Origin of the sequence: Onishia taeanensis (assembly GCF_900100755.1) — a bacterium.
Taxonomy (GTDB): Bacteria; Pseudomonadota; Gammaproteobacteria; order Pseudomonadales; family Halomonadaceae; genus Onishia; species Onishia taeanensis.
The window spans coordinates 291,021-348,691 of sequence record NZ_FNCI01000004.1; the positions used below are offsets into that span (position 1 = coordinate 291,021).

Genomic DNA, 57,671 nt, shown 5'->3' on the forward strand with positions numbered 1-57,671 from the left:
GTACCAAGCGTTCGGGCCGCCGGTTGCTGGACGAGGCTTATGTAGGTTGCGGCGCCTGCAAAAAAGCCAGCACACATGACGGCGACAATTCCAAACAGCATGTTCGGTACCTGGTTGATGCCCAGCGGTGGTCAGCATACTCGGCGATGAGTGGAGATGAAGCCACAGTGTAGTAGATGCCGCTGTAATCGACCTGTGGATCAGCTATGTTTCTCCCAGTGTTCTTTGCTTATCTTGTACAGGACATGTTCACAAAGTGGGTCTGAAGGCTCCAGGTCCGGATGTTCAAAATTGCTGGCATAGGACATGCCGATTTTTTCCATGACGGCTTGAGAGCGAAGGTTGTTTACTGTCGTAAAAGAGACCACCTCTTCTAGCCCCAATTGAGTAAAAGCATACCGCAATGCCTCATTGGCAGCCTCTGTCGCGTAACCCCTCCCCCAATAAGCTTTAGCAAGACGCCAGCCGATTTCCACACAAGGCGAGAACGGCATGCTGTCATTGGGAGTGTGCAGCCCGACAAAGCCAATAAAGTGACTTTCACCGGGAACTTCAACGGCCCAGAACCCCCAGCCACGTTCAGCAATGAGGGACTTGATGTTCCGCCCCATGCTGTAGCTTTCTTCCTTCGTCAGTCTCTTTGGGAAGAATTCCATCACCTCTTTATCTCTGCACATTTCCGCAAAGGGGGAGAGGTCTTCGTCATTCCACTGCCGAAGTATTAATCTTTCCGTTCTCATCATGGGTCAACTGATTCCTTTCTACCACCAGCCATCAACCGCGCGATATACGCGCGACGGCTGTGATGGCTTTGTTCGGCATTGCCGACTATTTTGGCGCAAATTGCTCAAAAACCTGCTGCCCCGTTAACGTCTTTACTTGATTACTAAAATCATAGTAACCGGGTTTCTCTTCAATAAATATTTGGCTAGCGAATGAGAAATCTTGTTCTTGAAACAGACCTACAGGAAGCACGTACTCGCCAGTAGGTAACAAACAGTAGAAAAGGTGCGTACCGCAATGGGAACAGAAGCCACGCTCAGCCCAATCAGACGACTGGTACCTTGATGGTGTACCACCACTAAAGCGAACATCTGCACCGCAGTGCACAGCGAACATAGGACCGCCAGCCCATCGACGGCATGTAGTGCAGTGGCAGACCGAAAGGTCAGTTTGATCCGAAGCCTCGACCTCTATACTTCCACACAAGCATTGCCCTTTCATGGCTTTTCCTCGGTTGAATTAGCGCACCTAGCGCCGGCCAACATGCACGGTTTCTGATCTGGGGAACCCGGGCCCGACTGATGCATGTGGTTAGATGCTTGCCCGGCCACCCTTGTCCCAAGAATAACCCCTTACGCTCTCACTATACATCTCGTCGTGCCAAGGACAGGATATTGCCAACAGCGTGCCAATGGCTTCAGAAGGCCAATGCAGAATGAGCCTTCTCATAGTCTCTAGGCAAACACGCTCATTAGAGGTGTCAGTATAGGCGAAGACCATGATTTTTATCGGTGCCGCCATGTTCACCACCTTCCTGAAATCGTAAAGGACTTTTTCGACCGTCTGCTTAGGCGAGGCCATAGTGCCCCACTCACTCTCAAGTGCAAGCAGTACCCGACCGTGTTCATTGTGGAAGGTATAGTCGCACAGGAATTCTCGCCCTGCCTTGCCATTCCAAAATGCCTTACCTCTCAGCGGAAAATAGCCAGATTGAGCTTTACAGGCGAGATCCACAGCGCGGAACACACGTTCGGTATCAATAGCATTATAAGCTTTGCCCTCAATGAGGAGGTTTCTTGTCTGGTCTAGGCTTTTTTTGAAAGCTAGGAAGAAAGACTGTGAACAGAAAGTCAAACATCAATCCTCATATGAAGCACCAAAAATCATCTCATCATGAACCTAGAACCGGGCGCCTCTATAAGGTCGCCATGTGAACACCACCCGACGTTTCCCGTAGAAAAACCGGAAAGTCAGTAGTTGGTGGCGAAACCTCGAGCTGATAAAGGATACCGGCCGCATGACCACGGTGGTAGGTAGCGTGATTTACGACATGCATGAGTATATCTCGACGACTCATTTTCCCGGCACCGCCACCAATGAACTCAAACTCTATGACATCCTCAAACTCGTCCTCTGCTGTCGTTTTCGCGTAGTCAACATACCACACATTTATGCTACGCTGTTTTGCGAACAACTCATCCTAATCCGGACAGTCCTCAGGGTTGCGGGTAGTTAAACCATGGGATTTTCCTAGCAGGTGGCATTTCCAGACATAGTCCATTTGGTAGGCATGATTAAGCGTGCGGATCAGGCTACCAAAGACGATGGGACGCGGTGCGGTAAGCTCCGCCTCGGGAAGCGAATACAAGGCTGAGAGGAACTGGCCGTCTGCCCAGGCCTTGTAGCGGGTAAGAACCTCCAAATCTTTCACAACATCACCCTTCTTTAATTTAACACCGAAATTGAGAAGCACCCGACTGAGTCATCCAGTGGAGAGCCATCACTGTAAATTCAGAAAAATCCTTTATGGACTTATTATGAACATGAACTAGCCCTTAAAACTGGCGTATCAATACGCAGCTTTTTTGTCGAAACTCTTTCCAGTGTATGCGGCGATTCAGGCGCAACCCATATGGGATTATCCCACACCCAGCATGACGGCATTTCAACAAGATCGCCATTTGTATCAATATTCAATAAATCAGCCTTAACTACCCAGCAACGGCCAGCCGATCCATATGGATAGTCAATCACTCTTCTGATTTTTAGCCGTGTTCCAGGCGCCAATATTCTTATCAACTCTCCACCACCATAACCCCCTCGGTTGCGATCTTCGCTCACTGCACTAACAAACAAGTAAGACTGCGTAAACTTCATAACCTGCTCTTTATCTGAGCCTTTTACCCTAATCACCTCTGCAGGTTCCCTAAATTCATAGCAATTGCCAACAAGATCTCTTGCCACATCAGTTTCCGAAACATCAACTGCAGCGCATCCGGATAAGAGTGCTAAAAATGCAAAGACAATTAGCTTCATGGTGTACTCATAAAATTTTCTCGGCGACGCCTTTAACGCTCCGGTGGACCTGGCGATTCCACTCTACCAGTTTGACTTCGAACCCAGTACTATACCGCTGGATTTTCTTCCCACTGACCATTTCCGGCATCGATTCTTCCCTCTCCAAATTAGCGACTCGAGTCCACTGAAGTGGGGGAAGTCCACGCCCGTCTTACGCTGCTTGTTATCATTTACTCAGTCATTCTCAGTGAACTGAGGTAAGTCGTCAGTAATCTCGAACCACGGTGCCTTGCTGCCTACGAAAACATGGCGGTTTGCACGCACGCCTGGATCGGTATCGAGGGTGCCCAATGGAAACGCGTAGACCTTCGGATTTGCATTGAACTTCGTATAAATGCTTGACCCGCAGTTCGAACAAAAAACCTTGAACTCTCCTGGTGATGACTCGTAAGTTTTGAGCAGTTCTTGGCCTTTGACGGTCCGCCACTCATCCGCCCTTACCTTTGCACAAGTCCGGAAAGCGGCTGCATGGAGCTTGCGGCACATAGAGCAATGGCAGTTGTAGATGTCACTAAGACCGCCATGCACTTCATATTCAACGCCCCCGCAAAGGCAGCTGCCTGATAAGGTCATTGACTCTCCCCCTTTGTAGTACCGCCAGAACGCACCAGTGCGCCCTTTAGTGCGTCCGCGTGACGCGAATTGTTAGCCAACACGACGAACATAGCGAAGCTCCTCGACTATAGCGTCGCCAAGTTCAAACGGCTTGCGAGACTGGGGGTCTACTGCAAATCCTGCGCGCTCGTAGAATCGCAACGCTCTTTCATTATTAGCAAGAACCCACAGGCTGACCGATTTATATCCTTCCTCCATAATGCGTTGACGCGCCTGTTGCCACAGAAGACGACCGGCACCCATAGACCAACATGCAACGTTGACATAGATGGCAAAGATCTCTGCTCGGTCGATGGGCGCTTCCTCGTCACGCGATGCCCCGAAGGCGACAAAACCAACAACCTCGCCAGCCGCACAAGCCACCAGCAATTGCCCCGGCTCCAACTCGACCATCCGACGCCACATAGCCTCACGCTCTGACACCGATAAGGCCGCCAGGTAATGCTTCGGAAGAACGCCCCGGTAAGCGTGCTGCCATACATGAACGTGCAACTCAGCGAGGGCTCGGCAATCTTCGAAAGTGGCTATACGTATTTCCATGATGGCTAACGCTTCAATCAGCCGACGCGTCAGCGGTGGGCTGCATTGACTTGTTATCGTCTATATCAGCTGACACACCGCTAATTGCAGCTTTACTGTTGTCTGCTTTCTCTAGCGCTGCATTATTACTGATTATATTTGAATCAGTTTCCTGGATAATTAATCCAACCAAAGAACCGATCAACGCTACGAGCAGTACAAGGAAACCGTTCCGAAGTGACTGATATGCGGCTTCATTTCTAAGATGCCGAACGACATTCATCCTCTCTTGTGCATATAGAGCTTGACTCAAGTAGGATACGCCACCATTTTTCTGTCTGAGCGCATGTTGAGTTCCATATCCGTAAACGGCCAACGTTTTTAGAGCACCTAACGCCGTAACTCCAGCAAGCAGCATATATATCGATGCGAATCCACATGCTATTGATACGAGCCCTGCATATGGGTTTGCGGGTACAAACTTCGCAAAAGCACCGCTGGCCGCTGCCAAAACGGTCAAGCTTACACTTAGCCCTAAAGTGAATTTTGACGTTTTTTCATCAATTTTCGTTGCGCGCTCATGCTCTTCTTCTATACGGTCCTTTAAGCACCCTTCGTCAAGCGCTGCATACGGTGCGGATTTCTCCGCAACCAGCGCTTCATCACTCACATCTATCATTATTTTTCTTTTGTTTCTCAAGAACGCAAATAAAGGAAGAGCTTCCTCAAAGGCCCTACACGCGTACTGTTTCATTTGTCACCCACCAACCATGTGGCAATGTCTACATCGAACCTACGCTCATCACTAACAAGCCAGCCCCACTCGCCTGTCGGGTTGATTTCAATAAAATAATATTTTCCATCACTCTCTATTAAGTCGATTGCCCCAAAGCTAAGGCCGAGAACTTCTAGCAACCTCAAACACTTCCTCTCTATATCATGGGGAAGTTCAACTTCCGTATATTCAATAGATTTACGATCAACAACTCGCCAGTCTTCGTCTATCCCACGTCCAGCCGAAGTAATTTTCACTGCGGTCACTTTCCCTCCAATCACCGTCACCCTAAGGTCAATTTTTGGTGACACGTATTCCTGTACGGTCAGGGGGACTCCAGAAATATTTTCATCAGTAAGCTCTGTCGAGCTTTCTACAGTCGAGTAGGTAAATAGGCTATCATTATTGTCCCGAAGCAATACGGTGTCCAACGACTTGATAATCACCCTATTTTCTATCTCTCGGAGCCTAGTATAGTCATTCCCTATCAATGTCTTTGGTATTTTGAACCCGATTTTCCTGGCTACTGTCAATTGATATGCTTTTGTTTCTGCTAAATACGTAGCGTTCAACGGATTCATCCATCTAGCTTCGTCGAAAATAGCGAGACTTCTTAGAAACCCCATCCACTGGCTCCGGGACAATTGTTCATCGATACTTAATAACTCCCCGGGTGTATTCCTTAAGAAAACCGGCTGTCGATAATACACAGCCTTAAGATCTGTTGTTATACGATAGTTGGCTCCGTTCATTTTAACTTCGAGGGACGATTCATGGACATCCATAGTTAAACGGTGATTCTCAAATTTTTCTCGGTTCAAGCGGACGTATTTCGCTTTTCGCCTCTCCAGTTCCTGAACGACGAGATCCGCTGAGAAGTCATAGATACTAGAAATTACTAGACAATCAACGTTCATTCCCCTTTCTGGTCCTCGCCCGTTTCCTGATCGCATTTCTTGGATACTAATGCGCCATATTTCGACCCAGGCGATACTAGAGGGGAAGATCCAGACAACCAGTAGCCTTTCTGATCGTTAAATACAGCATCTTCAGGCATCTCTGGATGTTTCGAATATGGCTTTCTCTTCGCATGCTTAAGCAATATATGACTATTCATTGATAGACTTCTCCCTTACTTTGATAACAGGTATTAGACAGCCCGCTCGTCTATTGACTTGAACGAGCACGCGCGTTCAATATTCTTATACTTCCAAAATAACCCATTGATTTCTCAATGCATTTCCATTTTCGTGGCTATATAGCACCAATAAACGCGCCTACTGCCTTTGCCGGCAGGACCGATTTAGTTCGTAAGCCGCCATCTTAGGTACGACCATAGCCTTTTGCTTATAAAGGCACAACGCCGCCGATGATTACGCCAGGCTTTCTTGTAGCGCTCGCTCCGCTTGATCGAGTTCGAACTGGCTAAACACTCGCACGCCGTGGCGTTCGAGCAATGCGGCGGTGACGCCTTGGCCGGGCACGCGCTGGCCGGTAAAGCTGCCGTCGTAGAGGGTGCGGCTACCGCAGGAGGGGCTGGCTTCGGTGAGAATAGCCACGCGGATATAATGCCGCTGACACAGCGCCAGGGCCTGCTCGGCGCCGCTTAGGAAGGCTTGGCTGACATCTTCGCCGTCCCGGGCGATCACCCGGGCGGTACCGTCCCATACGCCAGCGCCTCCGCCGCCCTGGATCTCGGCGGGAGCGCGGGGAGTACTCAGGCCGGCCTGTACTTCGGGGCAGGCGGCCACCAGGCGCCCTTCCCGGCGCCAGCGCTCCAGGGTGGGGTCATGCAGCGTCTTGGCGCCGCCGTCGTAGCGCACCGGCTGGCCAAGCAGGCAGGCGCTGATCAGTAGTTTTTCCATAAGCGCTAGCCTGCCATGCCCTACTAGTGCATGGGAATATCCTTTACCGGCTCAGGCCCCCTGAGCCATGGCCTGCTGGAGAAAAGCCTCGGAGCGCTGGCGCGCTGGGCGCTCGTTAAGACCAGCACAGTAAGCCTCGAACTCGGGCCGCCAGGGAATAGAGCCAAACTGCAGGCCCCAGCTCAGGTGCGCCCCCACATAGATATCCGCGGCACTGAAGGCGTCGCCGGCGATATAGCGCTTGCCCGCAACAGCGCCTGCCAGGGTATCGGCCACCGCCTGCAGGCTGCCGCAGCCAAGCTTCATCTGCTGACGCTCGTCCGGATAGACGCCCAGCAAGCCATTGAGCGAGACGGCGGTTTCCAGCGGTCCGGCAGCGAAGAACAGCCAGCGATAGTAGTCGCCCCGCAACGCTAATGGCGGCGCTAGCCCGGCTTGGGGGAAAGCATCGGCCAAATAGGCACAAATGGCGGCGGTCTCGGTGACCACTACGTCACCGTGGCGAATCGCTGGCACCTTACCCATCGGGTTGATGGCCAGATAGTCCGGCGCCTTCATCGAGGTGCCGTAATCCAGCACGACCGTGCGATAGGCGACGCCGAGCTCCTCGAGCATCCAGTGGACGATGCTTCCCCGCGACAGGGGATGGGTATAGAAGACCAACTCGCCTGTCGCTGTCTCTTCCCCGCGATCACTGCCCCAGGGCCCCTCGGAGACCGGGTTGGCCGCAGCCAGACCGGCGCTGCCCTGGTCGCTCTTGAGGCCGGTCAGGCGCTGTGCCTGCTCGTCCGGCAAGGCGTCGGCCACCTTGTCACGCAGTTGTGCGGCCGGGGCGGCCAAGGGGCCTTCCGCATCCTGGACCTTGACCAGCCCCAGCGACAGTGCATCGAGTTGCTCGTCGGTCAGCATCAGCGCTGGAAGCAGCACACCGGGCGCTAGCGTGTAGCCGGTGCCGGGTAGATGCTCGATGTCGGCACCGACCGCTTTCAGCACGGCGATATCCTGATACAGAGTGCGCAGCGAAATACCCAGCGTCTCGGCCAGGGTCGTGCCGCTCACCGGACCCTCGTGGCGGCGCATCACTAGGACAATATCCTGCAAGCGAGTCTTACGGGACATGTAGTTGATCTCCTCGGGTTGCTGGCACTGGCGCCATGTTCAGGGCGGGTTACTCAGAATTGGGGGGCTAAAGGCCTAAGCAAGGACTGTCTGGCAGTGCAACTCGTCAGCGCGCTACGGCCAGCAATATCAACACAGATATCGGCTCTTGAGTCATGCTGAAAGCCTCAGACATGGCGCTCTTAATGCGCTCACCACAAAAATAGTAGCCTGCCGGGCGCGCGAACGCTTACAGACTAGCAGTAAGTGTCAAAAAACGAACGGATGCCCGTAAAAAAAAATCAACAAAGCTTGCCTGGCGGTGGACCCGGCACCAGGTCTCAGGCTGCCCCATAACTTGCCGAATCGGCGCTTGTCGAGCTAGGGCCTATAGAACTGGGGCTTATAGAACTGGGGCTTGTCGAACCAAGCACGAAACGTCAGGGCTTATAGAAGATGAAATCGCCGACTCTGGCTGTTTCGGTGAATTCCGCCGCCCAATAGGGAGAGATGGTGCGCTGATGGAAAAACAGCGCTCCGTCAGTGCCATCTGGAAGCTGCCCATTAAGAGCCTTGCGGGCGACCTCCTTGACGATCGCATAGCGCTGCGGCTCATTGACATCATCCCCGCGACCATCGCACCACCAGGAAAACTGGCAATAGCCCTGCTCGCCGCCCTGCTTGACCACGCCACAGATGGAGTCCGGAAAGCCTGGAGCGGCGAGCCGGTTCATCACCACATTGGCGACAGCGGCCATATCATCGGTGCCTTCGCCCTTGGCTTCCCAATAGACAGCACGCGAAAGGCAGGTGATCGCATCATCCAGTGGTGCCGCGCCCAAGGGGTCCACCGCCAGGATGCCGGGGCGAGTGATGGCCACGTCCGGCTCGGGTCGCGAGTCACTGCCTCCCTCGACGATGCTCTGCTCGATCAGTTCCGCCTTCTCCTGAGCGAGCGCGGACTTTTCCTCGCGGGTCAGCGACGCGCTATCCGCGGCCATCACGGGATCTGCGAGCATCAGCACTGCCAAGCAGAACGCCACAAGCGACTGGTACATGGTTGCACCTCCTCAAATGCAGCATCGCGATGCCATGCCGACAGGGTTTCTTGCCGATAATACTCCAGCAGCGACATCGATGCGGACAATCCGCGCAAACGGCCAGCCGACTCAGCAGGTCTCGCCCATAAAAAAACGGCGAACCGAAGTTCGCCGTGGAGGAAGGTCAGAGCGCCTGACCGAGAGACCGTTGCCGTGCAGCTTAGATTTCGAAACCGAGACCGAAGTCCTCGGCGGAGATCGCCATCAGCGAAGCACCACCGGCCTTGATCATTTCGGCATGGGCCCGGGTGCGCGGCAGCAGGCGCTGATAGAAGAAGCGCGCGGTATCGAGCTTGGCCCGGTAGAAGGCATCCTCATCTCCGCCAAGCGCCTGCTGAGCCTGTTTGGCGGCGCGGGCGAACAGGTAAGCAAGCGTCACGTAGCCCGAGTACATCAGGTAATCGACGCTGGCGGCCCCGACCTCTTCACGATCGTTCATCGCCTTCATGCCCACGCCCATGGTCAGCTCGCCCCATTCGGCATTGAGCTTGGCAAGAGGGGCCACGAATTCCTGAAGGGCCGGGTTATCGGCTTCTGCCTTACAGAACTGGTGAATTTCCTTGGTGAAGACCTTGAGGGTCTCGCCCTGGCTCATCAGTACCTTGCGACCCAACAGATCGAGGGCCTGAATACCGGTAGTGCCCTCGTAGAGCCGGGTGATACGCGCATCACGTACCAGCTGCTCCATGCCCCACTCCTGGATGAAGCCGTGGCCGCCGAATACCTGCACGCCCTCGTTGGTAGCCTCGAAGCCGACCTCGGTCAGGAACGCCTTGACGATCGGCGTCAAAAGGCCAAGCAAGGTCTCGGCCCGCTCGCGCTGTGCCGGGTCCTGGCCCTGCTCGACCGTGTCGACCAGCTGCGCGGTATACATCACCAGCATCCGGCCACCTTCGGCAAAGGCCTTCTGGGTCAGCAGCATACGCCGCACGTCCGGGTGCACGATGATCGGGTCAGCGGCTTTTTCCGGTGCCTGGGCGCCAGACAGTGCCCGCATCTGCAGGCGGTCACGAGCATAGGCCAGCGAGTTCTGGAAGCTCGCTTCCATCAGCCCCAGGCCCTGGATGCCGACGCCGATGCGGGCCACGTTCATCATCGTGAACATGCAGGAGAGCCCCTTATGGGGCTTGCCTACCAGATAGCCTCGAGCGCCGTCGAAGTTCATCACGCAGGTGGCGTTGCCGTGGATACCCATCTTGTGTTCCAGCGACCCGCAGGAGACGCCGTTGCGCGCGCCAGGATTGCCGTTTTCATCTGGCAAGTACTTCGGCACCACGAACAGCGAGATGCCCTTGGAGCCTTCCGGAGCGTCAGGCAGCTTGGCGAGCACCAGATGCACGATGTTGTCGGCCAGGTCATGCTCGCCCGCCGAGATGAATATCTTGGTACCGCTGATGTCATAACCGCCATCCTCGGCCGGTACCGCACGAGTCTTGATCAGGCCCAGGTCGGTACCGCAGTGGGGCTCGGTCAGGCACATGGTGCCGGTCCAGACACCCTCGACCAGCTTGGTCAGGTAGATGGCCTTCTGCTCCTCAGAGCCATGATGACGCAAGGCATCGGCGGCGCCATGGGAAAGCCCCGGATACATGCCCCAGGCCAGGTTGGTGGCGCAGGTCATCTCGGAAAGCGCCATGCCCAGCGAGTGCGGCAGGCCCTGGCCGCCGAATTCCGGCTCAGCGGCAAGGCCCGGCCAGCCCCCCTCGACGTACTGGCGGTAGGCTTCCTTGAAGCCTCGCGGCGCCTTGACCTCGCCGCCTTCCAGCAGGCAGCCCTCGCGGTCGCCGCTCTGGTTGAGCGGCAGCAGCACCTCGCGGGAGAAGCGTGCGCCTTCTTCAAGAATGGCACCGACGACATCCGGCGTGGCGTCATCGCCGCCCGGCAGCCGTGAATAGTGGCCGGGGAAGTCCAGCAGCTCGTCCATCACGAAGCGCAAGTCGCGCAGGGGGGCCTGGTAGTCGGGCATCTCGCACACTCCTGAAAGCATCATCCACTCGGCCGCTGCCGACGGATTAAAACATGTGTTTGAAATTATCCAGCTGCCCGCCCGTAGTCAAGCGGTCGTTTGAAAAATAGCAAGCCGGAAAGCAGCATCAGCTTTCCTACCCATGGCAAACACCCCCGTAGCACGGCTACGAGGGTGTGTTTCTTCAAGCTTCGAGCTTATGGCCTCCAGCTCCCGGCGTCGCCGGATCATTGCATCCGAATGCCTCCGTCGAGGCGGATCACCTCGCCGTTCAGCATCACGTTGGTGATGATCTGCTCGGCCAGGCTCGCAAACTCGGCAGGCTTGCCCAGGCGCTTGGGGAAAGGCACGGCGGCAGACAGCGACGCCACCGCATCCTCGGGGATGCCGCTCATCATCGGGGTCTCGAACACCCCGGGGGCAATGCTCATCACCCGGATGCCGTGGCGCGACAGCTCGCGAGCCACCGGCAGGGTCATCCCCGCCACACCGGCCTTGGAGGCGCTGTAGGCGGCCTGGCCCACCTGGCCATCGAAGGCCGCCACCGATGCGGTGGTGATGATCACCCCCCGCTCGCCATCATCCCCCGGGGCGTTGGCGGCCATGGCGGCGGCGGCCAGCCGCATGACGTTGAAGGTACCGATCAGGTTGATCTCGACGGTACGCGTGTAACCGGCGAGGTCTGCAGGATTGCCCTCACGATCGAGCAGTTTGGCGACGCTGACCACGCCAGCACAGTGCACCACCCCGTGCAGGCCTTCCGCGTTAACGGCGAGATCGACGGCGGCCTGAATATCCGCTTCCTGGGTCACATCGCCACGACAGGCCGTGGCAGCCTCGCCTAGCCGTTCGGCCAGTTCGTCTACTGCGTCGTTGAGGTCACAGAGCACCACTCGAGCACCGCCGGCGACCAGCCGCTCGGCAGTGGCAGCGCCAAGCCCAGAGGCGGCGCCGGTGATCAAGAAGGTTTTCGCAGTGACTTGCATGGTCTCTCTCCAGTTTAGGCACTAAGACGTGCGGGCGTCGTCGACAGCCTGGGCACGCAGCTTGAAGCGCTGGATCTTGCCACTGGGCGTCTTCGGCAGCTCGTCGATGAAGGTGATGACCCGCGGAAAGGCGTGAGTCGACAGGCGCTCGCGCACCCGTTGGCGAATCTCCTCGGCCAGTTCGTCGCTGGCCTCGAAGCCTTCGCGCAGCACGACGTAGGAGGTGATGATTTCGCCGCGAATCTCGTCGGGCTGGCCGACGGCGGCACTCTCGGCCACCGCCGGGTGCGTCATCACGGTATTCTCGACATCGGTGGGGCCGACCCGGTAGCCAGCGGTGCTGATGATGTCATCGTCGCGGCCGGCAAACTGGAAGGTGCCGTCCTCGGCCTTTACCACCACGTCGCCGGTCAGGTAGTAGCCATCGGCGAAGGGTCGCTTTTCCTGCCAGGTGTAGCCTGGGAAGAAATGAGCTGGCGAATTGGCGATATCCACGGCCAGCACACCGGGCTCCCCCGCCGGCTGCTCATGATTTTCGGCATCGAGTATCACCAGGCGATAACCGGGCATCGGCACTCCCATGGCGCCGACATGCTTGGGGTGTTCGAGGCCGTGATGGTTGCAGCAGGTCATCCCGGTCTCGGTCTGGCCGTAGTGGTCCATCACCGCACAGCCCAGGGCCCCCTCGACCCAGTTCACCACTTCGGTGTTCAGCGGCTCGCCGGCGGAACTGGCTGCCCGCAACGACAGATCACGGTGGGCATCATCGAAGAGCCCCGAGGCCTTCATCAGCCGATAAGCGGTCGGCGCGGCGGCGAAGTTGGTAATGCCATGGCGCTGCATGAAGGCAAGCGCGCCCTCGGCCGTGAAGCCGGCCTCGCAGAAATGCGTGGTACCACCCTGCAGCAGCGGGCCGGTGATGGCGTAATACAGGCCATAGGCCCAGCCCGGGTCGGCCATGTTCCAGAAACGGTCATCCGCGCTCAGCCCGACGGCCAGTTCCATGTAGCTGGCGAAGGCCGGCAGCGCTGCCAGCGGCACCGCGACGCCCTTGGGCTTGCCGACGGTTCCCGACGTGAACATCTGCAAGAAGGGAGCATCGCGACTCAGGCGTGGCGGCGTTGCAGTCATCGGCGCATGGTCGATAGCCATATGCCAGTCGAGATCCTCTGGATGCGCGGCATCGGCGCCTTCCATGCACATCACCGCCGGACACTGGGTCAGGCCATCGAACTTGGCGCGATTGGCGTGATCGGTGATCACCAACCGGGTGTCGGCCCGCGACAGGCGATAGTCGACGGCATCCGGCCCGAAGGCCGTGAACAGCGGCTGATAGACGGCGCCGATGCGCCAGGTGGCCAGCACCGTGATCAACAGCGCCGGCGTGCGCGGCAGCATGCTGGCGATGCGATCGCCGACGCCAAGCCCTCGTTCTTGAAACCAGCCGGCCAACCGAGCGCTCTGGGCATCCAGCTCGGCATAGCTCAAGCGCGTCACCTGCCCATCGCAGGATTCGTGTACCAGAGCCGTCACCTCGCCGCGCCCAGCACGAAGCTGGCGCCCACAACAGGCCTCGTAGGCATTGAGATGGCCGTCACGATGGTCATCGAGACGGGCCACCATGTCATCGAAAGAGAAGTGATCAGTGGGCGACTGATAGGGCTGGCGCGGTGTTGTCATATTGAGCCTTCTCCTGGGGCTTGGGCCTGTGGCGACCTTGGCTACCACATCATCTAGTTAACGTTAACGTCAACTAGTAACTTAGCAGCATGGACAGACCTAGCAAGCGCTTGCTACAACATCTTTAGTCGCGCACGCCACAACGCCGTGGCATGCCCTTGCAGCCAAGGTGAACGGCGATGACAGGGGCAAGCGTCATGACAAATCGGCGCGATAAGCCAGGAAAAAGTGCCGGGAGGCAAGCCAGCGCGGCTAGGCTAATCGGTATGCAGCGCTGGGGTACCGGGAAGGGAGTCACCGCGCCGACGGCAAGCGCCGCCGACCGCGATAGAGGATAAGCCGCCGGCGGCGGTTAGGCGGTCGCCGCCGTCGGTGCGCCAAGCATGCCGATCAGCTCGCTTGCCAGGGCATCCGGCGAATAGGCACCGGCAGGGTCATACCAGCGCACCGTCCAGTTCAGGGCGCCGAGCACGAAGCGCGAGACCAGAAACTTGTCACCGCGGATCAGGCCGGCCTCCAGAGCATCGCCGATCACGTCCTGCCAGAGCTGTTCGTAGGCATCGCGCAAGTGACCGAGGTGGTCACGGGAAGGTTCGTCCAGCCGACGCCATTCGTAGAGGGCCACCACATGGGCATTACGGTCGGTGAGCAGGGTCTCGAGGTGCGCACGCGCCATGGCATGCAGTCTGGCCTCGGCCCCGCCGTCGCACTGTTCAAGGGCCTCGCGGGCGATGACCAGGGCGTTATGGGTGCCCTCTTCGATGACCGCACAGAGGATTTCCTGCTTGTCGCGGAAGTGATGGAAGAGGCTGCCCGATTTAATGCCCATTTCCTGAGCCAGCATGCGCACGGTGGTGCGATCGAAGCCTTCCTGAACGAACAGTTGGGCAGCGACGCGAATCAGTTCCCGGCGCCGCGGCGAGTCATTCACTACATTCATCGCATTTACACTAGCGCTTGCTTGGTTAGCCTTGAGAAAACCATAGCCCCCATCTGCGGTCAACGGCTCAGCCCTAGCGACCGCCAAGGAGTCATACCATGTCCACTTCTCACGAGATCGTGATCCTGGCCGCCACCCGCACGCCGATGGGCGGCATGCTGGGCAGCCTTTCAAGCCTGACTGCGCCTGAGCTTGGCGCTGTCGCCATTCAGGCCGCCCTGTCCCAAGCGGGCATCGATGCCGCCGCCGTCGACGAGGGCATCTTCGGCTGCGTACTGCCCGCCGGGGTGAAGCAGGGACCGGCGCGCCAGGCGATGCGCCAAGCCGGAGTGCCGGATGCCGTAGGCGCCACCACCATCAACAAGCTGTGCGGCTCCGGCATGAAGGCCACCATGCTGGCCCATGACCTGATTCTCGCCGGCAGCGGCGAGCTGGTGCTGGCCGGCGGCATGGAGTCGATGTCCAATGCCCCGCATGTGCTGACCAAGGCCCGTCGCGGCTATCGCCTGGGCCATGGCGAACTCAAGGATCACATGTTTCTGGACGGCCTCGAAGACGCCGAGACCGGGCAACTGATGGGCGCTTTCGCGCAGAATATCGCCGATCAGCGCAGCTATAGCCGCGAGCGCATGGATGACTTCGCGATCGCCTCTCTGGAGCGCGCCATGACCGCTCACGAGGCCGGGCACCTGGCCGCCGAACTGACGCCGGTCACGGTCAGCGGTCGCGGCGGTGACAGCATCGTGGATCACGACGAGCAGCCCTTCCAGGCGCGCCTCGACAAGATCCGCGACCTACGGCCGGCCTTCGCCAAGGACGGCACCATCACCGCCGCCAACGCCAGCTCGATCTCCGATGGCGCCTCGGCGCTGGTACTCGCCAGCCGCGAGGCCGCCAAGGCCCACGGCGCCCGGCCGCTAGCCCGCATCCTTGGCCACAGCACTCACTCCCAGCACCCCAGCGAGTTCACCATCGCCCCGGTGGGAGCGGTCGGCAAGCTGATGAAGCGTCTTGACTGGACGGTGGATGATGTCGATCTGTTCGAGATCAACGAAGCCTTCGCGGTGGTCACCCTGCTGGCCATGGATGGACTGGATATCCCCCACAATAAGGTCAATGTATTCGGCGGCGCCTGTGCGCAGGGCCACCCCATTGGCTCCACCGGCTCGCGGATCATCGCCACCCTGATCAATGCGCTGCGGGTCACCGGCGGCAAGCGAGGCATCGCCAGCCTGTGCATCGGTGGCGGTGAAGCGACCGCCGTCGCGGTCGAGCTGCTCGACTAGCCGCCCGCCAAGCAATGCGCGATCATCTCGCTCCACAGCGAAAAAAGGGGAAGCCGATTGGCTTCCCCTCTTTGTATTCCATTATTCCATGGGCTATTTCAGCGTCAGCTCAGGATGCTTAATTAACGAACGACCTAGCCGTAACGGCCGGTGATGTAGTCCTCGGCCTTCTTGGTATGCGGGTTGGCAAACATCGTCTTGGTATCGTTGTACTCGACCAATTCCCCCAGGTGGAAGAAGGCCGTGTAGTCCGCCACACGCGCCGCCTGCTGCATGTTGTGGGTCACGGTGATGATCGTGAAGTCCTGCTTGAGCTTGTCGATCAAATCCTCGATGGTCGCCGTGGAGATCGGGTCCAGCGCCGATGTCGGCTCATCCATCAGGATCACATCGGGCTGCACGGCGATGGCGCGGGCGATACAAAGACGCTGCTGCTGGCCACCGGACAGGGAGGTGCCAGGCTGCTGCAGCTTGTCCTTGACCTCGTTCCACAGGCCGGCTTCGCGCAGCGCCTTCTCCACCAACTCGTCCTGATCGGCCTTGCGGCTCACCAGATCATGCATGCGCGGGGCATAGGCGATGTTCTCGTAGATCGACTTGGGAAAGGGGTTGGGCTTCTGGAACACCATGCCCACCCGACGCCGCAGGGCGACCTCATCCATCTTGGCCTCGTTGACGTCGCGGCCATCCATCTCGATCAAGCCGTCGAGACGCACGCTGGGGATCAAGTCGTTCATGCGATTGAGACAACGCAGGAAGGTCGACTTGCCGCAGCCCGAAGGGCCGATCAAGGCAGTGACGTTCTTCTGGAAGACATCGATGTTGATGTTCTTCAGGGCCTGGGTGTCGCCGTACCACAGGTTGAGATCGCGTACGCGAATGCTCAATTCGTGATTGGCCTGTTCATTGCGGGTAACCGGCTGCCCGGTATCGTGACCTGACATGGTGACTCCACGGTCAGCAACTTTCATATCCATAGTGACGTATCCTGTTGCAAATGCCGGTCGGTTACCAGCGACGTTCGAATTTCTTGCGCAACACCACGGCCGTTGCGTTGAGAGCGATCAAGATGGTCAACAGCACCAGGATGCCGCCGGCAGTCTTCTCGGTGAAGGCACGATCCGGCTCCCCGGCCCAGGTGAAGATCTGTGCGGGCAGCACCGTGGCGGCATCGGTAATGGTCGCCGAGACATCGGGAATGAACGCCACCATGCCGACGATGATCAGCGGCGCCGTCTCGCCCATGGCCTGCGCCAGGCCGATGATCGAGCCCGTCATGATCCCCGGCATGCTGACCGGCAGCACATGGTCACGCACCACCTGCCAACGCGAGCAGCCCACCCCGAAAGCCGCATGGCGAATGGTATCCGGCACGCTGCGCAGCGCCGTGCGGGTGGCGATGATGATGACCGGCAACGTCATCAGCGCCAGCGTCAGGCCGCCTACCAACGGTGAGGAACGCGGCACGCCGAAGAAGTTGATGAAAATCGCCAAGCCCAGCAGACCAAACAGAATCGAGGGAATCGCGGCCAGGTTGTTGATATTGATTTCGATGATCTGGGTGAAACGGTTGTCAGGCGCAAACTCCTCGAGATACACCGCCGTCATCACGCCGATCGGGAAGGCCACCGCAAGCGTCACCAGCAAGGTCATCACCGTCCCCATCGCGGCAGAGGCAATACCGGCGAGTTCCGGCATCTTGGAGTCGCCGCTGGTGAAGAAGTTGGTGTCGAACTTGAGCTCGGCACGCCCCTCGGAGGCGAGCTGGTCGACCACTGACTGCTCCTTGGAGTTCAAGTTGGTGTGATGGCCCTTCAGGTATTGATCGACCTGACCATCGGCCAGCACCCATTCCATCCGGCTGGTGCCGAGCAGGTCAGGGTTGTCTTCCATGCGGCCCGGAATCAGGCGCAGGTAGCCACGACTGACCAAGGGGCGCACGTCCTCCTCGACCGCCGCCAGGGGAAGCTGCTGGGCCCTCTCGCTGTAGTCGACCTGCACCTGAATCTGGGCCTGCTGAAATGCCGGCAGCCCCTTGATCAGCATGTCGGTGAAGAAGAACACCAGGAATAGCCCGGCCAGGCCAAGGGCGCCCATCGACATCCACTTCAGGCGAGCAGACTTGCGATGGCGGCCCTTGAGCTGGGCGCTGATATCGTCGAAGGATTGTCTCATTGTCCGATTGGCCTCAATCGATCACAGGTTATTGGAGCGATACTTTTCGCGGAAACGACGGATCATGATCACCGAGACCATGTTCAACGTCAGAGTCACCACGAACAGCACCAAGCCCAGGGCGAAGGCCGAGAGTGTCTCGGCGCTGGCGAACTCCTGGTCACCGGTCAACGCGGCAACGATGCGTACCGTCACCGTAGTCATATCTTCCAGCGGGTTGGCGGTCAGGTTGGGGCGCATGCCGGCGGCCATCACCACGATCATGGTTTCGCCCATGGCCCGCGACATGGCCAGCAACGAGGCCGAGATGATGCCCGGTAGAGCGGCAGGCACCACTACGTCCTTGATGGTTTCGGCGCGGGTCATGCCAAGGGCCAGCGAGCCCTGGCGCATGCTATCCGGGACCGCATTAATGACGTCATCGGACAGCGATGAGATGAAGGGGATAATCATGATGCCCATGACGATGCCCGGCGCCAGCGCATTGCTGAAGGAAGCCTCCAGCCCCACCATGCCGGCGAGGCTAACCACCAGCGGCGCCACGGTAATCGCCGCAAAGAAGCCGTAAACCACCGTCGGGATACCCGCCAGCACTTCCAGCACCGGCTTGGCGATGGTGCGCACCTTGGTCGGCGCATACTCAGACATATAGATCGCCGACATCAGGCCGATGGGAATGGCCACCAGCATGGCGATCAGGGTGATCATGAAGGTGCCGGCAAACAGCGGCACAGAGCCGAACTCAGCGGCGCTGGCGCCCTCTTCGGCCCGCCCCGCAGCGGCCAGGAAGCTGGCACCTGGGTTCCAGGTGGTACCGGTGATGAAGTCCCAGAAGCTCTGCATCTGGAAGAAGCGGATCGCTTCGGAAATGATCGAGATCAGGATCCCGAAGGTCGTGAAGATCGATATCATCGCCGCACCGGCCAGAACGAAACGAATGGTCCGCTCGATGGCCTTGCGCGCATGGAAATCAGGACGTACCTGCGTCATTGCCACCATCAGACCGCCGGCAGCAACCACCAGGCTGGCGGCCAGCAAGTAGGGCGTGGGGATCTCCGCCCCCATCAATAACAAGGCGAAGGCGCCAATCGCCCCCACTGCCACCGCCGGCCCGGCAGTGGCCAAGGCGGCATACCAGGCATACTGGTCGGGCTGTGCATACATAGACGCGCCACTGGCACGCACCTTGGCGGCCTTGGCACGGCCCATGAAGAAGGCTATCAGCCCCAACACCAGCAAGGCGCCGCTGAATAGCAGGATCAGTTGGTTAGTCTGCATGGGAAGCTCTCAGTCAACGGGGCTCGGCAAACTCACTTGCCGGAACGTACAGAGGCCGGCAGCTCGTCGGCTGCCGGCCGGTTCAACCATCAGGTGACATTACCGTTCACTTGATGTCAGACAGTTCCAGAGTCTTGTGATTGGCCACTTGCTCACGATACTCGGCGCGGACATCTTCCGGTGCCGGGATCAGGCCGATGCCCTTCAGGTAGCCCAGGTCACCGATCATCTGCTCGCTCATGAACATGTTGGCATAGGCGGCCATGGCCGGAACGTCATCCGCGTGCTGGTTCTTCACATAGAAGAACAGTGAACGAGACACCGGGTATTCGCCGCTACCGATCGCTTCGGGGGTCGGTTCCACACCGTCGATGCTTGAGCCAATCAGGGTGTCGCCGTTCTCTTCGAGGAAGGAGTAACCGAAGATACCGAAGGCATCGGTGTTCTCGGACAGGCGCTTGACGATCAGGTTGTCGTTTTCACCGGCATCGATGTAGGGGCCGTCGGCGCGGATGTCGGTGTAGGCTTCACCGCCGTAGGCGTCCATGTCTTCTGAAGCGGCTTCCATCACCAGCTCTTCGAAGGCATCACGGGTACCGGAGGTAGTGGGCGGACCATAGACGGCGATTTCACGATCCGGCAGAGAGGCGTCGATCTCGCTCCACTTGGTGTAGGGGTTATCGACCAGTTCGCCATCGACCGGCACCTGAGCGGCCAGTGCCATGAACAGTTGTTCACGCGTCACGGGCATGGCGTCATTGGCGCTGGACTGGGCAAAGGCAATGCCGTCATAGCCGACCATGGCTTCGGTGATATCGGTAACGCCGTTCTCTGCACAGCGCTCGAATTCGGAGACCTTGATGCGACGCGAGGCGTTGGTGATATCGGGCGTGTCATCACCCACACCGTTACAGAACAGACGCAGACCACCGCCGGAACCGGTGGACTCGATGACAGGCGTCGGGTAGTCGGTAGTGGCACCGAACTCTTCTGCAACGTAGCTGGCAAACGGATACACAGTGCTGGAACCGACGATGCGCAGTTGGTCGCGGGCCTGAGCGGCAGTCGCAAAGCCCATAACGGCGGCAGCAATGGCGGTTGTCTTGAGAATACGGTTCATGCAGGTAACTCCTGTCGATGAGAGTGTCCAACCTTCGCGACGCCTAAGATGACTCAACTAGATGACAACTTCGTGACATGTGAGACATCGACGACACGCTAGACCAACAATCTCGTCTCCGCCAGGCTGCACAGCAGCATAAACCCTTGTCGTGGCGCCTATTACCTGCCTGACAGAGTATCTCTCAACCTCCGGGGCACGCCCGACCACACTCACCGAATCACCGCCGATGTGCCCTTTCCCGCTTCACAAGATGTCACCCGGTATGGGGCTTTCTTCCCGCCAATAAGCGCAGACCCAGGTTGCCCAGGGTCGAGACACCCAGCATGGTCAGCACCATCGGCCAGGGGCTTTCGACCTCGAAGGCGCCGACCAGCACCCCAGCCAGGGCGCCGCAGGAAAATTGTATGCTGCCCAACAGCGCCGTTGCGGTGGCGCTCATATGGCTGAACTTCTCCAGCATCGAACTCATGGCATTAGGAGTAATCAGGCCGACCTGACCCATGAACAGCATGATCAGCGGCACCACGGTATAGAGCGAATCCACCCCCAGGGCCACCACCAGCACCAGGCTGCTGGCCGCCAGCAGCTGGACTCCAAGCCCCAGGCGCAAATTCTGCTGGGGTGAGAAGTACTTCAGAAGAAAGATGTTGAGCCGATTCGACGACGCCATGACCACCACATTGGCGCCGAACACCACCGGGTACATGGCTGGCGACAGGCCGTAATAGTCCATGTACAGAAAAGGCGATGCGGTAATGAAGGCGAACATACCGGCAAAGGCCATCGCTACCGCACAGATATATCCCATGGCCTCGCGGTGGCGAAAAACGCTGGCGTAATTGCCAAGCACTTGCCGAAAAGACGCCGTGGGTAGGTCCGGCGAGCGCGTTTCGGGCAGCCGCGTTCCAAGCAACCAGCCAAGGAAGGCGGCATAGGCGGCCAGAAACACGAAGATCAGCCACCAGTCAGCCAGATACAAAAGGCCACTGCCCACGGCCGGTGCGGCCAACGGCGCCAGCATCATGATCATGGCCATGGTCGACATCACCTTGGCCGCTTCGCGGCCGCTGAAGCAGTCGCGCACGATGGCCGCCGAGTTGACCACGCAGGCCCCGCCGCCGAGTGCCTGGACGAAACGCAGTGCCCACAGGGTTTGCAGCGAGCTCACCTGGGTGATGGCCAGGCTCGCCAGGCAAAACACCAACAAACCGGTCAGCAGTACCGGCTTGCGTCCCAGGCGGTCGGACATGGGGCCGCCAGTCAGTTGGCCGATGGCGAAGCCGAACAGAAATACGCTGATCGACAGCTCGGTGTGATGAATGCTCGCTCCCACCGCCTCGGCGAGCGCAGGCATGGCCGGCAGATAGGCATCGATGGCAAAGGGAGCCAGCGCCGTGTTGGCAGCCACCAACACGGCCACTCTTCGGGTACTCAGTGTCAAAGGATGCTCCTGAGAAAGGATGAGCAAAAACAGGGTAAGCAAAAAAATAGCCGGCTAAGGATAACCGATCCATCGCGATACTGCCGCCCTGACCCGCCGATACCGCAGCCTCAATGAAATATCCGGACCGGCGCCATGCGCATCAAGCGCATGACCTCAGGTTGTCACACTCGGCTGATAAATAAGGAAGCCATCATCAAGCATTCCTTTGAGCTCCGGGCACACGGAGCCGGGGCCTTGCGTCCCATCACTCAGCAGGGAGAAACACCCGCATGCGATTCTTCGACAACATGACGGTCAAGCTCAGTGGATCATTGGTACTGATTGCCTTCACGCTGATGATACTGGTCAGCGCAGGCCTCGGGCTGTTCGCTAATCAGTACAGCCGCCAGGCCTTCGGTACGCTCAATCAGATCAACGTCGGACAGGCTCAGGCTCTCAACCATGCCTATGTCGACATGCTGCGAGCCCGCGTAGAGTTGAATAGAGCGGCCCAGTTGGTTCGCAAGCCTTCATTCGACCGACCGGGGCCGGTCATCGACCGCGCCGAAGCACTGATGAACTCGGCCAAGCAGGCCTTTCAGCATTTCCTGGCCTTTCCCGCTCAGCCATCTCAGGTCGAGCCCATCGAGACCCTCGAGAATCACTTCCAGTCGCTGCTCAATACCGGCCTATCGCTGCAGCTGATGGTGCTCAAGGAAGACGACGTCGGCGCCTATGACTCTGGACAGTCTCGCGTTAGCGACATGAGCAAGGCCTTCATGGAGAGCGCGGATGCCTTCTTCGCCGCCTCCGAGCAAAGCGGCAACGGCCTGGCGGCGCAGTTCGAACGCATAAGTAACTGGATGAACACTGCCATGGGCAGCGTGGTGGCCATCACCCTGCTGCTGGTGCTGATAACCGTCTGGGGCGTCACCGTTAACGTCATCCGACCGCTACGCCGGCTCATCGAACACTTCCGCCAGATGGCAGCAGGCGATCTATCCCAGCCCATCGAGACCAAGGGCGACAATGAGATCGGTCAGCTATATAGCGAGCTCGCGCAAATGCAGCAGTCATTGGCAACGACGGTCGGCCGGGTGCGTGAGAGCAGCGCGACCATTCTCGACAGCGCCCAACGCACCAGCGAAGGTAATCAGGAGCTGTCTTCACGCACCCAGCAACAAGCCTCGTCCCTCGAGCAGACCGCGGCGAGCCTCGACGAGCTGACCGCCACCGTGGCGCACAACGCCGACAACTCCCGCCAAGCGGCCAAGCTGGCCGACGACGCCAGCAGCAAGGCCCGCGCCGGCGGTGAGGTAATTAGCAACTTCGTCGATACTGTGAGCGAGATCAATGAGCGCTCGACGCAGATTCACGACACCATCGCCCTGATCGACAACATCGCCTACCAAACGAATCTACTGGCCCTGAATGCCTCGGTGGAGGCCGCCCGGGCCGGGGAACATGGCCGTGGTTTCGCGGTAGTGGCAAGCGAAGTTCGCTCGCTGGCCTCACGTAGTGCCGCCGCCGCCAATGACGTGCGGCGCCTGATCGACGACTCGCGCCAGAGCCTCGAGCGTGGCAATGCGCTGTCGGCGGAGGCCAGCCAGGGCATGGAGACCGTCATCGCCGCTGTCGGCCAGGTCAACGATCTCATGGAGCAGATCGCCCAGGCTTCCAACGACCAGCACCGCGGCATAGAGCAGCTCAATCAGGCCATGAATCAGATGGAGACCCTCACCCAGCAGGATGCCCAACTGGTCGAAAAGGCGACCAACGGCGCGATGGCGCTTGAGAACGAGGCCGAGCAAATGCGCCATTTCGCCGCCCGCTTTACGACTAGGGAGAACATCGAGACAGATGAGCAGGCCCTCTCTTCGGAGGCTGATTCGGACGCCGAGAAAGCGTCTTCGTCTTCCGAGACCCAGCACCAATGGTCACCTCGAGTCGTCACCGATAAAGCGCTCCAGGCGTCAGGCGTAGATACACAGCGCGGCACCGCCTTGCTACAGTGAGGCTCTGACTCAAACGACCACCCAGGATGACCATGACACAGGACAAGTTGACACAGCTTAAAGCCATGACCACGGTGGTTGCCGATACGGGCGACCTGGACGCCATCGCCCGCTTCCAACCGACCGATGCCACGACCAACCCCTCGTTGATCCTGCAGGCCGCGCAGCAGGAGAGCCGCCGTGCCCGACTGGCCGAACTGGCTCGCCAGAGCACCGATATCGATGATGCCCTGGATGCCGTCGCGGTCGACATCGGCAGCGAGATCAGCGCCCTGGTACCGGGCTATGTGTCCACCGAGGTCAGTGCCCGCCTGTCCTTTGACACACAGGCCACCCTGGCGCGCGCTCATTCGCTGATCGACCGCTACGAACGCCGTGGGGTCGGCCGCGAGCGCATCCTGATCAAGGTCGCGTCCACCTGGGAAGGCATTCGCGCCGCCAAGCAGCTCGAACGTGAAGGCATCCGCACCAACCTGACGCTGCTGTTCAGCTTTGCCCAGGCCCAGGCCTGCGCCGACGCCGGCGTGACCCTGATCTCGCCCTTCGTCGGCCGCATCCTCGACTGGCACAAGGCCCGTGAGCCCGAAGCGGACTTCAGTGGCGCCAATGATCCGGGCGTGCGCTCGGTGCGTGCCATCTACGAGCACTACAAGGGACACGGCTACAAGACGGTGGTGATGGGCGCGAGCTTCCGCAACGTCGGTGAGATCGAAGCCCTGGCCGGCTGCGACCGCCTGACCATTTCGCCGAAACTGCTCGGTGAAATGGCCGAAGATCACGGCGAGCTGCCGCGGGCCCTGACACCCCAGGGCGCCGAGAGCGCCATGCCGGAGCCACTGGACGAGAGCGAATTTCGTTGGGCGATGAACGAAGATGCCATGGCCACCGAGAAGCTCGCCGAAGGTATCCGCAAGTTCATGGAAGATCAGCGCAAGCTGGAGACGCTGCTGGCCGAGCTACGCAAATAACCACGTAAATAACCACGTAAATAACCACGCAAATACCCACGCCACCACCCGGGCGATATCGCAAGCAAGTCGTGGTATGGGTGCGATGGAAGTCTCTCGTCAAGAGGGCTGAAACGTTAGAGGGCCGGTCGCTATCGACCGGCCCTCTTTATTAGCTGCATTAGCTGCATTATCTGGCTGCGCTTTACTATTGACCGCGTTGTTATGGTTCGCTCGGTTGGCGATGCTGCTCTTCGAGCAGTTTCACCAAGGGCTGAAACTCTTCACGGTTATGCTCGCTCATACGCATCAGGATGCGGTGCGCCTCGAGAATGCGCTCCTGAAGCACCCGCTCATCGGCGTTGACCAACGGCAGGTCGGCGAGCTCAGAAGTCTCCTGAATAGGTGACTCTACCAGCGTAAAATAGTCACCGAAGCCCATTACATCCAGCATACGCCTGACATCCGGATTATCGACCACGATGGTTGGCGGCTGCTCGAGTCGGTCGCGAACGGCCAGCGCCACCTTGGCCAGGAAGCCCAGTGCCGTGGAGTCCACATTGGTAGCCTCACGCAGATCGACCATCACGGTTTCCAGGCCCGGCATGTCGGCTAACCGCTGCGCCTGGCTGTCCAGGGTCGCACTCAAGGTGAGCCGCACATCACCAGAAAGCTTAAGGATGAAAACCCCAGAATCGATGGCCGCCTGAAGTCGCCCTTCATTCTTCATCATGGTAAAAACCGCTCAACGTCATGATCGTCAGATCGTCGGGCAGCTCCTCGTACCCCGGGGCATGCCCACTGATGGTTTCCTCGTCGTCTTCGGGAAGCCTGCCAAGCGACAGGCTCGTCCGCAGTGCTGCCAGATTTTCACAGCTCAGCACCAATTGCTCGAGTTCCTTGAGCCGCCCATCAAGCGTCCTGCCTGACAGGTACTCCAATACTCCATCTGAACATAACCATAATCGGAAGTTTTGCGGCAGCGCACAACTCAAGGTTGGATATTCCACATTCGGGAACAAGCCCACCGGCATGCCTTCACCCTCAAGCGGCGCCACACTGCCCTCACTGACCAGTAACGGCATCGGCAACTGGGCCCCCAGCGAATAGTGCAGCTGTCGGGTCTGATGATCGATGACCCCCACGAACATGGCCATATGCTTGCCGATCCCCGTATCCAAAAGCTCGCGGTTCAAGCCCGCCAGCCACCCGGCCGCCAAACTCTCGGGATTGGTACCGTCCCACTCTCCAAGCCAGCGATTGCAAAGGTACTTAAGCAGCACGGTGACAAAAGCCGATGACGCGCCATGGCCCGAGACATCGGCAAAATAGAAAACGCTGAAACGCGCATCAAAGCGCTGGTAATCGAGAAAATCGCCGGACAAGTACAGCGATGGCGCCAACCAGTAATCACAGGTCACACCGTTGAGTAACAGCGGGCGGGGCGGCAATAGCTTGCGTTGAATATGGCCCCCGGCCTGCTGGTCGAGACGCAGCATTTCCAGATGCGTCTCCAGGCTCTCGTTGAGCTCGGCGAGACGCTCCCGGTCACGGCGATTTTCCTCTGCCAACCGGCCATTCTCGATCACCTTGGCGATCATACGACGCAGGATGTCACCATGGCGCTGCGGCTCGATGATGTAGTCGACCACGCCCGCATCCACGGCCTTGAGTAGATCACTGTCGAGACGACTGTCACTGACCGCCAGGGTCGGCAATCGGGCAGTCAAGGACGACCAGTCGTGGGCCGGCACGGCTCGCACATGGGCGACAACCAGCTCGGTCTCGCCTGGCAGCTCCTCGGGCCGCTCGGCCGCAATCACCGCGAACGCGCCCTTGGCGACCACCTCGGCGAGGTCATCCCGCGCCTTGCCTGGCAGGTCGAGCACGCCGATCAGTATTCTTGGGCTGGCCATGCACTCCGTCCCCTTATCCCTAAACAGATAACCGCGGGAGGGCGCCCCCTTCCCGCGGATCACTTCTGGGCCGCCGTCAGGCGCACGTTACGGCGTCGATGTCGCCTCGTCGCCGGCATCGTCGACCTCGAAGTCGCTGTCGTCGAACTCGAAGCTGTCACTGGCGAAGGGGTCATCGCCCATCTGGCCGTCGTTGACTTCGAAGCGCCGCTGCTGCAACCAGGCATCGCGAATGAAGCTGTAGCGGTCCCCCTGAACCAGCTGCTCCTGATCGAGCAGCCCAGCCCGCTTGTCGACCAAACGCAGGAAGGTCAGACCATAGGCGACCTTATCTTCTTCCACATGAGTCACCGGATCGGTGTACATGTCCACCGGCAGGCCGGAGGTGTCGCGCACCGTGCTCGGGCCAAGCAGCGGCAGGACCAGATAGGGGCCCTCGCCGACGCCCCAGACGGCGAGCGTCTGGCCGAAATCTTCATCGCGCCCGGTGATGCCCATATCGCCGGCGACATCCACCAGCCCAGCCAGGCCGAGGGTCGAATTGATCACGAAACGCCCAGTGGCAATGCCCGCGTTGCCCCATTTCCACTGCAGCACGCTATTGAAAGCCGTGCCAACCTCACCGAGGTTGGAAAAGAAGTTACCCACTCCCGTCTGCACCGGTGCCGGCGTCACGAAGTCATACCCTTGCGCAATCGGCTTCAGGGCATAGCGATCGAGGGTGTCATTGAAGGCGTAGACCTTGCGGTTGAAGCCTTCCCAGGGGTCTTGCGGGTTACGCTCGGCGGTCTGAGTGCTGGCACAGCCGGCCATGCCCATCACGGTACTCAGCAGGATGGCCTTGGCCATCACGCCCTGGATCCTGCGGCCTTCGGGCCTACGCGTACTCTCTTTCATCGACGTTCCTTGGCAGTCCTTCCCGCAATTCATCTTTCGGCCGTCATGTACGGCGCACCACGACGCAGCCGGCACTGTAGCCGGCTCCGAAGGAACACACCACCCCCAGCGCGCCGGCTTGCAGGTCGTCGCGGTGCAGATGGAACGCAATGATCGAGCCTGCCGAACTGGTATTGGCGTAGCGATCGAGAATGATCGGCGCCTGATCCTCACGGGGTGGCTGGCCCAGCACCCGACGCGCGATCAGGTCGTTCATGTGCTGATTCGCCTGATGCAACCAGAGGCGCGACAGATCTGCGGCCTTTTGTCCCAGGTCCTCTAGATGCTGCTGAATCAGCGAGGCCACCAGGGGGCAGACCTCCTTGAAGACCCGCCGCCCTTCCTGAACGAACAGCTTGTCCAGCGCCTGGGAATCGGCATCGGTGACGCGGTTGAGGAAGCCCGCATTATTGCGGATGGCATTGGAGAACTGGGTGACCAGCCGAGTGCCAAGGATCTCGAAGCGCTCGCTGGCGCGGGCCACGGCAGCGTCTTCGATCACCAAGGCGGTGCAGGCATCGCCGAAGATGAAATGGCTGTCGCGGTCGCGGAAATTGAGATGCGCCGAGCAAATCTCGGGGCTAACCACCAGCACGCGTTGCGCGCTACCGGCAAGGATCGCATTACGAGCGGCATCGAGGGCGAAGGTCGCCGAACTGCAGGCCACGTTCATGTCATAGGCGTGGCCGCCGGCCCCCAGTGCCGCCTGAAGCTCGACCGCCACCGCCGGATAGGCCCGCTCCAGGTTCGAGCAGGCGACGATCACCAGGTCGACCTCCTCGGCCTGAACCTGGGCGGCCTCCAACGCCTGACGCGCCGCGGCAAGGCCCATCTCGGCCTGTAGCGAGAGTTCATCATTGCCGCGCTGGGGCAGCTTTGGCCGCATGCGCTGCGGGTCCAGAATGCCCTCGGCATCCAGCACATAGCGACTCTTGATGCCCGAGGCCTTCTCGATGAAGGCAGTGCTCGAGTACTCGAGCGCCGCCCTCTCTCCGCTGGCGATGGCCGCTTCATGCGCGGCATTGTCGATATCTACCCAGGCATTGAAGGCCGCCACCAGGGCATCATTGTCAATGGCGTGGGGCGGCGTATAAAGCCCGCTGCCGGTGATCACTGCGGTCGTCATTGGGTCCTTCCTGTGAGTTCTGCCCAGCGCTTTTCGAGACGCTTGGTGGAAACGGGCTCCAGCGTGCCGAGCTGCTGGGCGAAAAGCGACACACGCAATTCCTCTATCCACCAACCGAATTCGGTCAACTCAGGGTCCTCGGGGCCTTGGCGACGCGCGGCCTCGCGGCGTTTGGCAAGGCGTGTCTCGAAGTCCTGAATCTCCTGCATCAGCATCTGGTCCCGGTTGCGCTCCCTAGGAGCCTTCTCGAGGCGTATCTGTGCGGCTTCCATATAGCGCGGATACTGCTCGAGCCAGCCACCCGCTTCGACCACGAAGCCCGGATGCACCAACCGCTGCATCTGTGCCTTTAGATCACTGTACACCAGCGCCAAGGCGAAGCTGAGATTGCCCTTCAACGCCTTAGTCACTGCCAGATGGCCGTTAAGGGCGCGCTCGAGCACCTTCACCAGATGTTCGCCATGGGGCAGCAGTTGCTCGCGGGTCTCGGCCAGGCGCGCCTCGAGCGCATCCTTCGAGCGCGGCAGCGGGTCCACCGCCACCACCTGCAGGAACACGGCCTCGACAAGATCGTCGATGAGCTGACGCTTGCTGCCTACCTTGGCGAACAGCAGAGCGCACTTGTCCAGCCCCTTCAAACGCTTGAGTTCACGCACCGCCTCGGGGGCACGCTGCATGGCGAGCCGCTTGATGCCATGGCGATGCGCCTCGCGGGCCTTGGCGGGATGTTCGACGAGCTCGACGGTAAGCCCTTCGGTGGCCTCGACCAGCGCCGGGAAGGCCTCGACGCGGATGCCGGCCTGGGTGGTCACTCGCGATTCGGGCAGGGCCGTCTCGGGCAGATCCTCGAGCACCTGCTGCTGGCCCGTGGCCTGCTCGGCCAGTGCCTGGGCACCCTCACTTGCCGCCTTGGCGAAGCGGCGCTCCAGCTCGACCGGATCACGGCCCTCGCCCAGCACCTTGCCTTCGTGATCGACCACGCTCAGGTTCATGCGCAGATGGGGCTCGAGTTGATCGAGCTGCCAGTCATCGGGCCCCAGACGCAAGCCGGTCTTGACCCGCAGGAAGTCACCGAGGGCGGCAGTCAAGGAAACATCATCCGGCGTCAGGGTCGCCAGGGCCGCATCCACCCAGTCGGGAATCGGCACCACCTGTCGACGCACGGACTTGGGCAGCGATTTCATCAGCGCGATGCACTTCTCACGCAAGAGCCCGGGCACCAGCCATTCGAGCCGCTCGACGGGCAGTTGGGAGAGCATCGCCGCCGGCACCGTCAGGGTCACGCCATCGTCGCTGGCGCCGGGCTTGAAGTGGTAGCGCAGCGGATAGCGCACTCCGCCGAGCAGGAGTTCATCCGGATATTGTTCCTCGGTGACATCCTCGGCACCGCGGGCCATCAGCGCCTCGCGGTCGAACTTGAGGATGTTGGGGTCCTTGGCCTCGGCCTTCTTGCGCCAGGCCTCGAAGCCCTTGCCGTTGATGACGTCGGCAGGCAGTCGCTGGTCGTAGAAGTCGAACAGCGTCTCTTCGTCGACCAGGATGTCGCGCTTGCGGGCGCGATCCTCGAGATCTTCGACTTCCTCGATCAGCGAGCGGTTATAGGCGAAGAAATCCGCCTTGGTGCGATACTCCCCTTCGACCAGGGCGCGGCGAATCAAGAGTTCACGCGCCTCGGCAGGAGCGATCGGCCCATAGTGGACGCGGCGCCGATTGACGATGGGCAGGCCGAACAGGGTCACCTGTTCGAAGGCCACCACCTGGGCGCGCTTCATTTCCCAATGCGGCTCGCTATAGGTGCGCTTGACCAGATGACCGGCCAGCGGCTCGATCCACTGCGGCTCGATGCGTGCCACCTCGCGGGCGAACAGCTTGGACGTCTCGACCAGCTCACCCGCCATGATCCACTTCGGCCGTTTGCGACCGAGACCGGAGCTCGGGTGAATCTGAAACTTGCGATTGCGGGCCCCAAGGTAATCGCGGGTCTCGAGCAACTGGCCAAGATTCGACAAAAGCCCGGTCAACAGCGCCTGGTGCATCGAGGTGGCATTCTCGCGGCGACGCTTGGCGCGCGCTTCTTCGTCTTCCGGCAGCGGCTCCGGGGCCGGCACCTTGATACCCATGTCGTTAAGCAGCTGACGCAGCTGGCGGAAGGTATCATGCCACTCCCGCAGGCGCAGATAGCTCAGGAAATGATCGCGACACCAGCGACGTAGCCGGTTGCCGGAAAGCTCTTCGCGGGCCGCCTCGAAGCCGGCCCACAGGTTCAGCCAGGCGACGAAGTCGGAGTCTTGGTCCTTCCAGCGCGCATGGGCTTGGTCGGCCGCCTGACGCTTCTCCGCCGGGCGCTCGCGGGGGTCCTGAATGGCCAGTGCCGAGACCACGATCAAGGTCTCGCGCAGACAGCCCGACTCGGCGCCGGCCAGCACCATCCGGGCCAGCCTGGGGTCGATGGGCAGGCGCGCCAGGCGGCGACCCAGCTCGCTCAGGCGATTGCCCTCGTCGACCGCGCCAAGCTCGAACAACAGCCGGAAGCCATCCTTGATGAAGCGCGAGTCCGGGGCATCGACGAACGGGAAGGCCTCGATCTCGCCGAGCTTGAGCGACAGCATCGATAGAATCACCGAGGCCAGGTTGGTGCGCTGGATCTCGGGCTCGGTAAAGGCCGGCCGCGACAGGTAGTCGTCTTCGTCATAAAGACGAATGCACACGCCCTCACTGATACGCCCGCAGCGGCCCTTGCGCTGATCGGCACTGGCCTGACTGACCGGTTCGATGGGCAGACGCTGCACCTTGGCGCGGTAGCTGTAGCGGCTGATGCGCACCAGGCCAGGGTCAATCACGTAGCGTATGCCCGGCACCGTCAGCGAGGTCTCGGCGACGTTGGTCGAGAGCACGATGCGCCGCCCTGCATGGGACTGGAACACCCGGTTCTGCTCGGCGTTGGAGAGCCGGGCATAGAGCGGCAGCACCTCGGTGCCCTTGAGATCGGCACGGCGCAGGGTGTCGGCGGTCTCACGGATCTCACGCTCGCCGGGCAGGAAGATCAGCACGTCACGCGGGCCATGCTGCCAGCGTTTCTCGCGCTCGATGACTTCGATCTCCTCGACCGCCTGCAGGATGCCCTCCTGCAGGGTGCGGTCCTCCTCGTCGTCTTCCGAGCGCACCAGCGGGCGATAGCGCACCTCTACCGGGTAGGTGCGCCCGGAGACCTGCACCACCGGCGCCGGGGTAGCGCTGCCGTCCTGCTGCGGGCGACGCTCGTCGGCAAAATGCGAGGCGAAGCGCTCCACATCGATGGTCGCTGAGGTGATGATGATCTTGAGGTCCGGGCGGCGCGCAGTCAGGCGCTTGAGGTAGCCCAGCAGGAAATCGATATTGAGGCTGCGCTCGTGGGCCTCGTCGATGATGATGGCGTCATAGCGCGACAGGTCCGGGTCATGCTGGGTCTCGGCCAGCAGGATGCCGTCGGTCATCAGCTTGATCAGGGTGGCATCGTTGGTCTGATCGGTGAAACGCACCTGATAGCCGACCTGCTCGCCCAGCGTGACATCGAGCTCCTCGGCCAGCCGCGTTGCCACCGAGCGTGCCGCCAGCCGCCGCGGCTGGGTGTGACCGATCAAGCCACGGCGCCCCAGCCCCAGCTCGAGACACAGCTTGGGAAGCTGGGTGGTCTTGCCCGAGCCCGTCTCGCCGGCCACCACCACCACTTGATGCTCGCGCAGCGCCTCGAGGATGTCATCACGGTGCTCGACCACCGGCAGCTCGGCCGGATAGTTGAGCGCGACCGGCTGGGCACGCCGCTTGGCGAGGCGCTGCTGGGATTTCGCCAGTTGCGGCTCGATATCGGCAAGGCCACGCTCGATCGGCTGGCCTTGCTTGGCCCGGCGCCTCAACCCGGCCAGGCGCTTGCCCAGTCGACGGGCATCGCTCAGCAGGCATTCATCGAGCTGCTGCTGCAGGGCATTAAGACGGGCGGTATCGGCGGCAGTCGGGGAGCGGGTCGTTGTGGTGCTCAAGGCAACCTCATTGGCTAGAAGTCAGCGGCCCGCGAGGATACGTCCATCGCGGGCCCGCCATTGTACCGCTCGCCCGGCGATGGTGCCTACTCGGTGGCCCACTCGGCTTCTGGCAACCTCAGGCCTGCGTCTCGCGCAGCTCGCGACGCAGCACCTTGCCGACGTTGGTCTTGGGCAGCTCATCGCGGAACTCGACGTAGCGCGGCACCTTGTAGGCAGAAAGCTGCGTGCGGCAGTAGGCGCGCAAGGTTTCGGCATCCAAGTCCGGATTGCGGCTGACCACGAACAGCTTGATCGCCTCGCCGCTGTTTTCGTCCTCGATGCCCACCGCCGCCGCCTCGATCACATCCTCGTGGCCGGTCACGACATCCTCGATCTCGTTGGGATACACATTGAAGCCCGAGACGATGATCATGTCCTTCTTGCGATCGACGATGCGGATGTAGCCATCCTCCTGCAGAACGGCGATGTCGCCGGTACGAATCCAGCCCTCTTCATCCAGCGTCTTGGCGGTTTCCTCCGGCAGATTCCAGTAGCCCTTCATCACCTGAGGCCCCTTGACGCAAAGCTCGCCGGGCTCGCCCAACGGCAAGGGCTCACCATCGGCATCGAGAACCCGAACCGAGGTGCCGGCCACAGGCTTGCCGATACTGCCCAGCTGGATGGCATCGACCGGGTTGAAGGAGACGACCGGCGAGGTCTCGGTCATGCCGTAGCCCTCGGCGATGGCACAGCCGGTAACGCTCTGCCAGCGCTCTGCGGCGACGCGGGTCAGCGCCATACCGCCGGAGATGGTCAGCTTGAGCGGCGAGAAGTCGATCGACCGGAAGTCCTCGCGCTGGCATAGCGCATTGAACAGGGTATTGAGGCCGATGAAGCCGGTGAAGCGTGTCTTCTTGAGCAGCTTGACGAAGGCGTCCAGATCGCGGGGGTTGGTGATCAGCACCGAGTGATTGCCGGTCTCGACCATGAACAGGCAGTTAACCGTAAAGGTATAGATGTGATAGACCGGCAGCGGCGCGATGATCGTCTCGGTGCCCTCTCCAAGTGCCGGGCCAATGGCCCCATGCGCCTGTAGCATATTGGCGATCAGGTTGCGGTGAGTGAGCATCGTGCCCTTGGCGCGACCGGTGGTCCCCCCGGTGTATTGCAGGGCGGCGATATCCTCCGGGGAGCGCGCCACCTCCCGGTGTTCGAGTCGCCGCCCCCGGGCCAGCGCCGAGCGAAAGCTGACCGCCGTGGGCAGCGCATAGTGCGGCACCAGTTTTTTGACGTACTTGACCACGGCGTTGATCAGCAGCCGTTTGGCAACGCCGTGCAGGTCGCCAAGCTCGGTGACCAGCACATGCTCGATGTCGGTCTTGTCGAGCACCTTCTCCAGCTTGTCGGCCATATTGGCCAGAATCAGGATCGCCTTGGCGCCGGAGTCCTTGAACTGATGGGCCATCTCTCGCTCGGTATAGAGCGGATTGGTGTTGACCACCACCAGACCGGCGCGCAAAGCACCGAATACCGCCACCGGATACTGCAGCACGTTGGGTAGCTGGATCGCGATGCGATCCCCTGGCTCCAGTGCCGTTTCGTGCTGTAGCCAGGCGGCGAAATCGCCAGACAAGCGATCCAATTCGGCATAGGTCAGGGTTTGACCCATGCAGCTAAAGGCCGGCTTATCGGCGAAGCGATCCACCGACCTTCTGAAAACATCCACCACCGAGGTGTAGTCGTCGAGCCCTTCAAGGGCCGGGCCTGTGAGAGTCGCTGCACTGGCATGCTCGCTCATGGGCGGATCTCCGCAAAGGCGCCGACACGACCGACGCACTGATCATTGTTGATGAAAGGCCGCCGTGTGGCAGCCGAGCCACCTGATTAAAACAAACGATTGAAACAGGTGTTAAACATCAATCAGACGTTGCCACTCTTCAAATCAGGACGCCATGCCACTTTGGTCCTTATATCCTGCCAGCATAGTCCGATATCACGCCTGATAAAGCTTGAAGAAGCTATTAAGAAAGGGACGCTATTTTGACGTTAAGTCGTCTTTTGAGCCGGCTATGTCAGTCGGCTTCCGGCAGAAAGCGCGCCAGTATCTCGCCGTCATGCCAGACCAAGAGTTCCCCGGGAACCATCCGCACCCAGTCCTCGTTATCAGTCAGAGGTTCGGTCGCCAGCACCGAGACGACATCATGCTCGGTGGTATGCTCGGCGAAATTCACGTTCAGCTCGGCATCCGACAGATTGGCCTCACCGAAGGGCGCGCGGCGGGTGATATGGGCAAGCTTGGTCGAACAGTAGCTATAGAGGCGCACGCCGTCGGACAGCAGCAGATTGAAAACCCCTTTACTGCGCAGGCGCTCGCAGCAGCGATGTAACAGCGCCCACAGCGCCTGAGGGTCTTCGGGCGGTTCGGGAAAGTGATGGCGCAGCTCGCCCATCAAATAGCAGAAGGCATGCTCGCTGTCGGTGCTGCCAATCGGTCGACAGACGCCCAGTGGCAGTTCCTGCCAACCCTCGAGCTGACCGTTATGGGCATAGCACCAGGGGCGCCCCCACATTTCGCGCGTAAAAGGATGGGTATTGGCCAGGCGCACCTGACCCACATTGGCCTGACGGATGTGGCTGATCACGATATGCGACTTGATGGGATAGTCGCGAATCAGCCGGGCAATGGGAGAGTCCACCGAGGGATGCGGGTCGCGAAACTCGCGATAGCCGCCCTCCTCGTAGAAGGCGATGCCCCAGCCGTCGCGGTGCGGCCCCGTGCCGCCACCACGATGCAAGAAGCCCGCGAAGCTGAAGCAGATATCGGTGGGCACATTGGCGCTCATGCCGAGCAGTTCACACATGCGGATCCTCACTGCGGCGCGACGCGTCTGATGAAGCGGTCACATGCCGAGACGTTTGACGCCCACGGCGCCTGCGAGCGCCAAGCCACCACAACCCCAGCAGCAAAACGACCGCCATCGCCGCCCAGGCGAGCCAGGAGCGGGGCTGGTCTTCAAGATTCTGCACCAGCCGCTTGGCCTGGCCGGGCAGCGCATTGATGGCCTTCACCACCCGGTCGGCGGCCGCATCTCCGTCGAAGGCACCTGATTCGGCCCCTTTCGCCGTGTCGTCTGGCGTCGCCGGCAGGTCGCGGCTGACCAACTCGGCGCCATCCAGGCGTGCCTCGTCGAGCAGAATGCGACCGTCAGGATTGAGCAGCAGTCGCGGTAGCTTGAGCTGGCGTGATTCGCCGTCCAGCTGCACCTCGGCTTCAACCTGCAGCGGCACGCCAATATCGTCGGGCAGTTCGGGCAGGTTCACCCGCCAGCGACGCTCGTCCAAGGACTCGATAGGCAGCGCCTCACCCTGCAAAGTAGCGCTCAAGCGCGTGTTGGCGGCATTGAGCGCCGGATGCTCGGCCTCGAGCCACACCTGGCCGTCTTCACGGCGGGCACTGATAGCGGGCAACACGTTGACGGCCTGAACACGCTGGCGATGGGCGTCCTCGCCTTCGACATCGATGACCAATCGCGCATTGCCGGTCAAGTTCGGCGCCGGCAGCACACCACTGAATCGCTCGGCGCCTGGGGTCGGCTGGGTCAGCGGGCTGGTCTCCATGACCGACCCATCAAGGGCTTGTAGTTCAGCCGTGACCCGCATGCTATCAAGGCGCCCGGCCTCCAGAGGCGAGCCGTCGTCATTGGCGAGCCAGGCTTCCAGCGGCAGATCGAAGCCCTGATAGAGGGTCGCCGGCAATTCGCTGGTATGCAGCACCAGCGGTGACACCACGCTGACGCGGCTGTCCGGCGCCAGATCACCTTCGATCCGCCATTCGCCCTCTTCAGGCGAAGGCACGGTGATCAGATCAAAGCGCGGCTGGCGCTGCCAACTGGCCCCCTCCGGCAGGTTATCGGGCGTGTAGCGACGGCCATCGGGGCCGACGAGCACCGTGGGTGGCGATCCCGGCTCATGAAACAGCAGGGCCGAGAAGGCCTCTACCTCAGGGTCGATGGGGAAGCGATTGTCGCTGAGCGGTACCTGATCGGTCGGGAAGATGCGCTCGAAGATATCGAGAAAGCTACGCAGCAGGTCTTCAGGCGTCTGGGCGAGCGCGGCAAGCCCCTGGCTTGCCTGGGCCAGGCGCTCGACCAAGCCCAGGTCCGCCTGTGGCGAGAAGGCGATGGCATGGATGGTGACGCCACGTTCGGCAAGCGCGGGGGCGAGCTCATCGAGCAGCGTCTGACGCGAACGGGCATCTCGGGCCGACTTGTTTCCGCCGGCCGGGGCCAGGTCGATGACGCCATCGGTCAGCAATATCAGATGCCGCTTACCGCCAGGCTCCTCACTGGCCGCACGGATCGCCGCCTCGATATCGGTATATTGCTGATAGTCGACCAAGCTCGGAGCCAGGGAGCGCGCCCGTTCTCGCCAGCGGCGATCCACCGGTCCAACGGGAAGCGGGTTCTCGACCCGCTCACCGAAGGTCCAGAGCCCGCCGCGAGAGCCCTCAGGCAGCAGCGAGGCCAGAAGCTCCAGGGCGCTGGCGCTCAAACGCTCGGGGTCGTTGTCTTGCATGCTGCCGGAGACATCGAAGATAACCCGCACGTCTGCGGCGGCGTCCGCCTGGGGCCTGCCGTTCTCTGATTCGACGTCCTCTGTCACCTGCTGGGCAAAAACGCTGGTCGACCACAGCAGACAACCCAGCACGGCACCGAACATGACGCGCATAGGTACTTCCCCTTAACCGATGACCGGCTCCTGGCGTTCATGACTCGAGGCTTCAGGCCGTTCGGCGGCACTCGCCTTTGGCGCCAGCGGGCGGCGCAACAGACGCCAGACCCCGAAGCCCAGCAAGGCCCCCAGGGCGGCGCCCACGACCAGAAGCAGCGCTGCGAAACTAACGCCCTTGCCTTGCAGAACCGCGACGGCGGTCACGACCACCGCCGGCGCCAGGCCGGTGTGGGCCTCGGCCTGATCCAGCGTCGTCAGTGAATAACTGGCCGGCATCCAGATGATCCCGGCCACCACCCCGGTGATGACCCAACGAGGCAACCTTGGCAGAAAGCGAATTCCCAGGTGGCCAGTCACCAGTACAACCAGCGACAATAGGCCATAGATCAGCCACAGTTGTGGCAACGAATTGGACAACAGCATCATTTCTCTCCAGGCGTACGCCTCCTGGCGCACGCATCTTCAATTGATTGCACATATGGTACACCGCACCTAATGAAAGCACAGCCGTCTGCCTCGCCCATCGACCGTTTCTACCGCCCGGACGACCTCGACTGGCACTGGCTGGAAAATCGCGACGATGCCGCCGTCAGCGATTTCCTCGACGCCGCCAACGCCGAAAGCAGCGCTTGGTTCGCGCCACTGGAGTCGGAAGTCGAAGCGCTCTATCAGGGCCACCTGGCCCGCCGAGAACTGGCCGTCACTGGCTTGCCGGCGCCCTTGGATCACTACACCTACTGGAGTGAGACCGCCGCCGATGCCGACTACCCGCGCTGGTGGCGCCACCCGCTCGACGCGCCATCCCAGCGGGAATGCTTCCTCGATGTCGAGGCACGCGCCGCCTTACTCGACTTTCTCGAGATCGGCGACATGGCGCTTTCGCCCGACGAGGCTTGGCTGGCCTGGACCGAAGACACCAGCGGCGACGAGATGTTCACGCTCTACCTGAAGTCACTGCCAGACGGGGAGCCTCGGCTGTTGCTCGAGGGCATTGGCCCGGAACTGTGCTGGGCCGAGGATGATCGTACGCTGCTGTTTACCCGCTACGACGACATCCAGCGCCCCGAGAGCATCTGGCGGTTGGACACGGCGGCGCCTGAGCAGGACGCCCAGCTGATACTGCGTGAGGACGACCCTGAGTTCTGGTTGGGCATCGGCAAGACGCGCTCGCGCACCTGGCTCGTGCTGGAGAGTGCGTCCAAGGACACCAGCGAATGCTACCTGCTGCCGGCGTTGGCGCCGGATCGCACACCGCAGTGTTTCCGAGCACGCGAAGCCGGCGTCGAGTACGCGATCGAGCATCGCCCCGGACATTTTTACATCTTGAACAACCGCGAGGCGCCGCACTTCCGGTTGGATGTATGCCCAGAACAGGATCGTAATGCCTGGCAACCGTTAATCGCCCACCGCGATGACCAGACCCTCGAAGGCGTCGATGCTTTCGACTGGGGGTTAGTGATCACTGAACGCGATCATGACAAGGCGCAGGTGTATCTGCGGGTACTTGAGCTGGATGCCCAACACGGCATGCAGCGCGACGAGCGCCTACCGCTGCCCGAAGAGCCCTGCAGTCTGGCCCTGGGGGATACGCCGCACTTCAGCGAACGGCGACTACGGCTGCGCGAGGAATCCTTTACCCTGCCGATTCGTTGGCTCAGCCACGACCTGGACACCGGGGAGCGCAAGCTGCTCAAGGAGCAGCCGGTGCATGGCAGCCTGCTTCCGTCGCAACTGACCTGTCAGCGGGTATGGGCCGAGGCCCATGACGGCGAGCGGGTGCCGGTGTCCATCGTGGCCCGTGCCGATCTTTTCGGCCAGGCACCGATGCCGACCCTGCTGTACGGGTACGGCGCCTACGGTGAAGTGCTGGACCCCTGGTTCTCGATCGCCCGGCTGGAGCTTCTGGAACGCGGCATCGCCTTCGCCGTCGCGCATGTTCGCGGTGGTGGCGACCGAGGCGAGCCCTGGTACCTGGCCGGCAAGCTCGAACACAAGGAAAACAGCTTCCGCGACTTCCTGGCCGCCCGTGACCGCTTGGTCGAAATGGGGCTAAGCGACGCGGATAAAATCGTCGCCTATGGGGCCAGTGCCGGCGGGCTGCTGGTAGGGGCAAGTCTCAACCTTGATCCCAACGCCTTCTGCGCCGCCGTGCTCGATGTGCCCTTCGTGGATGTGCTGCGCACCATGGAAAACCCGGACCTTCCCTTGACCATCGCCGAGTACACGGAGTGGGGCAACCCGGGGGACCCGGCGGTACGTCAGCGCCTCAAGGACTATTCACCGCTGGACAACCTCCAGGCGCAGCCCTACCCGAGCGTCTTCCTGCAGGGCAGCTGGCATGATGCCCGCGTACCCTACTGGGAGCCCGCCAAGCTGTATGCAAGGCTGCGGGAACTGGATAGCGCCCGGGGCCCCATCATCTTGCGCACGGATATGGAGGCCGGCCATGGCGGTGCCTCAGGCCGTTTCAAGGCTTGGCGCGATAATGCCCGCCAGGATGCCTATGTCCTCTGGGCCCTCGGGCTGGCCGAACAGGCCTGACAGCGTCTCCACCAATGACAAGGCTTCGTCCGGCGCTCACCGGACGAAGCCTTCTTTGATATGGGTCGATTACGCTAACGTTGCAGTAAGCGAAAACGACCCAGCGCGATCAACCTCCCCGGCCGGACCCCGTACCGCCGGCACCGCCGCCGTTACCGCCGCTGCCGCCATCACCACCGGCACCGCTACCGCCACCGCCGGACCCGCTGCCGCCACCGCCGGAACCACCGCCGCCGCCGCCGGAACCACCGCCGCCGCCGCCGGAACCACCACCGCCGCCGCCGGAACCACCACCGCCGCCGCCGGAACCACCGCCGCCGCCGCCGGAACCACCACCGCCGCCGCCGGAACCACCACCGCCGCCGCCGGAACCACCACCGCCGCCGCCGGAACCACCACCGCCGCCGGAACCACCGCCGCCGCCGCCGGAACCACCACCACCGCCGCCGCCATCACCGCCCCCTCCGCCGCCATTACCTGGATCGGTCGGGCCAGTGGGATCGGTTGGCCCCGTCGGTGCGGTCGGCTCAGGTGTGCCTGGTGGCGCCGTAACGGCGGCCACCTGTAACAGGAAGCCGTCACAGCCACTATCGAGGAAACCACCACCACCCCCGCAACCGCCGCCGCCTGCTGCTGGAGCCTCGAGATCATCGATCAATGCATCCAGTTCCGCATCCGTCAGCGTGTTATTTCCGATCTCGCTCATCTGATCCGGTGGTAACGGACTCGCGAAGCTCTCTTCCGGTGACGACTGCGCCAAGACGCCTGCCGATGACAAACAACCAACTGCCACCGCCAGGGCCGTCAACTTGAACTTTTTCATTGCCCTGTCCCCTTGCTACTGCCCCTTACCTGACGCACCGCCTCTCGGCTCGCGCAAAACATTCTGTTACACACCACCACAGCATGGTTACCTTAGAACCCCTTCACCATCGGAAAAGGGAATGGTTCTTCAGTATCAGAAGTTGCAATAAAAACGCTCAGGCAAGCGCGAAGAGGATCATGCTCAGGAGGGAGGAAACGACTAACCGTCGATAGGCAGGATCGCGATGATGTGCTCTTCAAGGGCTTCTTCTGGCACATCTTTCTGCGATACAGCGAAGCTGGCCACGCTGATCCCCTTGCGATGAACTCGGGAGGGATCACCAGAAATCAGCGGATGCCAGCCGGCCAGTTTACGGCCTTCATGAAGGCGCCGGTACGCACAGGAGTGCGGCAGCCAGCGAAAATCCTCGACTCGCGCCGCCGTCAACTGCGTACAGTCGGGCACGCGCTCAAAGCGATTCTCGTAATCGCTGCAGCGGCAGGATGAGATATCGAGCAGTTCGCAGGCCACATTGAGGACGGCCACATCGCCGCTGTCTTCATCTTCGATCTTGAGCAGGCAGCACTGCCCGCAGCCGTCGCACAGCGCCTCCCATTCTTCGCCGCTCAGCTCTTCAAGGGGATAGCGCTCCCAGAAACGCTCTCGCATGAGGACTCCTTGGTGCGCCACGCGGCGCAGATGGGAACAGGACGACGAGTCGTCAATAGCTCGGTCGTGTCGGGGTGCGATAGAGGTCCAGCAGGTACTCTTCCTTGGCCGGCGGCATCTGCAAATAGAACCCCTTTTCGTCGATGGCGGCCATCACGTCCGCGGCCTTAGCGCGGGAAAGGCGCTTGTCGGCCGTGAGGATCATGGTCAGCACCGGCTCAGGTTTGCCAAAGTGCTCAAGCAAAGCCGCAGGCAGATCTTGCAAGCCGTTGCGCTTGTCGACGTAGAGATACATCTCATCCTGGCGTGGACTCTTGAAAATCTCACACAGCAGTTTGCGCTGGGTTGCATCACTCATGAACGTTCACCTGATTGAGGGCGGCCGCCAAGTCGTCAGACAAGCACTGGCCGCGCCAGCCATTGGGCAGCACCAAGGGGCGGTCGAGCAGGTTGGCGGTCACCAGCGATTCGATATCGCGACGGCGCATCAGCACCTCTGGGGCAATGCCCAACTGCTCAGCCTGTCGCGTCACCACCTGCTTCAAGGCCTTGAAGCGCTTCTTGAAGGGGCCGGTGAGCGGCGACGGCAGCGCCTCGGCAAGCTCGCTTTCGTCGCAGTGGCGCGCCTCGCGCACTAGCGCCAGCAGGGTATCCCCGTCGCGCTTGATCACACCGGGCTTCAGGCCTTCGACCTGGGCCAGACCATGGCGATCCTTGGGCATGCGCTCGGCGATCGCATAAAGCAGCTTATCGCTGACCAACCAGCCGCGAGGCAGGTTGCGTGTCCGGGCTTCGCCTTCTCGCCAGGTCGTCAGGCGCCGATAGGCCTCGATTTGTGGCCGATCGAGGCGCCACAGCTGGCGATGGCGCAGATACCACTGGCCGTCAGCCTCAATACTGCGCCCGGCTTGACCGACGATGGCGGCACAGTCGGCCTCGAGCCAGTCGAGGCGCCCCCGAACCTCGAGAGCCGCTCGTTGAACCTGCCAGACCTCGAGGAGATAGATCACATCCAGCGCCGCATAGCGGCACTGGGAGTCGGACAGCGGGCGCTCTAGCCAATCGGAACGGGTTTCGTCCTTGGGCAGGACATGGCCGGTCCATTGCTCCACCAGCCGCTGGTAGCCCATCGCCGGATCTTCGCTGAGCAGCGACTGCGCCACCTGCGTGTCGACCAGCGGCCAGATGCTGACGCCGGCCCAGCCACCCAGCACCTCTAGATCCTCACTGCTGGCGTGCAACAGCTTGAGCGGCCCCTCGGACAGCAAGGCTTTAAGCGCAGAAGTGGCCGCGACGGCCTGGGGATCGACCAGGTAAGCCGTTTCGCCGGCGCACAGCTGGACCAGGGCCGGCACAGGAAAGAAGGTGGATTCACGAAAGAACTCGGTATCCAGCGCCAAGGTATCGGCGCCTGCGAGCGTCTTGCAGGCCTCATCGAGGTCTTCGGGGGTATCGATCCAGCGAATATCGAGATCGCGATTGTCGGGTGCCAGGGATTCGGGTGCCGGGGACATAGCGTTTCCAAGTAGAACTGCAGGCGTCGACTCACTCACCGCTGAAGGGCAGGCGACCATTGAAGGCGCGGCTCAGGGTGCCGCCGTCGACATATTCCAGCTCGCCGCCCATGGGCACGCCATAGGCCAGGCGCGACAGACGAATCTGGCGGCCGGTGAGCTGAGTGGCGATGTAATGTGCCGTGGCTTCGCCTTCCACGGTGGGGTTGGTGGCTAGAATCACTTCATCGACGCCATCTTCGGCAAGGCGTGCCTCGAGCAGGTCAAGGCCGATATCTTCCGGGCCAATGCCATCGAGGGGCGAAAGATGGCCGTGCAGCACGAAGTACTGGCCGCTGTAGCCACCGGCTTCCTCGATGGCCAGCATGTCCGCAGGCGACTCTACCACGCACAGCAACCGCTCATCGCGGCGCGTGCTGCGACAAAGCCCGCACAGCTCTTCTTCGGTCAGGGTCCGGCAGCGCTGGCAATAGCCGACCTCGGCCAGTGCCTGGGCCAGTACGCTTGCCAGCCGCTCGCCGCCCTCACGCTCGCGCTCGAGCAAATGCAGCGCCATCCGCTGGGCGGTCTTGGGCCCCACCCCCGGCAGCACACGTAGCGATTCCAGCAGTCGATCGACGAGGGGTGAGAAGCTCATCAGAACGGCATCTTGAAGCCAGGCGGCAGGTTCAGGCCGGCAGTTGCCTCTTCCATCTGCGCCTTGGACGCCGCTTCGACCTTGCGGACTGCATCATTGACGGCGGCAGCCAGCAGGTCCTCGAGGAGCTCCTTGTCCTCTTCCATGATGCTCGGGTCGATTTCGACCTTACTGACGTCATGGCGACCGTTCATGGTGACCTTGATCATGCCAGCGCCGGCTTCCCCCAGGACCTCGGCCTTGGCGGCCTCTTCCTGCACACGCTGCATTTTCTCCTGCATTTCCTGAGCCTGCTTCATCAGGTTGCCCATGCCACCTTTCATCATGGTGAGATTCCTCTTGAGTCGTTGAGTCGTGAACCAGCGGCGTCAGGCCGAATCGTGGTTCTGGCGCGGTTCGACGCTATCTTCCACCAGACGAGCACCGAAGGCCGCCTGGAGTTTCTGAATATGTGGGTCAGCCTTGAGGGCTTCAACCGCCACCGCATGACGCTCGGCGTTGAGGCGCTCGGATTGGCCTCGGGGCGTTTCCACCGTTTCGGGAATCTCGCCCACCTCAATGTTCACTTCACGTTCGATGCCAGCACCCGCAAGCGCCTTCTGGATGCGTTTAACGTGGACCTCGGCATTCATTGCCGCCTGCGATGGCGCCAAACGCAACACCAGCGTATGGCCATCGTCTCGTTCGACCACACAATGCGCCGCCAGGTTGCGTGTTAGACCACCAAGCCCCAACCGTTCGAATAGGTCGAGCCAGGTCGCCTGATCCAGCATAGCGCCGCTATCGGCCGGCGCCCTCGCAGCAGCGGACGGCGCCTCGGTGTCGCGGGAAGACGCAGCGCTCGGCGATGCTTCATCCATCGCGTCGGATGCGCTATCCGCGGCTATGGCGGGCGTACTCGCGGCAGCTGCAGTGTCGGGCGCCGCAGTGGCTGCGGCGGCTGCCGGCTCAGGCGCCTGGGGGGCTTCAGCGCTGGCTTCGGCTTCCCAGGGGGGCGGAGCGGTGCCCATGGCGCCGGGCTCAGTGCTGTTGTCGGCACGGTGGCTCTGGTCGGCCTCATGAGCCGCCAGATCCTCGGCGGTATTCCCAGCGCTAAGCTCAGGGTCTTGCGTGGCAGCCTCGACGGGAGGTTCCACGGCGCTCGTCATATCCTCCGGAAGTGCTTCCCAGGGAGGCGGCTGATCGCTTGCGGGGCGCGGATCCGCTGGTGCCGTGGGCTCGGCCGATTCAGGTGCAGGCTGAGAAGCCGGCGTTGGCGCGGGCGACGACGGCTCGCGATGTTCGTCGTCAGGCACGGAAGCGGCAGGCGGCGGCGAAGCCGGTTGAGCGGTTCTGGGGGCTTGTGCACTGGGCTTGCCTGACGCCTGCTCCGGCACGGCGTCGCCGGTCATCGGCAGCGGCGTCTGGGCCGGTTTGGGGACGCCTTGAGGGCGGAAGGCCAGCATCCGCAGCAGGGTCATCTCCAAGGCCGTACGCGGCTCTGGTGCCTGATCCATATCACCGCGGCCCTGCAGGCCGATCTGGTAATAGAGCTGGACGTCTTCGGCGGTAAACCGCGAGGCCAGCGTCAGCAGGACCTCACGGTCGCCGTGACCGTTATCCAGGGCGCCGGGCACCATCTGCGCCACCGCCAGCCGATGCAGCACCCCAAGCAGGTCATCGAGCACGCCGGCAAAGTCCGGCCCTTGCTCGGCCAGCGCGGCCACTTCACCGAGCACCCGCGCTGCGTCCACCTCGGCCAGCGCCTCAAGCAGCGTCAACACATGACGCTGGTCGAGGGTACCCAGCATGGCGGCGACATCGGCCTGGCGCACCTGACCCTGGCCGAAGGCGATCGCCTGGTCGGTCAGGCTCATGGCGTCGCGCATCGAACCATCGGCCGCCTTGCCAAGCAGCCACAGGGCGCTTTCGTCGAAGGGCACATTTTCGACCTCGAGCACTCGGCTCAGGTGCTCGACGATGCGCTCCGGCGGCATATTCTTGAGAGTGAACTGCAAGCAGCGCGACAGCACCGTCACCGGCAGCTTTTGCGGATCGGTGGTGGCAAGCAGGAACTTCACATGCGGCGGCGGCTCTTCGAGGGTCTTGAGCAGCGCATTGAAGCTATGGGTCGAGAGCATGTGCACCTCATCGATGAGGTACACCTTATAGCGGCCCTGGGTCGGCGCGTACTGCACGTTGTCGAGCAGTTCGCGGGTATCCTCGACCTTGGTCCGCGAGGCGGCATCGACCTCGATCAGGTCGACGAAGCGCCCATCGTCGATAGCTCGGCAGTTCTCGCACTGCCCACAGGGAGTTGAGGTGACGCCGCTATCGTCTTCGCCATTGGCGGTGCAGTTCAGGCATTTGGCCAGAATGCGTGCCAGCGTGGTCTTGCCGACGCCGCGCGTACCGGTGAACAGATAGGCATGGTGCAAGCGCCCCTGATCCAGGGCGTTGACCAGCGCACGCTGCACGTGCTCCTGCCCCACCAGTTCATGGAAGGTGCGGGGGCGCCATTTGCGGGCCAATACCTGATAGCTCATGCAGCGCGAGATCCTTTCATCGAAACTCTCATCGTTACTTGCATCGAAATCGAAATAGACGACGTCGTTCAACGCACGACGCAGGGCCAAGCCTAGAGCCTGAACCAAAGGGGCTAAACCAAAAGAGCTATTCTAGCTGCTGGAGCGCATGGCCGAAAGCCGAGGGGGGAACCACTAGGAGACAGAGGTTTCTGCCACCTGAAATGGAGGCGGCCCCGACAGCCACATCCCGGCACACGCATCCATCACTACCGTTGCTCCCTTCCGGGCCTGGCGGGGTTTGCGACTTAGCGTTGCGGGAGGACCGACGGGGCCACCATAACGACTCGATTGCTTGCCAAGCGATAGGACTATTCAAGGCTACCTGGCTGATTCGCCAGCGCATCGAGCGGGGCGCACTATAACAGCGCCCCACAGGGTCCGCAAGGCCAGATGTTGGGGCCCCGGCTCGGCTCAGATGCCAGCTTTCTAGTCTAGGCTTATAGGTGTAGCTTGGTCGTTACCTACAAGACCTCACATCACTGGGAAGAGAACCAATGCAAAAGGATTCCAACAAGGGCTATATCGCACTATTGGGCTGGAGCCTAAGCGCTGTAGAGGCCGCCGAAACCTTTGATCGCCGCTACGTGGTCGTGGCGCCGGATTGGGCCGAGGATTATTGCGAAAAGCACGATATTCCCTACGTATCCTGGAACTTCGAGCGCCTCAACGATCGTTCCATGGAGATCGCCGAGACCCTGAAAGGCATGGGCGTCGACGTCGCCATTCCGCTGTTCGAAGAGACCGTGGAATGGGCTGGTGCAATCAACTCCGTGCTGCTCGATAGTCCCCGCCTCTACGGCCAGTCGCTGCTGCTGCGCGACAAAGCCCTGATGAAGCGTCGCGCTCAGCTGGGTGGCATCCGCGTGGGCATCTTCGAGGAAGCGCACGACAAGGAAGACGTCATCCGCTTTTTGAAGCGCGTCAACCAGACGCTGCTCAAGCTCGACGGCGACCCCAATGACCCGATCCACCTCAAGGCCTTCGACAAGGCCGGCTGCCTGGGGCATCGCGTGATCCGCACCCCGGATGAGGTCGATACGATTCCCGACGAGGAATTCCCGGTGCTGATGGAGTCGCACCTGGATGGCTGGGAATTCGCGGTCGAAGCCTGGATTCACAACGGCAAGATCGCCTTCCTCAACATTTCCGAGTACGTAACGCTTGGGTATTCGGTGTTCGTGCCGGCCTCTCCGGAACTCGAAAGGTATCGTGAGCAGATCACGACGCAGATCGAGAAGCTGATCAAGGCCTTCGATATCGAATTCGGCCTGATCCACCCCGAATACTTCGTCACCAACGATGGCGAGATGTACTTCGGCGAAGTCGCCTACCGCCCGCCGGGCTTCAAGGTCTTTGAACTGCTCGAACGTGTCTACGGCTTCAACGCCTACCAGGCCTCGATGCTGGTCTTCGACCCCAAGACCACCGAAGAAGAGGTCAAGGCCTTCTTCCCAAAGGAAGTGGTCGATGCCGATGGCTTTGCAGGCTGCTTCGGCGTCTATCCGCGCCGCCGCGTGGTCAGCAAGCTGGAGATCCCCGAAGAGGTCGAAGATCATCCTTACTTCGAGTCCCACGAGCTGACGGCTCCCCTGGAAGAGACCGTCACCAAGCGTACCGCTTTCGGCACGCACTGGGGCCTTATCTACTTCAAGGGCGACGAAGCTCAACGCATGAAGGATCTTCTCAAGCATATGGAAGACCTTGATTTCTATGTCTGATGTAGGGCGTCATAGAAAGCATGCAAGCCTGATGACAAGGAGTCTGCGTGACATCGCCACGTGACACGACACCCCAAAGTGAGGCGTCAGAGGCCAGCGAGAAGCTCGCTGGCCTTTTGAAAAAATTCGACGACGCCATCGCTTTGCTCAACAACGCGCGTGACTTCGCCAAGCCGAGCAAGCTTCCACGAGTGCTGGATACCGCTCGGCGGGTCATGTTGCAGGAGGGCGGCTGTGCAGCCATAGAGGCGCGCGGCCGTATTCTCGAAGAAGCCGGCATTTTTCTGGGATCAGACTGGGAAACGCCTCAGCATCTGGTCCCATCACTCACCACTCATGCGCTGACCAGCGCCGATCCCAACATGGTGGTGATCGAGTCGCTAAGCGAGCTGCGACTGCTGGCCGTGGCCAAGGGTGATTACATTCACCCACTCATTTCTCTGGAACAGGCGCACCACTACCTGACCCAGACCATGGCGATCAACCTTCGGCTGTTGTTTGGCGAGCCCACCGAGGCCGAACGCGAAACTCAGGGCCGGCTGGCCGAGGTGCCACGTCACCTGTTTCGCCATTTGTCCGAACGCATCGGTTATGAACACATCATCGACCACCTGATCGAGGAAATCTGGCGGATACTCGAGCAGCGCCCGATCCAGGTAGAGCCCGTCAAGTCGATGATCACTCAGATCGCTCTCTGCCAGGCCAACCCCGATATCGACCTTGGGGGCAGCGGCCAGGGCGCCGACCGACTGGTCAGCGCGCTGTTCGGCCCCACCCGCGCCTCCCGCGAGGATCCGGGCCTCGATATCTATCGCGAGCGACTGGCCAGCATGGACGCCGCGGCTCTCCAGGGCGAGGCCACCGGCTTCGCTCGCTCCATGCACGATACGGGCCTGGTCTCCGCCTATCACCCGGTGCTGCTGCGCCACCTGCTGGACCACAGCGATCACCTGCTGGCGGAAGCCATGGGCCTTTCCTCCACCGGGCGCGATTGCCTGCTCTGCTACCATGAACTGGTCCACGCGCTGATTCGCGGCGGCGTCTATCCGGAAACCTCCCAGGCGGTCTACGGCCTGACCCTGACCCTCGAGCGCGGCATTTTCTATCAACCCCCGGTGGCGCCGGCCATGTGGCGACAGCTAGGGCTGCCGCTCTCCGACTGGTCACAGGCGCGCCTAAACCTCGCCTTCGGGGAAACCATCTCGCCCAGGGCAAGGCTACTGGAAGGCGTGCTTTGCATGCTGGGCCTGCCGCTGGGCGTCGGCCAAGGCAACAACCCGACCTGCCAATCGGCGCGCGCCCTCTCGATGTGGGCTTACAACGATCCGGACTATCTGCTGCAGATGGTGGCCTGGGCCGCTCGCGATGACGATATCATCATGCACTTCGAGGGCATGCCGCTGTCTTCCATGGCCAGCCTGTCCGGCGTCGCCCAGAGCCTGCCGATGGACCTGGACCCGGTCTCATTGATCGTGGTGCCGCACCTCGATCGCATCTATGCCGAAATGGGCCGTCGCTGCATTGGCCGTGAAGGCGACCCGCACCGCTGGGTCAATCCGGAATTCCATGGCTGGTGGTCCGGCCGAGGCTTTCGCATCAATGTCGATGTCGCGACCGGGCAGCTGACGGAACTGGATGATTTCCTGCGCCACTTCTATGCAAGCTATCACCCTTACTACAACGGCAACCAGCCGCTGATTCATCCTCAGCCGGCCGGCATCGCCGTGACCGACACCGCGGCCCGCTTCATCGGCTGGCATGCGATCACCATCCTGCGCGCCAACCTCGACCCCAATGACGTGATGCGGGTCTACTTCTTCAACCCCAATAACGACAGCGGTCAGGACTGGGGCGACGGCATCAAGGTCAGTACGGCAGACCATGGCGAGCGCTTCGGCGAGTCTTCGTTGCCCTTCGAGCAGTTCGTGTCGCGCCTGTATATCTACCACTACGACCCACTGGAGCGAGGTGAGCTGGCCAACATCACCCAGGAAGAACTCGACCGGGTGACCGGCTACATTCACCGTAGCTGGGGCAAAGATCGCATCCCCCAGGGCGAGCTACAGGCGAGCAGCGGACCGACACCGCCAGGCGAGGACTAACAGGGCGCTTTCGCGCCCCTCCCCTTGATACACGCCAAGCATCCGGCGGCCTGCGGGATTCTCTCCCGCAGGCCGTCTTGCGTATAATCGCCCCTCATCTTTTCCGCTCTTTTGGCCAGAGGCTCCATGATCCGACTCGACCAGCTGCTCGTCGCCCAGGGCCTGGCGCGCTCCCGCTCACGCGCCCAGCGCCTGATCCGCCATGGCCGGGTCAGCCTGGCAGGCCAGCCACCGCTGACAAAACCCTCGGAAAAACTGCCCGAGGACAGTCCGCTGACGGTCGCCGACGACCCCGAGGAGCGCTACGCCTCGCGGGCCGGGCTCAAACTCGAGGCCTTGCTGGAGGCACGCGGCATGCGTCTCGACGGCAGGGTCGTTCTGGATGTGGGCCAGTCGACCGGCGGGTTCACCGATTGCGCGCTGCACTTCGGCGCGGCCCATGTGATCGGCGTCGAGGTCGGCCACGACCAGCTCGACCCCAGGCTTCGCCATGACCCACGCGTCAGCTGCCTGGAAGGGCTCAACGCCCGCGCCATGGCCGAATCGCCCGTATTGCGCCAGGCCATGGCGGAGCATGCCCCCGACGGGCTATCGCTTGCCATCATGGATGTCTCCTTCATTTCCCAGACCTTGATCTTGCCTCAGCTAAGCCAACTGCTATCGTCAGGTGCAGAGCTGCTCTCGCTGGTCAAACCGCAGTTCGAGGTCGGGCCCGGCAAGGTCAACGAGCGGGGCATCGTCACCGATGACGCCCTGCTGTCAGGCGTCGAGTCGCGTATTCGCGCCTGCTGCTCAGAGCATGGCTTCACGGTGCTTGGCTGGCAGGACAGCCCCATCAAAGGCGGCGATGGCAACCGCGAATTTCTGCTGCATGGCCGGCGCGACTGAAGCGGCGCCGGTCATCTTCTTCTGGCGACTGAGCGTCGCCCGCTCCGCTAGCCTTCGTCCTCTGGCCCATCATCCAAGATGCCGCGGTCTTGCTTGCCGAGACGAGGCGAGCCCTCTCCCCGACTGGTGCGCGTTTTGTCGCTGTCATCCTGCCTGTCGGCTTGCCTCTCGCGGACGGCCGGCGCTCCCCACTCGATAGGCCCACCCTTGGCATCATGCAGGCGCACATCGAGCTGGTTGAAGGCGATTTCGACACCGTGCTCCTGGAAACGCGCCGCGATCTCGACGTTGATTTCATCCGCCGCATAAAGCCGGTCGGTCAATGAATTGACGAAGATGCGCAGTTCGAAATCAAGGGTGCTGGCACCGTATTGCAGGAAGAACACCTGCGGCTCCGGGTCCTTGAGCACCCTGGCATTCCCCTTGGCCGCCTCGCGCAGCAGGCGATGCACCAGCGCCAGGTCCGAGCCATAGGCCACCCCATAGTTGAGCACCACCCGAGTGACGTTGTCGGATAGCGACCAGTTGATCAGTTGGTCGGTGACGAAGGTCTTGTTGGGAATGATGATCTCTTTGCGGTCGAAGTCCGTAACGGTAGTGGCACGAATACGAATGCGGCTGACGGTGCCATGCAGGTTGCCAAGGGTGATGGTGTCGCCGATGCGCACCGGCCGCTCGAAGAGAATGATCAGGCCCGAAATGAAGTTGGCGAATATTTCCTGGAGCCCGAACCCCAGGCCCACCCCCAAGGCAGCGACCAGCCACTGCAACTTGTCCCAGCTCACGCCGAGGGTTCCCAGCGCCATCACCACCCCACCCCCGGCGATCGCATAAGACAACAGCGAGGTGATCGCATAGGCACTGCCCTGCTTGAGCGCCAGCCGCGACAGCACCATCACCTCGAGCAGGCCGGGAAGGTTGCGCGCCAGCATCATCGTCAAGGCCACCGTCACCAGGGCGATGAAGACGTCTGCCACGCTGATCCCCGCGGCGACCCCGCCTTCGCCACCGGCGCCCGACTCTCCGGCCCATACCGCCACCTGGTTCAGGTAGCCAAGCACGCTTAAAAGATCCGCCCATATCAGATACAACAGCATCGCCAGCCCCAGCACTAGGATGAGCTTGGATAGGCGCAATGACTGCTGATTGACCTGATTCATGTCCAACGGCGGTTCCTCGACCACCTCCATGCCGTTTCCCGACTCATCGCGCTTCAGCGACCGGCGACGCGCCAATGCGCGCCGGTAAGCCAAGCGCCGCGCCGCGACTGCCAACCCCCGCACCACGGAGGCTTCGACCACGATCCAGGTTCCCAGCAGATAAAGCGTGATCACATAACGCGACACCAAGCTCAGGGCCGTGTACTCATACCCCAAGATGATCAGGCACATCAGCAGCAGCGGGACCGCCGCCAGCGCCAGGCCGACCAGCAATCGCAGCAGCAAGACGCCGAAAAAAGGCGTATGGGCGGCAATCAGCTTGCTCTGCACCACCGCCATGCCAGCCAGGCCCGACAGCATCAGCAACAAGGCCAGCGGATACTCGGACAGGGTGATTTCGCCGCCGCGGGCCACGCTCGCGATCATCAGCACCGGCACCAGCGACAGGCCCAGCCAATGCAGCAGCCTGGACAGCCGCTCCGCGTAGGCCGATGGCCACAGGAAATGCCGCGTCGCCACCCCATCGCGCACCAGCAGCCGCCTCGCCCAGGCGATGCTGCCCCAGGCCAGTGCCAGTTGAACCAGCGCCATGCCTAGCCGCGACGCCAGGCCAACTTGCCCGACCAGCAGCACCAGGCCCAGCGACGCCAGCACCAGCGGGCCGGGGCTTGCCAACAGCGCATTGAGCGCTATCGCCTTCGGGGTCAGGGCCTGGGTGTCATACTTGAGATGTCCGATCTTGTCACTGAGCAGTACCAGATGTCGCTTGATCGGAGGACGCAGCAGGAAGAGAACGACGGCGAACAATAGCGGCAGCAGCCCCACCAGACTTCCAAGCCCAGGCCACTGCAAGGAAAATGCCGAGCGCCACGCGCCATGCCCCCAGGTGTCGGCCAGCCGCGCCGGTATCTGCCCCAGCCAGCCCAGGTCCAGCGGACGGCTATTGGCCACCCAGAACAACTGCTCGTCGAGCGTCGTGCGCAGCTGCCTGCTGAGGGCCAGCAGCTGCTGCTGATTGAGCTGCAAATCAATGGCCGCGCTCAGCTCCTCGCCATAGGCTTGCTCTACTTGGTCGACCAACTCTCGCCGCGATCGATAAATCCTCTCCAGGGCAGTGATCAGCGCATCCGAGGGTTCGACCTTGGCCGCCGCCAGTTCCTCTTTTGCCAAGGCAGTGGTATCGCGAAGCGCCTCACGCTGGCGACCCAGCTCGAACTGCTTGAGACGCAGGTCGGCGATGTCGTCCTTGAGGTTGCGACGCTGCTCGACCTGCGGCAGCAGGCGGCGCTGTTCGCGCAGGATGCGTGACAGCAGCAGGCTGCCGCGAATCGCGTCGATCTGCTCATTCAGGGTCCGCTGAAGCTGGCGCACGCGGTCGAGCTGGCGTCGCACCTCCAGCCCATCGCGGGCCAGGGTGTTGGAAAGCTCCGTGGCCTTCAATAGCTCGAGGCTCAACTCGCGATTGACCTCTTGCGCCTGCTTGACCACTGGGTGCTCGGCTTCCACCTGGGCGCCGCCGGCCGCCGCCTCCTTGATGGCCTGCTCGGATTGATCCCGCCGCTTGCGGTCGAGAACCGCCTGCAGCATGGCCAGGCGGGCCTCCTGCTGGGCGATCTGTCGGTTGAGCTGGTCCTGGCGAAGCTGGGCGAGTTCACGCAGGCGAGAGTTGGCATTCAGCGCACTCTGCTGATAGCGCACGGTCAGATCCGCCAGGCGCATCTCGGCGAGTCGCTGCAGCCGTTGAGGATTATCGGCCGGCACATCGGCCAGGTTTTCCAGGGCCTGGCGGCTGCTCTCGAGTGCACGCATCGCATCAGAGATACTCTGCTGGGCGCGTTCGGGCAGCGTCTGGGTGTTGATCAGCTGCGTATTGACCTCGCTCAGGCGATCTTGCTGTCCCTGCAGCGTATCCAGGGCATCCTGAAGGCGAGCGGCCAGATCCGCTGTCGCAAGCGAGTCGAGTGACTCAAGGGTCATGTCCGACGCGGGAGAAAGGTCGTGTTGCAGCGACTGTTTCAGCGCCTCGATATCCGCCGGGGAGCTGGCGATCCGCTTCTCCAGTGCCGCCATATCGGCCTGCATGTCCTGCCACTTGGAAAGCGTCTGCCGGGTCGACTTGAGCGCTTCTAGATCACGCTGCGTGGCCTCATCAAGGGTCGCGCCTTCCTGAGGCTCGAGGCTCTGAATACGGCTATTCAAGGCCGCGATACTCGGCAGATCGGGCGTCGAGGCGTCCTGCGCCGGTGCCTGCCCAGTCAAGGCCAGCAGCACGAGAAGCACCAGTAGTGCCCACCACTTAGCGTGGACGACCCTCCTTGCCCAAGGCGCCGCATCTCCTGGCGCAAGACCATGCCCATTCACCTGCCCCACGGCCTTACCTCCGCATTTTCACTCAACGCATATTCCGCCATGTTTCTCAGCGGCGCCTAGACACGCCACCGAGCCACCATGATAGACGGTGCCGAGCGAATCCTTGCATAGCAGTGTCTATCGCCACGAGGATCGCCACAACTCGGCGCGACCGCGACATATCGCCTCTTCCCCGCGAGGGAAAACGCCCTTGCGAAAGTCGTTGAGAACGTCGTTGCGAAAGTCGTTGAGAAAGTCACTGAAAACGCCCGAGAGATAACGAGAACGATTGACTTGGCCTGACGTCATGGTAGAAACAGAGCTCGATAGGCGACCGACAGGAATCAGAACATGGCCATGCCCAAGCCACTCAAGGCGCTCGCCCTGGCCTTGTGCGCTAGCACACTGGCAAGCGAAGCCGTCGCACAAGACAGCGACACCGAGGGGCGAGCGACCAACCAGCCGCTGACTCAGGAAGAGATGACCGACCAGCTTTCGGCCCAGCGTGCCCTGGAAGAAGCCGAGCAGCGGCGCGAACTGGAGGAGGAATCCGAGAATAATCCCTTCGCGATTACCGCCTATCGCCGCAACTACCTCTTCCCCTGGAGCTACAACACAAACCCCAACCAGGAGGACTTCCGTTCGATCAGCGACTCGGAAGTGGGCAATGCCGAGGTCAAGTTCCAGTTCAGCGCCAAGTTCAAGCTAGCCGACAATGTATTCGGCAACAACGGCGACCTGTACTTCGCCTACACCCAGCGCAGCTGGTGGCAGGCCTACAATTCAGAGGCCTCTTCGCCCTTCCGGGAAACCAACTTCGAGCCAGAGATCTTCGTCAGTTTCGACAACGATATGTCGATGCTGGGCTGGACCAACATCCAGAACCGCTTTGCGTTCAATCACCAGTCCAACGGCCGCTCGGAGCCGCTGTCACGTAGCTGGAACCGGCTCTATCTGGAAAGCATCTTCCAGAGCGGAGACTGGGTGGTCAGTGTAGCGCCCCATTGGCGCATCCCGGAGGCCGAAGAGGAAGACGACAACCCGGACATCGAGCGCTACATGGGATATGGCGACATTACCGTGGCAAGGCGTCTGAATGACAATCACGAAGCCAGCCTGCTGGTGCGAGGCAACCCCGGTGCCGGTCACATGGGCTATCAGTTCGACTATTCGCTGCCCCTCTCCGACAGCATGCGTTGGCATATCCAGTATTACCACGGCTACGGTGAGAGTCTGGTCGACTATGACAACAACAACAATCGCCTTAGCATTGGCTTCAGCCTCAACTCTTTCTTCACCAACGCACGCTAAGCATCGGCAAGGGCACCACGGACATGCATGACGAAGGGTGCTGTCCGCGGTCCCAGACTGCTATGCTGAACACGTTTCCCAACCGTCAAAGGAAGACTCGAATGGCTAACCGCACGCCCAATATCGATGCCAGCACCGACCAGCTAAAGAGCGACCTGGAGCACCTGACCAACACGCTCGAGGAGCTGGTGAACGCCACAGCGGATGATTCACGCAGCAATATCAAGGAAATGCGCCAGCGTGCCGAGCAGCGCCTAAAAGATACCCGCGCTAACCTGGAAGCCCGGGGCGAACGGCTCTACGGCAATGCCCGCGACAATGTGCGCGAACAGGCCGATGCGTGCGACAAGTACGTCCACGCTAACCCCTGGACCAGCATCGGCATCGGTGCCGGTGTCGGCGTCGTGATCGGCATGCTGATCGGGCGGCGCTAATGGCTGAGGGCCAGGGACCGGCAGAGCGCGTATTCGAGGCCACCCGGCGACTGATCGGCAGCCTGATTGCCAGCGGCGAGACGCGATTGCGTCTCGCCGTGGTAGAGCTCGAAGAGGAGAAGGCTCGCCTGATCACCCTACTGCTGCTGGCAGGGGTCAGCCTGCTGCTGCTGCTGTTGGGCTTGGCAATGCTGACCCTGCTGGTGGTCGTGGTGTTCTGGGACAGCTATCGCTTGGAAGCCATCGTCGCCTGCGCGCTAGCTCTACTGGGCAGTGGCCTGGCCATGGCGCTTTGGGTGCGTCGCCTCGCCAGACGACCGACCCTTCTCAAGAGCACGCTCAAGCATCTCGCCACCGACCGCGAGCTCATGAACGAGGAGCGACAGCATGCCCAAGCCGAGCGCTAATACCGCTGCCCGCATAAGCACCGATAAGGCAAGCCTTGCCGAGCGCAAGGCGCAGCTTGAAACCCGCATCGAGCAGCAGCGTATCGATGTGTTGGTCAACGCCGAACACTGGCGACAGGCCACCCACGGCATCGATGCCCTCTATCATGCCGTGATGCGCTGGAAAGCCCCGCTGTATGGGGCTGCCGGGCTGATAGCCTGGCGCAGCCTGCGTCGCCCCAAAGGGGTCAGGCGCCTCGCCGGGCGTGCGCTCGGACTCGCTTTGACGGCAAGGCGCCTTCGCCGCCTTGTCAAGTAACGGCGCCTATGACCTAGCTATCAGGGGCCGAGCTGTCGAGGACCTGACTCAGGCACCTAGGCTCAGGATCTCGCCACCTTCCAGAAACGCCGATAGCGGCGGCATAAGGCCTTGGGTGATTCGGCATACAGCAGGCCACCGAGCCTTCGCGCATCTTCCCGCAGGGTGAGCTGACGGCGCGACGCGCGCCACTCCAGTTCCGCCACAATCCCTTCTTCCAAGCCCTCCAGGCGCAGCAGCTCCTCCCGCAGCATCGTGAGGTCATGTTCGTCGCCCAGTCGTTCAGCCAGCAACTTGAGCTCCTTGGCGCGAGCACGCTGAGCCGCCGGCCAGAGCGGGTGAAGCAGGCGCATGTGATACCAGTGATACTTGACCTGCTTGCGCCACTCGTGGAAGTCGCCATCATCACCGCTGGAATACGCCTGATTGAACGCCGTGCGCCCTCGGCCATAGACCGTCTTCAAGCCGCCGGCGATGGCCTTGAAGCCCTTTTCCGTCAGCCGCCAACTTGGCAGCCGCTCGCGCACCGCCTCGAGTTCTGCGCGGGCCGAGGCCAGGTGTTCGGCGGTGTTATCCCCGTTTCCGTTCTGGTTCTTTCCGGCCTCCGCCCCGGCGAGCAGCCGGTCGCGTGCGGCGACCAGCGCTTCACGCACGGGGGCAAGCTGGCGGGCCTCGTCATTCAGGGTTTCCGG

At 61.3% G+C, this 57,671-nt stretch carries 50 protein-coding genes, 1 other RNA gene and 1 pseudogene (2 of these 52 cut by a window edge); 11 read left to right on the plus strand and 41 right to left on the minus strand.

Annotated features, from left to right (window positions below; all coding sequences use genetic code 11):
* The 17 genes and pseudogenes from BLR71_RS08255 to BLR71_RS08330 all read right to left on the minus strand — a co-directional run.
* Positions 1-101, minus strand: partial view of an anthrone oxygenase family protein gene (locus tag BLR71_RS08255; RefSeq protein ID WP_092524952.1) — the start only. It extends 328 nt beyond the left edge of the window; the window shows 101 of its 429 coding nt (coding positions 1-101); it begins with the start codon at positions 99-101; the stop codon falls past the left edge of the window.
* Positions 102-200: 99 nt separating this feature from the next.
* Positions 201-743: a GNAT family N-acetyltransferase gene (locus BLR71_RS08260; RefSeq protein WP_092524954.1), complete on the minus strand. Its 543-nt coding sequence runs from the start codon at positions 741-743 to the stop codon at positions 201-203.
* 85 nt (positions 744-828) lie between these two features.
* Positions 829-1,224, minus strand: a complete 396-nt coding sequence (locus BLR71_RS08265; protein WP_092524956.1) for a GFA family protein — start codon at positions 1,222-1,224, stop codon at positions 829-831.
* Positions 1,225-1,314: 90 nt separating this feature from the next.
* The gene (locus tag BLR71_RS08270) at positions 1,315-1,857 is read right to left on the minus strand and encodes a hypothetical protein (RefSeq protein WP_092524958.1); all 543 of its coding nucleotides are present in this window, start codon (positions 1,855-1,857) and stop codon (positions 1,315-1,317) included.
* A gap of 61 nt (positions 1,858-1,918) precedes the next feature.
* Positions 1,919-2,476, minus strand: a pseudogene (locus BLR71_RS17890) (DinB family protein).
* 62 nt (positions 2,477-2,538) lie between these two features.
* Entirely contained in the window at positions 2,539-3,039 is a 501-nt protein-coding gene (locus BLR71_RS17395) for a hypothetical protein (RefSeq protein WP_139172568.1), read from the minus strand.
* Positions 3,040-3,255: 216 nt separating this feature from the next.
* Entirely contained in the window at positions 3,256-3,654 is a 399-nt protein-coding gene (locus BLR71_RS08285; RefSeq protein WP_092524964.1) for a GFA family protein, read from the minus strand.
* Between the two features lie 72 nt (positions 3,655-3,726).
* Positions 3,727-4,236 carry a GNAT family N-acetyltransferase gene (locus BLR71_RS08290; RefSeq protein ID WP_092524966.1) on the minus strand — a complete coding sequence of 170 codons (510 nt, stop codon included), beginning with the start codon at positions 4,234-4,236 and terminating at the stop codon, positions 3,727-3,729.
* Positions 4,237-4,249: 13 nt separating this feature from the next.
* Positions 4,250-4,969 carry a hypothetical protein gene (locus BLR71_RS17400; protein ID WP_139172570.1) on the minus strand — a complete coding sequence of 240 codons (720 nt, stop codon included), beginning with the start codon at positions 4,967-4,969 and terminating at the stop codon, positions 4,250-4,252.
* Positions 4,966-5,907: an MvdC/MvdD family ATP grasp protein gene (locus BLR71_RS08295; RefSeq protein ID WP_092524968.1), complete on the minus strand. Its 942-nt coding sequence runs from the start codon at positions 5,905-5,907 to the stop codon at positions 4,966-4,968. The genes BLR71_RS17400 and BLR71_RS08295 overlap by 4 nt, the downstream gene beginning before the upstream one ends.
* 456 nt (positions 5,908-6,363) lie before the next feature.
* Positions 6,364-6,855: a 2-thiouracil desulfurase family protein gene (locus tag BLR71_RS08300; RefSeq protein ID WP_092524970.1), complete on the minus strand. Its 492-nt coding sequence runs from the start codon at positions 6,853-6,855 to the stop codon at positions 6,364-6,366.
* A gap of 51 nt (positions 6,856-6,906) precedes the next feature.
* Positions 6,907-7,974, minus strand: coding sequence for an HTH domain-containing protein (locus tag BLR71_RS08305; RefSeq protein ID WP_092524972.1), 1,068 nt, complete (start codon positions 7,972-7,974; stop codon positions 6,907-6,909).
* Between the two features lie 419 nt (positions 7,975-8,393).
* Positions 8,394-9,011 carry a cell wall hydrolase gene (locus tag BLR71_RS08310; RefSeq protein ID WP_092524974.1) on the minus strand — a complete coding sequence of 206 codons (618 nt, stop codon included), beginning with the start codon at positions 9,009-9,011 and terminating at the stop codon, positions 8,394-8,396.
* Positions 9,012-9,213: 202 nt separating this feature from the next.
* Complete coding sequence (locus BLR71_RS08315; protein ID WP_092524976.1) at positions 9,214-11,019, minus strand: acyl-CoA dehydrogenase C-terminal domain-containing protein; 1,806 nt, start codon at positions 11,017-11,019, stop codon at positions 9,214-9,216.
* A 227-nt stretch (positions 11,020-11,246) separates the two neighbouring features.
* Positions 11,247-12,005 (minus strand): SDR family NAD(P)-dependent oxidoreductase, encoded by a 759-nt coding sequence (locus tag BLR71_RS08320; protein WP_092524978.1) that lies wholly within the window; start codon positions 12,003-12,005, stop codon positions 11,247-11,249.
* 21 nt (positions 12,006-12,026) lie between these two features.
* Positions 12,027-13,685, minus strand: a complete 1,659-nt coding sequence (locus tag BLR71_RS08325) for an AMP-binding protein (protein WP_092524981.1) — start codon at positions 13,683-13,685, stop codon at positions 12,027-12,029.
* A 352-nt stretch (positions 13,686-14,037) separates the two neighbouring features.
* Positions 14,038-14,625 (minus strand): TetR/AcrR family transcriptional regulator, encoded by a 588-nt coding sequence (locus tag BLR71_RS08330; RefSeq protein WP_092524983.1) that lies wholly within the window; start codon positions 14,623-14,625, stop codon positions 14,038-14,040.
* A 98-nt stretch (positions 14,626-14,723) separates the two neighbouring features.
* On the opposite strand from BLR71_RS08330, the gene BLR71_RS08335 reads away from it, so the two are divergent.
* A complete protein-coding gene (locus tag BLR71_RS08335; RefSeq protein ID WP_092524985.1) occupies positions 14,724-15,911 on the plus strand; it encodes an acetyl-CoA C-acyltransferase in 1,188 nt (395 codons plus the stop codon).
* A 134-nt stretch (positions 15,912-16,045) separates the two neighbouring features.
* Here BLR71_RS08335 and pstB read toward each other — a convergent pair whose 3' ends face one another.
* The 5 genes from pstB to BLR71_RS08360 all read right to left on the minus strand — a co-directional run bounded on the left by pstB (position 16,046) and on the right by BLR71_RS08360 (position 21,928).
* On the minus strand, positions 16,046-16,882 hold the full coding sequence (gene pstB, locus BLR71_RS08340; protein ID WP_092525116.1) for a phosphate ABC transporter ATP-binding protein PstB: 837 nt from the start codon (positions 16,880-16,882) through the stop codon (positions 16,046-16,048).
* 37 nt (positions 16,883-16,919) lie between these two features.
* Positions 16,920-18,086, minus strand: coding sequence for a phosphate ABC transporter permease PstA (gene pstA, locus BLR71_RS08345; RefSeq protein ID WP_092524987.1), 1,167 nt, complete (start codon positions 18,084-18,086; stop codon positions 16,920-16,922).
* A gap of 21 nt (positions 18,087-18,107) precedes the next feature.
* Complete coding sequence (gene pstC, locus BLR71_RS08350; protein ID WP_092524989.1) at positions 18,108-19,364, minus strand: phosphate ABC transporter permease subunit PstC; 1,257 nt, start codon at positions 19,362-19,364, stop codon at positions 18,108-18,110.
* 106 nt (positions 19,365-19,470) lie between these two features.
* Positions 19,471-20,484 carry a PstS family phosphate ABC transporter substrate-binding protein gene (locus tag BLR71_RS08355; RefSeq protein WP_092524991.1) on the minus strand — a complete coding sequence of 338 codons (1,014 nt, stop codon included), beginning with the start codon at positions 20,482-20,484 and terminating at the stop codon, positions 19,471-19,473.
* A gap of 256 nt (positions 20,485-20,740) precedes the next feature.
* Positions 20,741-21,928 carry a Bcr/CflA family multidrug efflux MFS transporter gene (locus tag BLR71_RS08360; RefSeq protein ID WP_092524993.1) on the minus strand — a complete coding sequence of 396 codons (1,188 nt, stop codon included), beginning with the start codon at positions 21,926-21,928 and terminating at the stop codon, positions 20,741-20,743.
* A gap of 272 nt (positions 21,929-22,200) precedes the next feature.
* Between BLR71_RS08360 and BLR71_RS08365 the strand changes: the two genes are divergently transcribed.
* Positions 22,201-23,925: a methyl-accepting chemotaxis protein gene (locus tag BLR71_RS08365; protein ID WP_092524995.1), complete on the plus strand. Its 1,725-nt coding sequence runs from the start codon at positions 22,201-22,203 to the stop codon at positions 23,923-23,925.
* Between the two features lie 32 nt (positions 23,926-23,957).
* Positions 23,958-24,893 carry a transaldolase gene (tal, locus tag BLR71_RS08370; RefSeq protein WP_092525118.1) on the plus strand — a complete coding sequence of 312 codons (936 nt, stop codon included), beginning with the start codon at positions 23,958-23,960 and terminating at the stop codon, positions 24,891-24,893.
* Positions 24,894-25,095: 202 nt separating this feature from the next.
* Here tal and BLR71_RS08375 read toward each other — a convergent pair whose 3' ends face one another.
* From BLR71_RS08375 to BLR71_RS08415, 9 genes are all read right to left on the minus strand, one after another.
* On the minus strand, positions 25,096-25,605 hold the full coding sequence (locus BLR71_RS08375) for an STAS domain-containing protein (protein WP_092524997.1): 510 nt from the start codon (positions 25,603-25,605) through the stop codon (positions 25,096-25,098).
* Positions 25,592-26,788 carry a PP2C family protein-serine/threonine phosphatase gene (locus BLR71_RS08380; RefSeq protein ID WP_092524999.1) on the minus strand — a complete coding sequence of 399 codons (1,197 nt, stop codon included), beginning with the start codon at positions 26,786-26,788 and terminating at the stop codon, positions 25,592-25,594. The genes BLR71_RS08375 and BLR71_RS08380 overlap by 14 nt, the downstream gene beginning before the upstream one ends.
* 87 nt (positions 26,789-26,875) lie before the next feature.
* Positions 26,876-27,685: an MlaA family lipoprotein gene (locus BLR71_RS08385; RefSeq protein ID WP_245696380.1), complete on the minus strand. Its 810-nt coding sequence runs from the start codon at positions 27,683-27,685 to the stop codon at positions 26,876-26,878.
* Positions 27,686-27,728: 43 nt separating this feature from the next.
* A complete protein-coding gene (locus tag BLR71_RS08390) occupies positions 27,729-28,850 on the minus strand; it encodes a beta-ketoacyl-ACP synthase III (protein ID WP_092525001.1) in 1,122 nt (373 codons plus the stop codon).
* On the minus strand, positions 28,847-32,866 hold the full coding sequence (gene hrpA / locus BLR71_RS08395) for an ATP-dependent RNA helicase HrpA (protein ID WP_092525003.1): 4,020 nt from the start codon (positions 32,864-32,866) through the stop codon (positions 28,847-28,849). Before hrpA ends, BLR71_RS08390 begins: the two co-directional genes overlap by 4 nt.
* A gap of 118 nt (positions 32,867-32,984) precedes the next feature.
* Positions 32,985-34,646 carry an AMP-binding protein gene (locus BLR71_RS08400; RefSeq protein WP_092525005.1) on the minus strand — a complete coding sequence of 554 codons (1,662 nt, stop codon included), beginning with the start codon at positions 34,644-34,646 and terminating at the stop codon, positions 32,985-32,987.
* Positions 34,647-34,920: 274 nt separating this feature from the next.
* Positions 34,921-35,709 (minus strand): class II glutamine amidotransferase, encoded by a 789-nt coding sequence (locus BLR71_RS08405; protein ID WP_092525007.1) that lies wholly within the window; start codon positions 35,707-35,709, stop codon positions 34,921-34,923.
* Complete coding sequence (locus BLR71_RS08410; protein WP_092525008.1) at positions 35,702-37,576, minus strand: VWA domain-containing protein; 1,875 nt, start codon at positions 37,574-37,576, stop codon at positions 35,702-35,704. Before BLR71_RS08410 ends, BLR71_RS08405 begins: the two co-directional genes overlap by 8 nt.
* Positions 37,577-37,588: 12 nt before the next feature.
* A complete protein-coding gene (locus BLR71_RS08415; RefSeq protein WP_092525010.1) occupies positions 37,589-38,002 on the minus strand; it encodes a hypothetical protein in 414 nt (137 codons plus the stop codon).
* Between the two features lie 72 nt (positions 38,003-38,074).
* Here BLR71_RS08415 and BLR71_RS08420 point away from each other — a divergent pair, with 72 nt between their 5' ends.
* Positions 38,075-40,120 (plus strand): S9 family peptidase, encoded by a 2,046-nt coding sequence (locus BLR71_RS08420; protein ID WP_092525012.1) that lies wholly within the window; start codon positions 38,075-38,077, stop codon positions 40,118-40,120.
* Between the two features lie 109 nt (positions 40,121-40,229).
* On the opposite strand, the gene BLR71_RS17995 is transcribed toward BLR71_RS08420, so the two are convergent.
* The 8 genes from BLR71_RS17995 to ffs form a co-directional block, all read right to left on the minus strand.
* Positions 40,230-40,943 (minus strand): hypothetical protein, encoded by a 714-nt coding sequence (locus tag BLR71_RS17995; protein WP_175491638.1) that lies wholly within the window; start codon positions 40,941-40,943, stop codon positions 40,230-40,232.
* A 201-nt stretch (positions 40,944-41,144) separates the two neighbouring features.
* Positions 41,145-41,594: a YcgN family cysteine cluster protein gene (locus BLR71_RS08430; RefSeq protein ID WP_092525013.1), complete on the minus strand. Its 450-nt coding sequence runs from the start codon at positions 41,592-41,594 to the stop codon at positions 41,145-41,147.
* Positions 41,595-41,646: 52 nt separating this feature from the next.
* Positions 41,647-41,952, minus strand: a complete 306-nt coding sequence (locus tag BLR71_RS08435; RefSeq protein WP_092525015.1) for a YcgL domain-containing protein — start codon at positions 41,950-41,952, stop codon at positions 41,647-41,649.
* On the minus strand, positions 41,945-43,108 hold the full coding sequence (gene rnd, locus BLR71_RS08440; RefSeq protein ID WP_092525017.1) for a ribonuclease D: 1,164 nt from the start codon (positions 43,106-43,108) through the stop codon (positions 41,945-41,947). Before rnd ends, BLR71_RS08435 begins: the two co-directional genes overlap by 8 nt.
* Positions 43,109-43,139: 31 nt before the next feature.
* Positions 43,140-43,745, minus strand: a complete 606-nt coding sequence (gene recR, locus BLR71_RS08445) for a recombination mediator RecR (protein WP_092525019.1) — start codon at positions 43,743-43,745, stop codon at positions 43,140-43,142.
* Complete coding sequence (locus BLR71_RS08450) at positions 43,745-44,071, minus strand: YbaB/EbfC family nucleoid-associated protein (protein WP_092525021.1); 327 nt, start codon at positions 44,069-44,071, stop codon at positions 43,745-43,747. The genes recR and BLR71_RS08450 overlap by 1 nt, the downstream gene beginning before the upstream one ends.
* A gap of 42 nt (positions 44,072-44,113) precedes the next feature.
* On the minus strand, positions 44,114-46,270 hold the full coding sequence (dnaX, locus tag BLR71_RS08455) for a DNA polymerase III subunit gamma/tau (RefSeq protein ID WP_092525122.1): 2,157 nt from the start codon (positions 46,268-46,270) through the stop codon (positions 44,114-44,116).
* 213 nt (positions 46,271-46,483) lie between these two features.
* Positions 46,484-46,580: signal recognition particle sRNA small type (gene ffs, locus BLR71_RS08460), an RNA gene on the minus strand.
* Positions 46,581-46,806: 226 nt separating this feature from the next.
* On the opposite strand from ffs, the gene BLR71_RS08465 reads away from it, so the two are divergent.
* From BLR71_RS08465 to BLR71_RS08475, 3 genes are all read left to right on the plus strand, one after another.
* Positions 46,807-48,030, plus strand: a complete 1,224-nt coding sequence (locus tag BLR71_RS08465; RefSeq protein WP_092525023.1) for an ATP-grasp domain-containing protein — start codon at positions 46,807-46,809, stop codon at positions 48,028-48,030.
* A 47-nt stretch (positions 48,031-48,077) separates the two neighbouring features.
* A complete protein-coding gene (locus BLR71_RS08470; protein ID WP_092525025.1) occupies positions 48,078-50,132 on the plus strand; it encodes a hypothetical protein in 2,055 nt (684 codons plus the stop codon).
* 126 nt (positions 50,133-50,258) lie between these two features.
* The gene (locus tag BLR71_RS08475) at positions 50,259-51,020 is read left to right on the plus strand and encodes a TlyA family RNA methyltransferase (protein WP_092525027.1); all 762 of its coding nucleotides are present in this window, start codon (positions 50,259-50,261) and stop codon (positions 51,018-51,020) included.
* 47 nt (positions 51,021-51,067) lie between these two features.
* Here the strand turns inward: BLR71_RS08475 and mscK are convergent, their stop codons facing one another.
* Positions 51,068-54,550, minus strand: a complete 3,483-nt coding sequence (gene mscK / locus BLR71_RS08480) for a mechanosensitive channel MscK (RefSeq protein WP_422730764.1) — start codon at positions 54,548-54,550, stop codon at positions 51,068-51,070.
* 330 nt (positions 54,551-54,880) lie between these two features.
* Here mscK and BLR71_RS08485 point away from each other — a divergent pair, with 330 nt between their 5' ends.
* The 4 genes from BLR71_RS08485 (at position 54,881) to BLR71_RS08500 (ending at position 56,979) form a co-directional block, all read left to right on the plus strand.
* Positions 54,881-55,840, plus strand: a complete 960-nt coding sequence (locus tag BLR71_RS08485) for a phospholipase A (protein WP_092525029.1) — start codon at positions 54,881-54,883, stop codon at positions 55,838-55,840.
* Positions 55,841-55,941: 101 nt separating this feature from the next.
* Positions 55,942-56,274: an ElaB/YgaM/YqjD family protein gene (locus tag BLR71_RS08490; RefSeq protein WP_092525031.1), complete on the plus strand. Its 333-nt coding sequence runs from the start codon at positions 55,942-55,944 to the stop codon at positions 56,272-56,274.
* Positions 56,274-56,681: a phage holin family protein gene (locus tag BLR71_RS08495; protein WP_092525033.1), complete on the plus strand. Its 408-nt coding sequence runs from the start codon at positions 56,274-56,276 to the stop codon at positions 56,679-56,681. Before BLR71_RS08490 ends, BLR71_RS08495 begins: the two co-directional genes overlap by 1 nt.
* A complete protein-coding gene (locus BLR71_RS08500; RefSeq protein ID WP_092525035.1) occupies positions 56,662-56,979 on the plus strand; it encodes a YqjK family protein in 318 nt (105 codons plus the stop codon). The genes BLR71_RS08495 and BLR71_RS08500 overlap by 20 nt, the downstream gene beginning before the upstream one ends.
* Before the next feature lie 62 nt (positions 56,980-57,041).
* Here the strand turns inward: BLR71_RS08500 and BLR71_RS08505 are convergent, their stop codons facing one another.
* Positions 57,042-57,671: the 3' portion of a CHAD domain-containing protein gene (locus BLR71_RS08505; RefSeq protein WP_092525037.1), read on the minus strand. Its footprint extends 303 nt past the window's final position; only the last 630 of its 933 coding nucleotides appear in the window; its start codon lies off the right edge, out of view; it ends in the stop codon at positions 57,042-57,044.

Excerpts from the sequence above, each read along its gene's own strand:
- BLR71_RS08375 (WP_092524997.1), bottom strand. The coding sequence starts at position 25,605 with ATGATGAAGAATGAAGGGCGACTTCAGGCGGCCATCGATTCTGGGGTT.
- BLR71_RS08495 (WP_092525033.1), top strand. The coding sequence starts at position 56,274 with ATGGCTGAGGGCCAGGGACCGGCAGAGCGCGTATTCGAGGCCACCCGG.
- BLR71_RS08385 (WP_245696380.1), bottom strand. The coding sequence starts at position 27,685 with ATGAAAGAGAGTACGCGTAGGCCCGAAGGCCGCAGGATCCAGGGCGTG.
- BLR71_RS08330 (WP_092524983.1), bottom strand. The coding sequence starts at position 14,625 with ATGAATGTAGTGAATGACTCGCCGCGGCGCCGGGAACTGATTCGCGTC.
- BLR71_RS08500 (WP_092525035.1), top strand. The coding sequence starts at position 56,662 with ATGCCCAAGCCGAGCGCTAATACCGCTGCCCGCATAAGCACCGATAAG.
- BLR71_RS17395 (WP_139172568.1), bottom strand. The coding sequence starts at position 3,039 with ATGAAGCTAATTGTCTTTGCATTTTTAGCACTCTTATCCGGATGCGCT.
- BLR71_RS08475 (WP_092525027.1), top strand. The coding sequence starts at position 50,259 with ATGATCCGACTCGACCAGCTGCTCGTCGCCCAGGGCCTGGCGCGCTCC.
- BLR71_RS08260 (WP_092524954.1), bottom strand. The coding sequence starts at position 743 with ATGATGAGAACGGAAAGATTAATACTTCGGCAGTGGAATGACGAAGAC.
- BLR71_RS08320 (WP_092524978.1), bottom strand. The coding sequence starts at position 12,005 with ATGCAAGTCACTGCGAAAACCTTCTTGATCACCGGCGCCGCCTCTGGG.
- pstC (WP_092524989.1), bottom strand. The coding sequence starts at position 19,364 with ATGCAGACTAACCAACTGATCCTGCTATTCAGCGGCGCCTTGCTGGTG.
- BLR71_RS08415 (WP_092525010.1), bottom strand. The coding sequence starts at position 38,002 with ATGCTGTTGTCCAATTCGTTGCCACAACTGTGGCTGATCTATGGCCTA.
- BLR71_RS08400 (WP_092525005.1), bottom strand. The coding sequence starts at position 34,646 with ATGAGCGAGCATGCCAGTGCAGCGACTCTCACAGGCCCGGCCCTTGAA.
- BLR71_RS08295 (WP_092524968.1), bottom strand. The coding sequence starts at position 5,907 with ATGAACGTTGATTGTCTAGTAATTTCTAGTATCTATGACTTCTCAGCG.
- BLR71_RS08490 (WP_092525031.1), top strand. The coding sequence starts at position 55,942 with ATGGCTAACCGCACGCCCAATATCGATGCCAGCACCGACCAGCTAAAG.
- BLR71_RS08485 (WP_092525029.1), top strand. The coding sequence starts at position 54,881 with ATGGCCATGCCCAAGCCACTCAAGGCGCTCGCCCTGGCCTTGTGCGCT.
- BLR71_RS08355 (WP_092524991.1), bottom strand. The coding sequence starts at position 20,484 with ATGAACCGTATTCTCAAGACAACCGCCATTGCTGCCGCCGTTATGGGC.
- BLR71_RS08305 (WP_092524972.1), bottom strand. The coding sequence starts at position 7,974 with ATGTCCCGTAAGACTCGCTTGCAGGATATTGTCCTAGTGATGCGCCGC.
- dnaX (WP_092525122.1), bottom strand. The coding sequence starts at position 46,270 with ATGAGCTATCAGGTATTGGCCCGCAAATGGCGCCCCCGCACCTTCCAT.
- BLR71_RS08335 (WP_092524985.1), top strand. The coding sequence starts at position 14,724 with ATGTCCACTTCTCACGAGATCGTGATCCTGGCCGCCACCCGCACGCCG.
- BLR71_RS17995 (WP_175491638.1), bottom strand. The coding sequence starts at position 40,943 with ATGAAAAAGTTCAAGTTGACGGCCCTGGCGGTGGCAGTTGGTTGTTTG.
- pstA (WP_092524987.1), bottom strand. The coding sequence starts at position 18,086 with ATGAGACAATCCTTCGACGATATCAGCGCCCAGCTCAAGGGCCGCCAT.
- BLR71_RS08315 (WP_092524976.1), bottom strand. The coding sequence starts at position 11,019 with ATGCCCGACTACCAGGCCCCCCTGCGCGACTTGCGCTTCGTGATGGAC.
- recR (WP_092525019.1), bottom strand. The coding sequence starts at position 43,745 with ATGAGCTTCTCACCCCTCGTCGATCGACTGCTGGAATCGCTACGTGTG.
- BLR71_RS08430 (WP_092525013.1), bottom strand. The coding sequence starts at position 41,594 with ATGCGAGAGCGTTTCTGGGAGCGCTATCCCCTTGAAGAGCTGAGCGGC.
- BLR71_RS08265 (WP_092524956.1), bottom strand. The coding sequence starts at position 1,224 with ATGAAAGGGCAATGCTTGTGTGGAAGTATAGAGGTCGAGGCTTCGGAT.
- BLR71_RS08285 (WP_092524964.1), bottom strand. The coding sequence starts at position 3,654 with ATGACCTTATCAGGCAGCTGCCTTTGCGGGGGCGTTGAATATGAAGTG.
- BLR71_RS08450 (WP_092525021.1), bottom strand. The coding sequence starts at position 44,071 with ATGATGAAAGGTGGCATGGGCAACCTGATGAAGCAGGCTCAGGAAATG.
- BLR71_RS17400 (WP_139172570.1), bottom strand. The coding sequence starts at position 4,969 with ATGAAACAGTACGCGTGTAGGGCCTTTGAGGAAGCTCTTCCTTTATTT.
- BLR71_RS08465 (WP_092525023.1), top strand. The coding sequence starts at position 46,807 with ATGCAAAAGGATTCCAACAAGGGCTATATCGCACTATTGGGCTGGAGC.
- rnd (WP_092525017.1), bottom strand. The coding sequence starts at position 43,108 with ATGTCCCCGGCACCCGAATCCCTGGCACCCGACAATCGCGATCTCGAT.
- BLR71_RS08390 (WP_092525001.1), bottom strand. The coding sequence starts at position 28,850 with ATGACGACCGCAGTGATCACCGGCAGCGGGCTTTATACGCCGCCCCAC.
- BLR71_RS08325 (WP_092524981.1), bottom strand. The coding sequence starts at position 13,685 with ATGACAACACCGCGCCAGCCCTATCAGTCGCCCACTGATCACTTCTCT.
- pstB (WP_092525116.1), bottom strand. The coding sequence starts at position 16,882 with ATGAAAGTTGCTGACCGTGGAGTCACCATGTCAGGTCACGATACCGGG.
- BLR71_RS08405 (WP_092525007.1), bottom strand. The coding sequence starts at position 35,709 with ATGTGTGAACTGCTCGGCATGAGCGCCAATGTGCCCACCGATATCTGC.
- BLR71_RS08365 (WP_092524995.1), top strand. The coding sequence starts at position 22,201 with ATGCGATTCTTCGACAACATGACGGTCAAGCTCAGTGGATCATTGGTA.
- tal (WP_092525118.1), top strand. The coding sequence starts at position 23,958 with ATGACACAGGACAAGTTGACACAGCTTAAAGCCATGACCACGGTGGTT.
- BLR71_RS08435 (WP_092525015.1), bottom strand. The coding sequence starts at position 41,952 with ATGAGTGATGCAACCCAGCGCAAACTGCTGTGTGAGATTTTCAAGAGT.
- BLR71_RS08420 (WP_092525012.1), top strand. The coding sequence starts at position 38,075 with ATGAAAGCACAGCCGTCTGCCTCGCCCATCGACCGTTTCTACCGCCCG.
- BLR71_RS08290 (WP_092524966.1), bottom strand. The coding sequence starts at position 4,236 with ATGGAAATACGTATAGCCACTTTCGAAGATTGCCGAGCCCTCGCTGAG.
- BLR71_RS08300 (WP_092524970.1), bottom strand. The coding sequence starts at position 6,855 with ATGGAAAAACTACTGATCAGCGCCTGCCTGCTTGGCCAGCCGGTGCGC.
- BLR71_RS08410 (WP_092525008.1), bottom strand. The coding sequence starts at position 37,576 with ATGCGCGTCATGTTCGGTGCCGTGCTGGGTTGTCTGCTGTGGTCGACC.
- BLR71_RS08310 (WP_092524974.1), bottom strand. The coding sequence starts at position 9,011 with ATGTACCAGTCGCTTGTGGCGTTCTGCTTGGCAGTGCTGATGCTCGCA.
- BLR71_RS08380 (WP_092524999.1), bottom strand. The coding sequence starts at position 26,788 with ATGGCCAGCCCAAGAATACTGATCGGCGTGCTCGACCTGCCAGGCAAG.